The sequence below is a fragment of the Anaeromyxobacter soli genome, assembly GCF_022808855.1.
Taxonomy (GTDB): Bacteria; Myxococcota; Myxococcia; order Myxococcales; family Anaeromyxobacteraceae; genus Anaeromyxobacter; species Anaeromyxobacter soli.
This window is the reverse complement of sequence record NZ_JAKZLF010000029.1, coordinates 1-56,601: the sequence shown is the minus strand read 5'-3', so window position 1 is coordinate 56,601 and position 56,601 is coordinate 1. Positions and strand designations below refer to the sequence as shown.

General features: G+C 74.4%; 48 protein-coding genes (1 of these 48 only partly in view). 18 read left to right on the top strand and 30 right to left on the bottom strand.

Annotated elements, in window-relative coordinates:
- On the bottom strand, positions 1-1,158 hold the 5' portion of the coding sequence (metH, locus tag MLV88_RS18000; RefSeq protein WP_242355621.1) for a methionine synthase. 2,295 nt of this gene lie to the left of the window's left edge; only the first 1,158 of its 3,453 coding nucleotides appear in the window; its start codon is at positions 1,156-1,158; its stop codon lies beyond the left edge, outside the window.
- A 188-nt stretch (positions 1,159-1,346) separates the two neighbouring features.
- On the opposite strand from metH, the gene amrS reads away from it, so the two are divergent.
- Complete coding sequence (amrS, locus tag MLV88_RS17995; protein ID WP_242355619.1) at positions 1,347-2,420, top strand: AmmeMemoRadiSam system radical SAM enzyme; 1,074 nt, start codon at positions 1,347-1,349, stop codon at positions 2,418-2,420.
- A gap of 20 nt (positions 2,421-2,440) precedes the next feature.
- Here the strand turns inward: amrS and MLV88_RS17990 are convergent, their stop codons facing one another.
- Positions 2,441-2,740, bottom strand: a complete 300-nt coding sequence (locus MLV88_RS17990) for a hypothetical protein (protein ID WP_242355617.1) — start codon at positions 2,738-2,740, stop codon at positions 2,441-2,443.
- Between the two features lie 100 nt (positions 2,741-2,840).
- Here MLV88_RS17990 and MLV88_RS17985 point away from each other — a divergent pair, with 100 nt between their 5' ends.
- Complete coding sequence (locus MLV88_RS17985; RefSeq protein ID WP_243338256.1) at positions 2,841-3,464, top strand: LolA family protein; 624 nt, start codon at positions 2,841-2,843, stop codon at positions 3,462-3,464.
- Positions 3,465-3,473: 9 nt separating this feature from the next.
- Positions 3,474-4,952 carry a helicase HerA-like domain-containing protein gene (locus tag MLV88_RS17980; RefSeq protein WP_242338686.1) on the top strand — a complete coding sequence of 493 codons (1,479 nt, stop codon included), beginning with the start codon at positions 3,474-3,476 and terminating at the stop codon, positions 4,950-4,952.
- Positions 4,953-4,966: 14 nt separating this feature from the next.
- Here the strand turns inward: MLV88_RS17980 and MLV88_RS17975 are convergent, their stop codons facing one another.
- Complete coding sequence (locus MLV88_RS17975; RefSeq protein ID WP_242338684.1) at positions 4,967-5,719, bottom strand: glycosyltransferase; 753 nt, start codon at positions 5,717-5,719, stop codon at positions 4,967-4,969.
- Positions 5,704-6,456 (bottom strand): class I SAM-dependent methyltransferase, encoded by a 753-nt coding sequence (locus tag MLV88_RS17970; RefSeq protein ID WP_242338682.1) that lies wholly within the window; start codon positions 6,454-6,456, stop codon positions 5,704-5,706. The genes MLV88_RS17975 and MLV88_RS17970 overlap by 16 nt, the downstream gene beginning before the upstream one ends.
- Before the next feature lie 92 nt (positions 6,457-6,548).
- On the opposite strand from MLV88_RS17970, the gene MLV88_RS17965 reads away from it, so the two are divergent.
- Positions 6,549-8,354 (top strand): DUF6311 domain-containing protein, encoded by a 1,806-nt coding sequence (locus MLV88_RS17965; RefSeq protein ID WP_242338723.1) that lies wholly within the window; start codon positions 6,549-6,551, stop codon positions 8,352-8,354.
- Positions 8,355-8,358: 4 nt separating this feature from the next.
- Here the strand turns inward: MLV88_RS17965 and rimO are convergent, their stop codons facing one another.
- The 3 genes from rimO to MLV88_RS17950 form a co-directional block, all read right to left on the bottom strand.
- The gene (rimO, locus tag MLV88_RS17960) at positions 8,359-9,777 is read right to left on the bottom strand and encodes a 30S ribosomal protein S12 methylthiotransferase RimO (RefSeq protein WP_242338680.1); all 1,419 of its coding nucleotides are present in this window, start codon (positions 9,775-9,777) and stop codon (positions 8,359-8,361) included.
- 73 nt (positions 9,778-9,850) lie between these two features.
- The gene (locus MLV88_RS17955; RefSeq protein WP_242338678.1) at positions 9,851-10,339 is read right to left on the bottom strand and encodes a YajQ family cyclic di-GMP-binding protein; all 489 of its coding nucleotides are present in this window, start codon (positions 10,337-10,339) and stop codon (positions 9,851-9,853) included.
- A gap of 33 nt (positions 10,340-10,372) precedes the next feature.
- Complete coding sequence (locus MLV88_RS17950; protein ID WP_243338254.1) at positions 10,373-12,025, bottom strand: ribonuclease J; 1,653 nt, start codon at positions 12,023-12,025, stop codon at positions 10,373-10,375.
- 215 nt (positions 12,026-12,240) lie between these two features.
- Here MLV88_RS17950 and MLV88_RS17945 point away from each other — a divergent pair, with 215 nt between their 5' ends.
- The gene (locus tag MLV88_RS17945) at positions 12,241-13,329 is read left to right on the top strand and encodes a hypothetical protein (RefSeq protein ID WP_243338253.1); all 1,089 of its coding nucleotides are present in this window, start codon (positions 12,241-12,243) and stop codon (positions 13,327-13,329) included.
- 64 nt (positions 13,330-13,393) lie between these two features.
- A complete protein-coding gene (locus MLV88_RS17940; protein WP_243338250.1) occupies positions 13,394-15,739 on the top strand; it encodes an ATP-dependent helicase in 2,346 nt (781 codons plus the stop codon).
- A gap of 180 nt (positions 15,740-15,919) precedes the next feature.
- Here the strand turns inward: MLV88_RS17940 and MLV88_RS24285 are convergent, their stop codons facing one another.
- Positions 15,920-17,674: a CotH kinase family protein gene (locus MLV88_RS24285; RefSeq protein ID WP_277957292.1), complete on the bottom strand. Its 1,755-nt coding sequence runs from the start codon at positions 17,672-17,674 to the stop codon at positions 15,920-15,922.
- Positions 17,675-17,822: 148 nt separating this feature from the next.
- Here MLV88_RS24285 and add point away from each other — a divergent pair, with 148 nt between their 5' ends.
- From add to glgC, 3 genes are all read left to right on the top strand, one after another.
- Complete coding sequence (add, locus tag MLV88_RS17930) at positions 17,823-18,962, top strand: adenosine deaminase (RefSeq protein ID WP_242338670.1); 1,140 nt, start codon at positions 17,823-17,825, stop codon at positions 18,960-18,962.
- Between the two features lie 10 nt (positions 18,963-18,972).
- Complete coding sequence (locus tag MLV88_RS17925) at positions 18,973-19,458, top strand: methylated-DNA--[protein]-cysteine S-methyltransferase (protein WP_242338668.1); 486 nt, start codon at positions 18,973-18,975, stop codon at positions 19,456-19,458.
- Positions 19,459-19,688: 230 nt separating this feature from the next.
- The gene (gene glgC, locus MLV88_RS17920; protein ID WP_242338666.1) at positions 19,689-20,930 is read left to right on the top strand and encodes a glucose-1-phosphate adenylyltransferase; all 1,242 of its coding nucleotides are present in this window, start codon (positions 19,689-19,691) and stop codon (positions 20,928-20,930) included.
- A gap of 51 nt (positions 20,931-20,981) precedes the next feature.
- Here the strand turns inward: glgC and MLV88_RS17915 are convergent, their stop codons facing one another.
- Positions 20,982-21,371, bottom strand: coding sequence for a response regulator transcription factor (locus tag MLV88_RS17915; protein ID WP_242338664.1), 390 nt, complete (start codon positions 21,369-21,371; stop codon positions 20,982-20,984).
- Between the two features lie 79 nt (positions 21,372-21,450).
- Complete coding sequence (locus tag MLV88_RS17910; RefSeq protein ID WP_243338247.1) at positions 21,451-24,057, bottom strand: DUF5916 domain-containing protein; 2,607 nt, start codon at positions 24,055-24,057, stop codon at positions 21,451-21,453.
- A gap of 144 nt (positions 24,058-24,201) precedes the next feature.
- Here MLV88_RS17910 and MLV88_RS17905 point away from each other — a divergent pair, with 144 nt between their 5' ends.
- The 4 genes from MLV88_RS17905 (at position 24,202) to MLV88_RS17890 (ending at position 30,012) form a co-directional block, all read left to right on the top strand.
- Entirely contained in the window at positions 24,202-25,713 is a 1,512-nt protein-coding gene (locus tag MLV88_RS17905; protein ID WP_243338245.1) for a M16 family metallopeptidase, read from the top strand.
- Positions 25,710-27,221: a M16 family metallopeptidase gene (locus MLV88_RS17900; RefSeq protein WP_243338243.1), complete on the top strand. Its 1,512-nt coding sequence runs from the start codon at positions 25,710-25,712 to the stop codon at positions 27,219-27,221. The genes MLV88_RS17905 and MLV88_RS17900 overlap by 4 nt, the downstream gene beginning before the upstream one ends.
- A gap of 206 nt (positions 27,222-27,427) precedes the next feature.
- Positions 27,428-28,813: a sensor histidine kinase gene (locus MLV88_RS17895; RefSeq protein WP_242356608.1), complete on the top strand. Its 1,386-nt coding sequence runs from the start codon at positions 27,428-27,430 to the stop codon at positions 28,811-28,813.
- Positions 28,814-29,079: 266 nt separating this feature from the next.
- Positions 29,080-30,012: a PD-(D/E)XK nuclease family protein gene (locus MLV88_RS17890; protein WP_243338241.1), complete on the top strand. Its 933-nt coding sequence runs from the start codon at positions 29,080-29,082 to the stop codon at positions 30,010-30,012.
- Positions 30,013-30,151: 139 nt separating this feature from the next.
- Here MLV88_RS17890 and MLV88_RS17885 read toward each other — a convergent pair whose 3' ends face one another.
- From MLV88_RS17885 to MLV88_RS17835, 11 genes are all read right to left on the bottom strand, one after another.
- On the bottom strand, positions 30,152-30,460 hold the full coding sequence (locus MLV88_RS17885) for a Dabb family protein (protein ID WP_242340912.1): 309 nt from the start codon (positions 30,458-30,460) through the stop codon (positions 30,152-30,154).
- Between the two features lie 5 nt (positions 30,461-30,465).
- Positions 30,466-31,071 (bottom strand): GNAT family N-acetyltransferase, encoded by a 606-nt coding sequence (locus MLV88_RS17880; protein ID WP_242340911.1) that lies wholly within the window; start codon positions 31,069-31,071, stop codon positions 30,466-30,468.
- Positions 31,068-32,441, bottom strand: coding sequence for a sigma-54-dependent transcriptional regulator (locus tag MLV88_RS17875; RefSeq protein WP_243338240.1), 1,374 nt, complete (start codon positions 32,439-32,441; stop codon positions 31,068-31,070). The genes MLV88_RS17880 and MLV88_RS17875 overlap by 4 nt, the downstream gene beginning before the upstream one ends.
- Positions 32,438-33,943, bottom strand: coding sequence for an ATP-binding protein (locus MLV88_RS17870; protein WP_242356619.1), 1,506 nt, complete (start codon positions 33,941-33,943; stop codon positions 32,438-32,440). Before MLV88_RS17870 ends, MLV88_RS17875 begins: the two co-directional genes overlap by 4 nt.
- Complete coding sequence (locus MLV88_RS17865) at positions 33,940-34,848, bottom strand: hypothetical protein (protein WP_242360204.1); 909 nt, start codon at positions 34,846-34,848, stop codon at positions 33,940-33,942. The genes MLV88_RS17870 and MLV88_RS17865 overlap by 4 nt, the downstream gene beginning before the upstream one ends.
- A 121-nt stretch (positions 34,849-34,969) precedes the next feature.
- Complete coding sequence (locus MLV88_RS17860) at positions 34,970-36,682, bottom strand: cytochrome b/b6 domain-containing protein (RefSeq protein ID WP_242340906.1); 1,713 nt, start codon at positions 36,680-36,682, stop codon at positions 34,970-34,972.
- 235 nt (positions 36,683-36,917) lie between these two features.
- Positions 36,918-37,223 (bottom strand): hypothetical protein, encoded by a 306-nt coding sequence (locus MLV88_RS17855; RefSeq protein WP_242356623.1) that lies wholly within the window; start codon positions 37,221-37,223, stop codon positions 36,918-36,920.
- Between the two features lie 231 nt (positions 37,224-37,454).
- Complete coding sequence (locus tag MLV88_RS17850; protein WP_243338239.1) at positions 37,455-39,200, bottom strand: M14 family zinc carboxypeptidase; 1,746 nt, start codon at positions 39,198-39,200, stop codon at positions 37,455-37,457.
- Between the two features lie 9 nt (positions 39,201-39,209).
- Positions 39,210-39,992, bottom strand: a complete 783-nt coding sequence (locus MLV88_RS17845; protein ID WP_243338237.1) for a hypothetical protein — start codon at positions 39,990-39,992, stop codon at positions 39,210-39,212.
- Between the two features lie 220 nt (positions 39,993-40,212).
- Entirely contained in the window at positions 40,213-41,247 is a 1,035-nt protein-coding gene (locus MLV88_RS17840; RefSeq protein ID WP_011984441.1) for a rod shape-determining protein, read from the bottom strand.
- A 54-nt stretch (positions 41,248-41,301) separates the two neighbouring features.
- Positions 41,302-43,359 carry a S9 family peptidase gene (locus MLV88_RS17835; RefSeq protein WP_243338235.1) on the bottom strand — a complete coding sequence of 686 codons (2,058 nt, stop codon included), beginning with the start codon at positions 43,357-43,359 and terminating at the stop codon, positions 41,302-41,304.
- 92 nt (positions 43,360-43,451) lie between these two features.
- On the opposite strand from MLV88_RS17835, the gene MLV88_RS17830 reads away from it, so the two are divergent.
- The gene (locus MLV88_RS17830; protein ID WP_243338233.1) at positions 43,452-46,199 is read left to right on the top strand and encodes a serine/threonine-protein kinase; all 2,748 of its coding nucleotides are present in this window, start codon (positions 43,452-43,454) and stop codon (positions 46,197-46,199) included.
- A 102-nt stretch (positions 46,200-46,301) separates the two neighbouring features.
- Here the strand turns inward: MLV88_RS17830 and rplI are convergent, their stop codons facing one another.
- The 9 genes from rplI to MLV88_RS17785 form a co-directional block, all read right to left on the bottom strand.
- Positions 46,302-46,751, bottom strand: a complete 450-nt coding sequence (gene rplI / locus MLV88_RS17825) for a 50S ribosomal protein L9 (protein ID WP_242347052.1) — start codon at positions 46,749-46,751, stop codon at positions 46,302-46,304.
- Between the two features lie 13 nt (positions 46,752-46,764).
- A complete protein-coding gene (rpsR, locus tag MLV88_RS17820; protein WP_243338232.1) occupies positions 46,765-47,190 on the bottom strand; it encodes a 30S ribosomal protein S18 in 426 nt (141 codons plus the stop codon).
- A 3-nt stretch (positions 47,191-47,193) separates the two neighbouring features.
- On the bottom strand, positions 47,194-47,643 hold the full coding sequence (locus tag MLV88_RS17815; RefSeq protein ID WP_242341166.1) for a 30S ribosomal protein S6: 450 nt from the start codon (positions 47,641-47,643) through the stop codon (positions 47,194-47,196).
- 107 nt (positions 47,644-47,750) lie between these two features.
- Entirely contained in the window at positions 47,751-48,329 is a 579-nt protein-coding gene (pth, locus tag MLV88_RS17810) for an aminoacyl-tRNA hydrolase (protein WP_242341167.1), read from the bottom strand.
- 8 nt (positions 48,330-48,337) lie between these two features.
- Positions 48,338-49,045: a 50S ribosomal protein L25/general stress protein Ctc gene (locus tag MLV88_RS17805; protein ID WP_242341168.1), complete on the bottom strand. Its 708-nt coding sequence runs from the start codon at positions 49,043-49,045 to the stop codon at positions 48,338-48,340.
- 398 nt (positions 49,046-49,443) lie between these two features.
- Positions 49,444-50,409 carry a ribose-phosphate pyrophosphokinase gene (locus tag MLV88_RS17800; RefSeq protein WP_242341169.1) on the bottom strand — a complete coding sequence of 322 codons (966 nt, stop codon included), beginning with the start codon at positions 50,407-50,409 and terminating at the stop codon, positions 49,444-49,446.
- Positions 50,410-50,550: 141 nt separating this feature from the next.
- On the bottom strand, positions 50,551-50,850 hold the full coding sequence (spoVG, locus tag MLV88_RS17795; protein ID WP_242341170.1) for a septation regulator SpoVG: 300 nt from the start codon (positions 50,848-50,850) through the stop codon (positions 50,551-50,553).
- Positions 50,817-51,719 carry a 4-(cytidine 5'-diphospho)-2-C-methyl-D-erythritol kinase gene (gene ispE, locus MLV88_RS17790; RefSeq protein ID WP_243338230.1) on the bottom strand — a complete coding sequence of 301 codons (903 nt, stop codon included), beginning with the start codon at positions 51,717-51,719 and terminating at the stop codon, positions 50,817-50,819. The genes spoVG and ispE overlap by 34 nt, the downstream gene beginning before the upstream one ends.
- Positions 51,720-51,799: 80 nt before the next feature.
- Positions 51,800-53,359, bottom strand: a complete 1,560-nt coding sequence (locus MLV88_RS17785) for a carboxypeptidase M32 (RefSeq protein ID WP_243338228.1) — start codon at positions 53,357-53,359, stop codon at positions 51,800-51,802.
- A gap of 54 nt (positions 53,360-53,413) precedes the next feature.
- Between MLV88_RS17785 and MLV88_RS17780 the strand changes: the two genes are divergently transcribed.
- The 4 genes from MLV88_RS17780 to MLV88_RS17765 form a co-directional block, all read left to right on the top strand.
- A complete protein-coding gene (locus MLV88_RS17780) occupies positions 53,414-54,229 on the top strand; it encodes a uracil phosphoribosyltransferase (RefSeq protein ID WP_242360200.1) in 816 nt (271 codons plus the stop codon).
- Positions 54,222-54,749 carry a hypoxanthine phosphoribosyltransferase gene (gene hpt, locus MLV88_RS17775; protein WP_242341174.1) on the top strand — a complete coding sequence of 176 codons (528 nt, stop codon included), beginning with the start codon at positions 54,222-54,224 and terminating at the stop codon, positions 54,747-54,749. Before MLV88_RS17780 ends, hpt begins: the two co-directional genes overlap by 8 nt.
- Positions 54,750-54,880: 131 nt before the next feature.
- Entirely contained in the window at positions 54,881-55,663 is a 783-nt protein-coding gene (locus tag MLV88_RS17770) for a hypothetical protein (protein WP_243338227.1), read from the top strand.
- A gap of 144 nt (positions 55,664-55,807) precedes the next feature.
- The coding region (locus MLV88_RS17765; RefSeq protein ID WP_243338226.1) for a methyltransferase domain-containing protein at positions 55,808-56,601 on the top strand (794 nt) is incomplete at its 3' end.

Here is a 56,601-nt window from a genome sequence, read left to right as displayed (position 1 = left end):
CACGCACACGTCGAGCACGTGGGCGCCGGCGTCGACCTGGCCGCGCGCGATCTGCACGAGCCCGGCGTAGTCGTCGGCGAGGAGCAGCTCCTTCACCTTCTTCGAGCCCTGGCTGTTGAGCCGCTCGCCCACGATGAGCGGCCGGGGCTCCATGGCGAGCGGGACCGCCTTCATGGCGCTCGACAGCTCCGCGGCGGCCCGCGGCCGGGACCGGCGCGGCGCGCGCAGGCCGCGCACCCGCTCGACGACCTTGCGCATGTGCTCGGGCGTCGTCCCGCAGCAGCCGCCCACGATCTCGACCCCGTACTCGGCGATGAACCCGGCGAGCGCGTCGGCGAGCGCGTCCGGCGAGAGCTTGTAGACCGCGTGCCCGTCCTCGTTCTCGGGCATGCCGGCGTTCGGCAGGACCGAGACGTAGTGGGAGGACCGCTCCGCGAGGTAGCGCACCGAGGCCCGCATCTCGGCGGGGCCGGTCGAGCAGTTGAGCCCGACGGCGTCCACCGGCAGCCGCTCGAGCGTGGCGAGCGCGCTCGCGACGTCGGTGCCGAGCAGCATCCGCCCGTTCGCGTCGATGAGGGTGGGCTGGGCGATGATGAAGACGTCGCGCAGGCACTCCTTGCGGCAGGCGTCGGCGGCGAGCACTGCGGCGCGCAGCTCCAGCATGTCCTGCTGGGTCTCGATGATGATCGCGTCGACGCCTCCCTCCACGAGCCCCTTCGCCTGCTCGAAGAAGATCCGCTCCAGCGCGTCGGAGGTGATGTTCCCGAGCGCCGGGTCCGAGGAGGACGGCAGCATGCCCGTCGGCCCGATGGAGCCGGCCACGAAGCGCGGGTGCTCCGGGCCGTGGAAGCGCTCCGCGGCCCGGCGGGCGAGGATCGCCGCGCGGAAGTTCACCTCGTAGGTCCGGTGCCCGAGGCCGTACTCGTCGAGCTTGAGGCGCGAGGAGCCGAACGTGTTCGTCTCGACGACGTCGCAGCCGACCGCGAAGTAGCGCGCGTGGATGTCCTCCACGAGGTCCGGGCGGGTGAGGGTGAGGAGATCGTTCGCGCCCTCCTTGCCGCCGAACTCCGCGGCGGTGAGCTGGTGGCGCTGGATCTGGGTGCCCATCGCGCCGTCGAACACGAGGGGGCGGCGGTCGATGGCTTCGCGGAAGGTCACGGGGCGGTCCTCGAAAATGGCAGGCCCGCGCGAGCGGCGCGGGCCGTCCTCGACTGATAGCACCGCCATGCGCGTCGATCGAGCGCGCGGACGGCTGGCGCCGCGGGACGACGGGCCGGCGGACCCGCGGGCGAGGCCCCGCCGGCCCGCCCGCTGCCCCGTCCTGGGCGGGCGACTACGATCCGTCCATGCTCCACGAGGCGCGCCACTGGCAGCCCGCCGCCGACGGGCGGGTGCTCTGCTCGCTCTGCCCGCGCGCCTGTCGCATCGGGGAGGGGCAGGCCGGGTTCTGCTTCATCCGCCAGAATCACGGGGGCCGGCTCCTCACCGCCGGCTACGGCCGCTCCACCGGCTTCGCGGTCGATCCCATCGAGAAGAAGCCGCTCGCGCACTACCTGCCCGGCTCGAGCGTCCTCTCGTTCGGCACCGCGGGCTGCTGCCTCGGGTGCCGCTTCTGCCAGAACTGGGACATCTCCAAGGCCCGCCTCGACGCGAGCGCCGCCGAGGACGCGTGGACGCCGGAGCGGGTGGTGGACCTCGCCGTCGCGCGCGGCGCCCCGGGGATCGCCTTCACCTACAACGACCCCATCATCTGGGCGGAGTACGCCATCGACGTCGCCCGCGAGGCACACGCGCGCGGGCTCTTCACCGTGTTCGTGACGAGCGGCTACGTGGCCGGCGAGGCCCGGGCCGAGATCTTCCGCCACATGGACGCCACGAACGTGGACCTGAAGGCATTCACCGAGGACTTCTACGCGCGCATCACCCTCTCGCACCTCGCGCCGGTCCTCGACACGCTCGCCTGGCTCGCGCGGGAGACGGACGTCTGGGTGGAGGTGACGAACCTCCTCATCCCGGGCCTGAACGACGCGCCTGACGAGACGCGGCGGCTGGCCGACTGGGTGGCGGAGCACATGGGCCCGGACGTGCCTGTGCACTTCACGGCGTTCCACCCCGACTACAAGCTGCTCGACCGCCCCCGGACGCCGCCGGCGACGCTCACCCGCGCGCGCGCCATCGCCCGCGCCGCGGGGCTCCGCCACGTCTACACCGGCAACGTCCACGATCCCGAGGGCCAGACCACCTACTGCCCGCGCTGCGGCGCGCGCGTCATCGAGCGCGACTGGCACGCGGTGCGGGCGGTGCGGATGAAGGGCGGCGCCTGCGCCGGGTGCGGCGAGCGGATCGCCGGGCGCTTCGCGGAGGGGAAGGTCGCCCCGACCGCGGGAAGGCGCGTGATGCTGGGGCTGCCGGAGCGCTGAGCGCGCCTCCCGGACGTGGCCTACGGCGTGGTGGCAGGCTCGAGCGAGATCCCGCAGGCCGCCTTCGCGTCCGTGGTGTTGATCCACTCGCAGAACTTCGTGCCCTCCGGCGCGTGACAGGTGCCGAGCCAGGCGTCGCACTGCTTCTGCTTCGCGTCGCCCGCGCCGACCGAGGAGAGCCGGTCCTCCGCGCCCCGCTGGCAGGCGTCGCGCGCGCTGCCGCCGCCGGCGCACTCGCACAGGCGGTTCGCGAGCTCCTGGCAGGGCTCGGTGCAGGCGGAGAGCGCGACGAGGGCGAGGGCGGCGAGGAGGGCGCGCATCGAGCCGGGGAGGATCACCTGGGGCGCCCGCGCCGTCAAGGCGTGTGGGTGGCGGCCGTGAATGCCGCCCGCGCGCCGCCCGTCTGCTATCTAGCTCACCATGATCGCCGCCCTCGCCGCCCTGCTCCTCGCCGCCGCCCCGCCCCCCGCGGACGCGGGCGCGCTCGCCAAGAAGGTCCAGACCTTCTACGAGCGCACCCGCGATCTCGAGGCGCGCTTCCAGCAGACCTACACCTACTCCGGCTTCGGCCGGCGCCAGGTCTCCGCCGGAACGCTCCGGGTGAAGAAGCCCGGGATGATGCGCTGGGACTACGAGACGCCCTCCTCGAAGACCGTGGCGGTGAAGGGCTCGCGGCTCGTGCAGTACGAGCCGGAGGAGAACCAGGCCTACGTGGACGAGCACTTCGACGCGACCGCCATGAGCGCGGCGGTCACGTTCCTCCTCGGCAAGGGCGACCTCGCCCGCGAGTTCCACCTCTCGGTGGACGGCGCGGGGGCGCTCCTGCTCCGCCCCAAGGAGGAGGATCCGCGCGTCGAGTCGATCGCGCTCACGGTGGGCCCCGACGGCGAGGTGCGCGCCACGCGCGTCGTGGACGGGGCCGGCAACGTGAACGAGATCCGCTTCGAGAAGGTGAAGCGCAACGCCGGGCTCGCCGACTCCGCCTTCGAGCTCAAGCTGCCGAAGGACGTCCGGAGGATCGCGCCGCCGGGGGCGGAGCGGTAAAGAAGGGGGATGGCCCCTCCCGCTCCCATCCTCGTCGCGAAGAGCACCGAGGAGCTCCTGCTCCTCCCGGCGCTCGCGAACCGGCACGGCCTCGTCGCAGGGGCGACCGGCACCGGCAAGACCGTCACCCTGCGCGTCCTCGCCGAGGGCTTCAGCCGCCTCGGCGTGCCGGTGTTCCTCGCCGACGTTAAGGGCGACCTCTCCGGGCTCGCGCGCCCGGGCGGCGACTCGCCGAAGCTCGCCGAGCGCGCCCGCGAGCTGGGCCTCGCCCTCACTCCCGAGGCGAGCCCGGTCGTCTTCCTCGACGTTTACGGGGAGGCCGGCCACCCGCTGCGGACCACCATCTCCGAGATGGGCCCGCTGCTGCTCGCGCGCGTGCTCGGGCTCAACGAGACCCAGGCCGGCGTGCTGCAGATGGCGTTCCGGGTGGCGGACGAGGGGGGGCTCCTCCTCCTCGACGTGAAGGACCTGCGCGCGATGCTGGAGCACCTCACGGAGCGCGCCGCCGAGCTGCGCGCGCGCTACGGGAACGTCTCCTCGGCGAGCGTCGGCGCGATCCAGCGGGCGCTCCTCGCGCTCGAGTCGCAGGGCGCCGACCGGCTCTTCGGCGAGCCGGCCCTCGCGCTCGAGGACCTGCTCCGCACCGACCTCTCGGGCCGGGGGCAGGTGACGGTCCTCCACGCGGAGCGGCTCGTCCGCTCCCCGCAGCTCTACGCGACGCTCCTCCTCTGGCTCCTCTCCGAGCTGTTCGAGCAGCTCCCGGAGGTGGGCGACCCGGAGAAGCCGCGGCTCGTGTTCTTCTTCGACGAGGCGCACCTGCTCTTCGAGGACGCGCCGGACGAGCTGCGCGCCAAGATCGAGCAGGTGGTGCGGCTCGTCCGCTCGAAGGGGGTCGGGGTCTACTTCGTCACCCAGAGCCCGCTCGACGTGCCGGACGCAGTGCTGGGCCAGCTCGGCAACCGGGTGCAGCACGCGCTGCGCGCCTTCACGCCGCGCGATCAGAAGGCCGTGCGCGCCGCGGCGGAGACCTTCCGCGCGAACCCCGGCCTCGACGTCGAGGCCGCCATCACCCAGCTCGGCGTGGGCGAGGCGCTCGTGTCCTTCCTCGACGCGCGCGGCACGCCCGCGCCGGTGCAGCGCGCGCTCGTCGTGCCGCCCCGCTCGCGGCTCTCGCCGCTCACGCCCGAGGAGCGCGCCCAGGTGATGGCCGCCTCGCCGCTGCGCGGCCGCTACGACGCCCCCGTCGATCGCGAGTCCGCCTACGAGCGGCTGCAGCGGCGCGCGACGGAGCGGGAGGCAGAGGGGGAGCGTCCCGGGCCCGCGGGCGGTGCGCCGCGCGGACGGCAGGACGCGGGCGCGCTCGGCCAGGCCGGCGACATGCTCGGCAAGATGGCCACGAGCGCCATGCGCGCCGCGGGGACCCAGATCGGCCGCGAGATCATGCGCGGGATCCTGGGCTCCATGTTCGGCGGGGGCCGCCGGCGCTGAGCCGGAGCCGGCGGTCAGCGCCGCCCGAGCCGCAGCCGCGCGCCGAGCGCGACGAGCTGCAGGCCGGCGGCGAGCATCGCACCGGGGCGGAGCTTCGAGCCGCCCACGTCGCGCCAGGCGAGGAGCGGCACCTCCTCGAACGCGTCTTCCCCGAGGGGCGCGACGCCGGGGCCGCCGGCGCGGAGGCGCGCGAGGAGCTCCACGTCGAAGATCCAGCGCGTGCGGAACGGCGCCTCGAGCGCGGCGGCGAGCGCGGGCGTCGCGCGGAAGAGCTTCGCGCCGCACTGGGTGTCGTAGACCGCGAGGCCGAGGGCGAGCGAGGCGAGCGTCGCGAACACGCGGCCGAGGTAGTGGCGGAGCGGCTGACGCTCGATGCGCCTGCCGAGGAGCCGCACGCGCGAGCCGAGCACCGCCTCGCGGCGCGAGGCACGGGCCGTGTCCACGAGCCGGGCGAGCTCGTCGACCGGCGTCGAGAGATCGGCGTCGGCGTAGCCCACCACCGCGGCGCCGCCCGCCAGCGCCCGGCGGAGCCCCTCCCGCACCGCCTCGGCCTTGCCGCGGTTCCGGGGGAGGAGCACGACGGAGATCCGCGCGGGCTCCGCGCGGCGGAGCTCGTCGAGCACCGCCACGGTCCCGTCGGTGGAGCCGTCGTCCACGAGCACGAGCGAGAGGCCCTCGCGCGCGCGGGCGAGCCGGAGGAGCTCCTCGCGCTGGAGCCGCACCGCCTCATTGAAGCAGGGGATGACGAGCGCTACGGCTTCCGGCATAGGGCCCAGTAGCTCAGGCCGGGCAGGTCGAGCCCGAGCCGCGAGAGCAGGAGCGAGAGGGACGCGTCGAGCGCGAGCGCGCCGCGGACGGCGGCCGTCACGGACGCGGGCGCGTCCCACTCGCCGAGGTCCTTCGGCGGGGGCGCCGAACGGGAGAGGCGCTCGAGCGCGACCTGCGCCGCCCGCGGCGCGACGAGGGCGTGGAAGAGGCCGCCGCCGCGGACCACCTCGAGCCCGGCGCGCGCGAGGACCGCCCGCGCGGCCCGCGGCGCGTAGCGGCGGTGGTGCCGGAGCTTCACGTCGTGGCTCGAGAAGAGGGCGGGCCAGGCCGGCACCGACACGAGCGCGTGCCCGCCGGGCGCGAGCCGCGCCTCGACCACCTCGGCGAGGAACGCGGCGTCGTCCTCCACGTGCTCGAGCACGTCGAGGAGGAGGGCGAGCCCGAACGCGCCCTCCGGCGCGGCGCGGGTGAAGCGCAGGCCTGCCGACGGGGCGAAGGCCTCCGAGGCGAGGTGCGCGTCGGTGTAGTTCGTGTCCCAGCAGGTGACGGACGAGCCCTCGGCGAGCGCCTCGGTGAGCCGGCGGGAGAAGAAGCCGTCGCCCGCGCCCACGTCGAGCACCGCCACGCCCGGCCCGAGCAGGCCCGCGCCGCGCAGGACCCGCAGGAAGAAGGCGACCCGCGCCTCCTCCCAGGGGTGGCGCCGGACGGGGGCGCGCTCGAGCTCCAGGAGATCCATCGTCGGCGGAGACTTTCGCGCGTTCGGGGCCGCGAGGCCAGCCCGTTGACACTCCCATCGCGCGCGCGGATCCTCGCGCCCGCGTGCAACGGATGTCCCCCGGCGCCCCCGACGAGAAGGGATCCGCTCCCGGCGTCCCGGCGGGAAGGGCGGGCGGGCGACTCGCCCCCCTGCGCGCGCGCCTCGCGCCGCACGCCCCCGCGCTCGTGGCGGGGCTCGCGGGCGTCGGCTGGCTCGCCTGGAACGCCGGTGGCCTCGCCCTCGCCGCGCCGGGGAACGTCCGCTGGCTCCTGGGCAGCGACTTCGGGGCGAGCTACGTCGGGTGGCTCTTCTTCCGCTCGGCTCCGTTCACGCTGCCCCTCGGCGCGAACCCGCTCTATCCCTTCGGCATCGGCTCGACGCTCGGCTTCACCGATTCGCTCCCGCTCGTCGCGGTGGTCCTCCGCCCGCTCGCGGCGCTCCTCCCGCAGGACTTCCAGTACGTGGGGAGCTGGCTCGTCGTCTCCTTCGCGCTGCAGGGGTTCGTGGGCGCGAAGCTCGCGCGGCTCGCGACGCCGGACCGCGTCGCGCAGGCGCTCGGCGGGGCGCTGTTCGTGCTCGCGCCGCCGCTCCTCCACCGGCTCGTGGGCCCGAAGACCGGTCACGCGAGCCTCTGCGCGCAGTGGATCCTGCTCCTCGCCCTGTGGCTCGCGCTCGCGCCCGCGCGCGAGGACGCGCCCCGGCTCCGCGCGAGGCTCGCCGCGGCGCTCCTCCTCGTCCTCGCCGCGGCGGGGGTGCACCCGTACTTCGTGGTGATGGCGGCCGCCCTCGCCGCCGCCCTCCTCGCGCGGATCGTCCTCGTCGAGCGGCGCGGGGGCGCCTCGCTCCTCGCGGGCGGCCTCGCCGCGATCGCGCTCGCGGCGGGCGCGGGGCTCGCGCTCTTCGGCTTCCTCGTGAGCGGGGTGCGGGCGCGCGCGAACGGCTTCGGCTACTTCTCGGCCGACCTCGCGACCCTCGTGAACCCCATGGGCTGGTCGCGCGTCTGGGCGGGGCTCCCCGTCCACGCCGGCCAGTACGAGGGGTTCGGCTACCTCGGCGCGGGCGTCCTGTTCCTCCTCGTCCTCGGCGCCGTCCTCGCCGCCGCGCGGCGCCGTCCCCCCGCCGCCGTCGCGCTCGCCCGTGTGGCGCCGATCGTGGTGATCGCGCTCGTACTCGGCTTCTTCGCGCTCTCCGGCACCGTGCGGGCGGCGGGAGAGGTCGTCGGGCGGCTCCGCTTCTACGAGGCGGTGCCCGCGCTCTCCGGCACCTTCCGCTCCTCGGGCCGCTTCGTCTGGCCCCTCCACTACCTGCTCCTCCTCGGCGGGATCGGCCTCGCCGCGGCCGTGCTCGGCGAGAAGCCGCGCGCGCTGCGGGGCGTGCTCGCGCTGGCCGTGGTGGCGCAGGTGCTCGACGTGAGGCCGCCCGCGCCGCTCCGGCTCGCCCCTTCCTTCCCACCTCCCGCGCCGGAGTGGGCGCTCGCGGAGGGCGCGTACCGCCACGTCTCGATGTTCCCGCCCTACCTCCTCGCCGGCGGGGACCCCATCGCGCCCGAGCCGGAGCTCTGCGGTCCGCACCTGTATCCGCCGGACAGCTACCTGCCGCTCGCGGAGGCGGCGTATCGCCTGGGCGCCACCTTCGACGCCGCGTACGCCGCCCGCCTCGATCCCGGGCGAGCGATCGCGGCGTGCCGGGCGACCCGCCGCGCCGTCGAGGCGGGAACGCTGGATCCCGCGACGATCTACGTCGTGCACCCGAGCGCCATCGCGCGCCTCCTCGCGGCGGGCGCGGACTGCGGCGCCGTCGGCGACGATCGGGTGTGCGTCGCTCGGGGGCGGCGGGATCCCTTCGCCGAGGCGCTGCGGGCGCACCCAGTGCGCTGAGAGCTCAGCCGACGACGGGGAGGCCACCGCGGCGGCGCGGGCCTGCGTCGCGGGGTTCCGCCTGGGGAAGCGGGCGTCGCGCCCGCTCCGGATCGCGCGCCACCACGCGGCCGACGAGGTCGTACTCGGAGGCGTCGGTGATCTCGACGGTGGCGAGCTCGCCGGGGTAGGCGACCCCGTCGTTGATGTAGGTGATGCCGTCGATCTCCGGCGCCTGCTGCGCGTGGCGGCCGGCGAGCAGGTGCTCGGTCTCCTCCGAGCGCCCCTCCACGAGCACCTCGAGCTGCCGGCCGATCATCGCCTGCTGGTGGTCGCGGGAGATCTCCTGCTGGAGCGCCATGATGCGATCGCGGCGGGCGCGCTTCACCGCCTCCGGGAGCTGCCCGTCCATCTCCGCCGCGGGCGTGCCGTCCTCGGGCGAGAACTCGAACACCCCGAGCCGCTCGAAGCGCTGCTCCTCCACGAAGCGCACGAGATCCTCGAAGTCCTCCTCCGTCTCGCCGGGGAGCCCGACGATGAGCGAGGTCCGCAGCGCGATGCCGGGCACGCGCGCCCGAAGGCGAGCGAGGAGCTCGCGCAGGAACACCGAGTCGCGGCCGCGCTTCATCGAGCGGAGCAGCCGGTCGGAGGAGTGCTGCAGCGGCATGTCGAGGTACTTCACGATCTTCGGCTCGCGCGCGATCACGTCGACGAGCGCGTCCGGCACGTCGCGCGGGTACGCGTAGTGGAGCCGCAGCCAGCGGATGCCGTCCACCTTACACAGCTCCGGCAGGAGGTGGTGCAGGCGGACCTTGCCCGGCAGGTCGTAGCCGTAGGCGGTGAGGTCCTGCGCCACGAGCGAGAGCTCGACGGTGCCCTGCGCCGCGAGCGCGGCCGCCTCGGCCACGACGTCGTCCACCGGCCGCGAGCGCTGCGCGCCGCGGAGCTTCGGGATGATGCAGAACGCGCAGGCGTTGTCGCAGCCCTCGGAGATCTTGAGGTAGGCCGTGTGCGAGGGGAGCGAGTTCACCCGCGGCGTCGAGGCGGAGTGGACGAAGTCCGGGTCGGGCACGACGAGCCGCTTCGCCTGCGCGTCCGAGACGACGCGGGCGATGTCGGCGTAGGCGCCGGTGCCGAGGAAGTGGTCCACCTCCGGCAGCTCGGCCGACAGCTCCTCGGCGTGACGCTGCACGAGGCAGCCGGTCACGACGAGCTTCTTGCAGCGCCCCTCCTGCTTCATGCCCGCGAGCTCGACGATGGCGTCGACCGACTCCTCCTTGGCGCTCTCGATGAACCCGCAGGTGTTCACCACGATGACGTCCGCCTGGGCGGGGTCGCGCTCGAGGCGGTAGCCGGCGCCCGTCAGGGTGCCGAGCATGACCTCGCTGTCCACCCGGTTCTTCGGGCAGCCGAGCGTGTGGAGGTAGACGCGGGTGGTGGTCATCGGGGCGCCCGATCTAACAGACGGGGTGGGCGCGGACAATCCGCGGTGAGCGGGCGGGCGGGGGGTAGGTCTCTCACTCCCTGAAGTTCTGGAACTGCAGCGGGACGCCCAGCGCCGCGCCGCGGATGGCCTGCATCGCCGCCTGCAGGTCGTCCTTCTTCTTCCCGGTGATCCGCACCGCCTCCCCCTGGATCGCGGCCTGCACCTTGAGCCCGCTCTCCTTCACGAGCGCCACGATCTTCTTCGCGTCCTCCTGCTTGAGCCCGCGCTTCAGCTTCACGAGCTGTCGCACCGAGCCGCCGGAGGCGGGCTCGACCTTCTGCGGGTCGAGGCCCTCGAGCGGGACGCCTCGCTTCGCGAGCTTCTCCATGAGCACCTGCAGGGCCGCCTCGGCGCGCCCCTCGGAGGCGGCCTTCACGACGACGTGCAGGTCCTTGTCGCGCTCGAGGTCCGTGTTCGTGCCCTTGAAGTCGAAGCGCTGGAGGATCTCCTTCCGCGCCTGGTTGAAGGCGTTCTCCACCTCCATGAGGTTCAGCTCGGAGACCACGTCGAAGCTCGGCATAGACCGCTGTTCCTCCCCGCGCGTCGCCGCGCCTTAGAGCTCCAGCACCACCGGCAGCACCGTGGGCCGCTTCCCCGTGGCCCGCTTCAGCGAGCGGCGGACCGCGACCCGGAGCGTCTCCTGCACCTCCTCGACGGAGAGGCGGGCCTGCGGCGTGAGCTCGTCGAGCGCGCGCAGCGCCTCCGCCCGGAGCTCGTCCTCCGCCCCCTCGAACCCGGCGACGCCGCGGGCGAAGAGCTCGGGCCCGCGTATCACCGCGCCGGTCGCCTTGTCCACGACGAGCACCGCGATGCAGAGCCCCGCCTCCGCGAGCAGGCGCCTGTCCTTCACCACCATCGCGCCGATGTCCTGCCCGAGCAGCGCGTCGCGGTCGGTGTAGACGCGCCCCACCGGGACCGGCTCCGCGAGCACGCTCACCCCGCCGTCGCCGAGCTCGAGCACCTGCCCGTCGAGGAGCAGGTGGCGCCCGCGCACGCCCTCGGAGGCGGCGTGGGCGGCGTGGCGGGCGAGGTGGCGGTACTCACCGTGAATGGGCACGAAGTGCTCGGGGCGGGCGAGCGCGATGAGGCGCCGCTGCTCGGCCTCCTGCGCGTGCCCGGAGACGTGGAGCGGCCGCAGCCCCTCGTAGGCCACCTGGGCGCCGCGGCGGCAGAGCGCGTTCACGACCTCGCCCACCGCGACCTCGTTCCCGGGGATGAAGCGCGAGGAGAGGATGACGAGGTCGCCCGGCGCGAGGTCGAGGTCGGGGTGCTCGCCGCGCGCGAGCCGAGAGAGGGCGCTCCGCGGCTCACCCTGGGTGCCGGTGGTGAGGACGCACAGCTCCTTCGGCGGCAGCTCGCGCGCCTCGGGGAAGCCGACCGGCATCCAGGCGGGCAGGTCGAGGTACCCGAGCGACTGGGCGAGCCGGACGTTCGACTCCATCGAGCGGCCGAGGAGCGCCAGGCGGCGGCCGAAGGCGCGGGCGGCGTTCGCGACCTGCTGGATGCGGTGGATGTTGGAGGCGAAGCAGGCGACGAAGACGCGCCCGGGAGCGCGCTCGAAGGCCTCCTCGAGCGCGGCGCCGACCTCCGCCTCGGAGAGCGAGGAGCCGGGGCGCTCCGAGTTCGTCGAGTCGGAGAGGAGGAGCCGCACCCCGCGCGCGCCGAGCGCCTCGACGCGGGCGAGGTCGAAGCCGGGCCCGGCGATGGGCCGCGGGTCGATCTTGAAGTCGCCCGAGTGGACGATCGTCCCCTGCGGCGTGGAGAAGGCGAGGCCGCACGCGTCGGGGATGGAGTGGGTGACGGCGTAGAACTCGGCCGCGAGCGGCGACGCCTCCCCCGCCGGCCGCAGCTCGCCGGGCGCGACCTCGCGCAGGTCCGCCGCGACGCCCGCCTCGTCGAGCCGCGGGCGCAGGAGCGCGAGCGTGAAGCGCGTCCCGTACACCGGCGCCTTCACGTCCCGGAGCAGGAAGGGCAGCGCGCCGATGTGGTCCTCGTGCCCGTGCGTCAGGTAGATGGCGCCCACCTGCTCGCGCCGCTCGCGCAGCCAGCCGAGGTCGGGGGCGATGAGGTCGACGCCGATCGGCTCGTTCGGGAAGAGGATGCCGCAGTCGACCACGGCGATCCGGCCGTCGGCCTCGATCGCCATGCAGTTCATGCCGATCTCGCCGAGGCCGCCGAGCGGGACGATGCGGACGGGAGGCGCCACGCGGGGAATCTACTCCTCGCGCCGGGGTGGAGGGGCGGGAACCCGGCTCCCTGGCTCCGGGCTCCCCACCCGCTCCGCCCGGCGCGTTCGGCGCCGGGCGGGAAGCGCGAGGCCGCCGACCGGCTGCGGACCTGTCCGCGGCGCGCTCCCCGGGGGTGAGAGACCGCGAGCCCGCGGATCGTGACGCGACGGCCCCGTGGTAGCCTCGGCCGCCCATGCGAAGCCTCGCCCGCGCGGCCGCCGTGCTCGTGTTCTCCCTCGCTCTCACCCCCGGTGCGGCGCGTGCGAAGGACCGGCCCGCGCCCCGCAAGACGGGGGCCCCCGCGCGCGAGGCTCCCCGGGCGAGCGGGCAGTCCGCGCCCGAGCCTGCGCCCGCTCCCGGGGCGAGCGACTCCGACGTGGTCCGCCTGCGCTTCGCCTGGCCGGCCGCGGCCGAGGTGCAGGCGACGCAGCGGAGGACGCGGCACCGCTCCGGCCTGCCGCCGAGCACGACGACCACGCGCTTCACCCAGCGGCTCGATCACGCCGGCGGCGCGCTCCGCATCTCCACCCGAGGCACCTCGTGGGAGGGCGACGCCCCGTACCCGGGTCCGCCGGCGGCGGTGGACGGGATCCTGCGGGCGGCGGAGTCCGTGGTGCAGGTGGTGTCGCCGGAGGGCGAGTTCGTCGCCCTGGAGGGCGTGGAGGCGCTGCGGCCCGGGATGGCGCGCATGCTCGAGGGCTCGGTCCCCGACGATCAGCGGGAGCGCGCGCTCGCCTTCGCGGAGGCGGCCACGCAGGCGCAGGCGCGCGAGATGTGGAACCTCGCGGTCGGGTTCTGGATCGGCGCGGACCTCGAGCTCGGCGAGCGCTACGGCATGAGGACCGAGGCGGAGGTGCCGCTCCTCGGCACGAGGACGGACTTCGAGCAGGAGTTCTCCGTGCGACGCAGGGTGCCGTGCTCCGCGCGCGATCACGAGGAGCGCTGTGTCGAGATCACGCTGCGCGCGGCGCCGGATCCGGCCGCGCTCCCGGGCCTCGCGCGGGCGGTGGTCGCGAAGCTGGCCGGGCCGGAGGCGAGGCTCCCCGAGGACGCGCTCCGCGAGCTCGTCGTGGAGAACGAGCTCGTGCTCGTCACCGAGCCGGCGACGCTGCTCCCCCACCGCTTCGTGTGGACGCGCTCGGTGCGGGCGACGGTCGCGGAGGGCGACGGGGAGCCGCGGGTGCTCGAGCAGGTGGAGCGGAGCGAGACCGACTACCAGTACGGCGCGCCCGCGCGGAAGAAGCCCGTCCGCAAGGCGAAGCGCACCGCCGCCCGGGGCTGAGCTCTCGCCTCGGGGCCCTCGCCCCGCGCGGCCCGGGCCCGCTTCGATTATCCTTCCCGACCCCATGTCGACGTCCGACCCGCTCCTCGAGGGCCTGAACGACGCCCAGCGCGAGGCCGTGCTCCACGGCGAGGGCCCGCTCCTCGTCCTCGCCGGCGCCGGCAGCGGCAAGACGCGCGTCATCGTCCACCGCATCGCCCGGCTCGTGCGCGACGAGCGGGTGATGCCCTGGCACATCCTCGCCATGACCTTCACGAACAAGGCGGCGGGCGAGATGCGAGAGCGGCTCGAGCGGCTGCTCGGCGTCCAGGCGAACGAGCTCTGGGTGCAGACGTTCCACGCCTTCGGGGCACGCTTCCTCCGGCGCGAGGCGGCGCGCGCCGGCCTGCCGCCCTCCTTCGCCATCTACGACGACGACGACCAGATCCGGCTCGTGAAGCGCATCTTCCAGGAGCTGCGCGTCGAGGACGGCGAGCCGCTCACCGCGCGGCAGGCGCTCTCGCGCATCGACCGCTGGAAGAACGCGGCGCTGCGCCCGGACGAGGCCGTCATCGGCGAGTACGACGTGGAGGGGCAGCTCGCGCGGGAGGTCTACGGCCGCTTCGAGGCCGCCCTCGCGCGCGCCGGCGCGGTGGACTTCGGCGACCTCCTGCTGCGCCCGGTGCGGCTCCTCGAGGAGGACCCGGCCGTGCGCCGCACCTGGTCGGGCCGCTTCCGCCACCTGCTCGTGGACGAGTTCCAGGACACGAACGCCGCGCAGTACCGGCTCCTCAAGCTCCTCACGAACGAGAAGCGGAACGTCTGCGTGGTGGGGGACGACGACCAGGCCATCTACCGCTGGCGCGGCGCCGACGTGACGAACATCCTCGAGTTCGACCAGGGCTTCCCCGGCGCCCGCGTCGTGAAGCTCGAGCAGAACTACCGCTCCACGCGCACGGTCCTCGACGCGGCGCACGCCGTCATCTCGAAGGCGCGGCGCCGGCGCGAGAAGCGGCTCTGGACCGAGAGCGGCGCGGGCGAGCCGCTCGCCCTCGTCGTCGGCCTGGACGAGCACGACGAGGCGGAGCGCATCGCGCGCGCGGTGCAGACGGAGCGCGCGCGCGGCACCGCCGGCGACGAGATCGCCGTGCTCTACCGCACGAACGCGCAGTCGCGGCCGCTCGAGGCGGCGCTGCGCGCGGCGCGCGTGCCGTACGTGATCGTCCGCGGCACGAGCTTCTACGAGCGGGCCGAGGTGCGCGACGCGGCCGCCTACCTGCGCCTCTCCCTCTCGCCCCGGAGCGACCTCGACCTCGAGCGGGTGGTGAACCGGCCGCCGCGCGGCATCGGCGAGAAGACCGTCGAGCGGCTCCGCGCGCACGCCCAGGCGCGGGGGATCTCGCTCTTCGACGCCATCGCCGACCGCGACGCGGTCGAGGACCTGAAGCCCGCCGCGCGGCGCGCCCTCGCCGAGTTCCACGCGCTCGTGGCGGGCCTCGCCGCCGACGTCCCCGCCCTCGACGCGGGGATCGCCGTGCAGGAGGCGCTGAAGCGCTCGGGGCTCCTCGCGCGGCTCGAGGAGGAGCACACCGACGAGGCGGTCGAGCGCGCGGAGAACCTCGTCGAGCTCGTCGCCGCGGCGCGCGAGTTCGACGAGTCGCTCCTCGGCGAGCCGCCGCCGCGCGATCCGGACGACGTCCGGCCGCCGCCGCTCGCGCGCTTCCTCGAGCAGATCGCGCTCCTCGGCGAGGCCGACGCCGAGACGCCGGAGGGGCGCGTCTCGCTCATGACGCTGCACGCCGCGAAGGGCCTCGAGTTCGAGGCCGTGTTCCTCGCCGGCCTCGAGGACGGGACCTTGCCCTACGAGCGGCCCTGGTCCGACGCGGGCCCCGCCGAGCGCGAGGCCGCCGAGGACGAGGAGCGGCGGCTCTGCTACGTGGGCATGACGCGGGCGAAGAAGCGGCTCACCCTCTCGCTCGCGCGCCGCCGCATCGGCTACGGCGAGGGCGGCCCCTCGTACCGCTCGATGGAGCCCTCGCGCTTCCTCGCGGACCTGCCGCCGGAGCTGTTCGGGCTCGCCCACCGGATCGCGCCGTCCGCCGCGCCCGCCGCGCGCGGCCCCGTCATCCGCCGCCCGCCGGGCTCGCTCCCGGGCGAGCCGCACATCGAGCTCGAGGACGACGGCCCGCGCGAGACCCCGCCGCCGCGCCGGACGGCGCCCCAGCGCCAGGGGCCGGTGGTGGACTACTCCTTCGACCAGCGGGCGGAGACGAGCGGCACGCTCCCGCGCGGCACGCGCGTCCTCCACGCCTCGCTCGGCGAGGGGACCGTGCTCGCCTGCGAGGGCGCGGGCGCCGGCGCGAAGGTGACCGTCGTCTTCGACGAGGTCGGCGAGAAGCGCGTCCTCGCCCGCTTCCTGTCGGCCGTCTAACGGGGGCTGCCGCCCCCGCCCCGCCGAGCGAAGCTCCGCGCGCTCGTGCGCGCGTACCGATCGATGCCCCACCCCGACAGCCGGGTCCCGCGCGCCGCCGCGAGCGGCTTCGCCGCTTCCGCGGCAGCGCCCCGGCGGGCTCGCTTCGCTCGCCTGTTCGTGAATCATGATCGGCGCCGTTTAGTTCGCGGCCCCCGGAGTGCGCGCGACGTTCGCGAACGTCTCGGCGCCGTCGCTCGTCCGGCCGTAGGCGCTGCCGCTCGCGCGCGGGCCGAAGTAGACGAGGTCGTACGGAGCGTGGATGGTGCCCGCCGGGAACACGCCGAGCTCGCCGCCCGAGGTGGAGAGGACGAACGGCAGGTGCGGAGGCCCCGCGGTGGGATCCGGCGGCAGCGCCGGATCGGGAGGCGGCGGGGGCCAGGGCGTCCCGTCCGCGACGAGCACGAGGTGGCCGTGGCCGGGCAGGACCGTGCCCGCGGGCAGCGCGTACTTGGCGGGGACGCGCAGGTCGTCCGTCACCTGCGCGCCCGAGAGGTCGAGGTCTGCGTCGCCGCGGTTGTAGAGCTCGACGTAGCCCGGCCCGGTGGCACCCGGGAGCCCGAGCTCGTTCACGACGAGCGGCCCCGAGCCGTGCGCGCGGAGCGCGGGCAGGCGGGAGAGGAGCACGCTGCGGCGGTCGCGGACGAACGCCAGGAGGCGGGCCGGCTCCGTCGCGGCGCGCGCCGCGTCCACGAACGGATCGCCCAGGATCTCGGGGCCGACCGCCGCCCAGAGCGCGTCGAGGTAGGGGCCGACCCGCTCCGGCGTGAAGACGCCCTGGAGGGCGGACTCGAGCCTCGCGAGCAGGCGCGCGCGCAGGGCGGGGTGATCCCAGACGCGCGTCGCGAGCACGCTCCAGGTCGGCTTCTGGCCCGCGCGCTCGTTCACGCGCACGTCGTAGATCCGCTTCACGGCGTCGTCGTAGATCGAGAAGATCTGCGCCTCGCGCCAGACGCCGCCGAGCGGCGCGCCGGCGGAGAGGTCGCGCGACCAGTAGGGCTGCGCGTTGTTGAGGTCCCACGGCACGTAGGTCCAGACGTCGCGGTGCAGCTCGTGCACCCAGTACGCGCGGGCGTCCTCGAGGACGGTGTTCGCGATGAGCTCGTCCGCGGCGAGGTTCCCGAGGTAGGCGTCGAGGTCCATGACCTCGCCGAGCCGCCGCTCGAGGTCCGCGTCGTCGGTCCGGCTGACCACCTCGAGGAAGCGATCCAGGTCGTCCCACGGGAGCGCCTCGTTGCGGGTCTTCGTGAAGTCCTGCTGGTAGGAGGCCTCGAAGCGCGGCTGCTGCTTCAGCTCGCAGTTGCGCCCCCCGCAGCGGTAGATGGAGGCGTCCGGCTCCTGGCCGTGGTGGACGAGGTACTCGCCTCCCACGCGCTCCATGTCGAGGAACACCCCGCGGTACTCGCCGTTCACGGTGAGCTTCACGAAGCGCGCGTACGGGACGGGGAGGCCGAGGACCCGGTAGAGATCCACCGCGAACCGCTCGACGAGCTTCGCCGCGTCGTCGTACTCCGCGAGCAGCGCGAACCGGTCCCGCCCCTCGAGCGCGTAGCCGGGGTCGAGGTCGATGCGCCAGCTCTTCTGCGGCCGCGTGCGCGAGGAGGCGCCGCGGTAGCGCACGAGCCCCTTCGCCTCCCGGCCGTCGAGCTTCACCGTCGCCGGATACATGACGTCCCAGTACGGGTTCGCGTCGAGCGCGGCGAGGTCGCTCGCCGCGAGCGTGACGTCGAGGCGGCGGAGGCGGACCTCGGGGGAGGGGAGCTCGCCCGGCGCGGCCGCGGGCCAGGACGGACCGGGCGGGGGGAGCTGCTGGTAGGGAGGCGGCTCGACCTGGGGCGGCGTGGTGGCGGGCGGCTCGCCTGCGCCGGTGCAGGCGAGCGCGAGGAGGAACGCCATGGGCAGCGGGGCTCGCCTGTTCACCCGTGGAAGGTGCGATCCAGGTGCGCGGATCCACCAGACGCCGGGCGGGGAGCGCCGCACCTCGGGGAGCAGGCGACCGGGCAGGTCATCGCCGTCGAGCCCCCGCCGGGCTTAAGCTTCGGGCATGACCGCGAAGACTGGCGCCGCGCCGATTCCCGTGACCGACGAGCTGCTCCGGGCGCTGCCGAAGACCGACCTGCACTGCCACCTCGACGGCTCGATGCGCCTCGGCACCCTGCTCGAGCTCGGGGAGGCGCAGGGCGTGCACCTCCCGGCGGACACGCCCGAGGGGCTCGCCCGCGCGGTGCGGATGGGCGAGCAGTGCGAGTCGCTCGAGGACTACCTGACCGCCTTCGACGTGACGCTCTCGGTGCTCCAGACCGAGGACGCGCTGCGGCGGGTGGCCCACGAGCTCGCGCTCGACTGCGCGGCCGAGAACGTGCGCTACCTCGAGGTGCGCTACTCGCCGGTCCTCCACACGCGGCAGGGGCTCAAGCCCACCGCGATCGTGGACGCCGTGCTCGACGGCCTGCGCGCGGCGAACCGGGCGACCGGCATCCGCTCGAACGTGATCATCTGCGGGATCCGCCACATCGACCCGCAGACCTCGGTGCGGCTCGCCGAGCTCGCCGTGGCCTACAAGGGCAAGGGCGTGGTCGGGTTCGACCTCGCCGGCGCGGAGGAGGGGCACCCCGCCCGCCGCCACCGCGAGGCGGTGCAGCTCATCCTCGACAACAACGTGAACGTGACGATCCACGCCGGCGAGGCGTTCGGCCCCGAGTCGATCGCCCAGGCGGTCCACACCTGCGGCGCCCATCGCATCGGCCACGGCGTGCGGCTGCGCGAGAACGGCGACCTGCTCAACTACCTGAACGACCACCGCATCCCGCTCGAGATGTGCCCGTCCTCGAACGTGCAGACGCGCTCGGTCGCCGACTACGCGAGCCACCCGCTCAAGTTCTACTTCGACTTCGGGCTGCGGGTGACCCTCAACACGGACAACCGGCTCATCACGGACACGAGCCTCACGAAGGAGCTGCGCCTCGCCCACGAGAAGATGGGCTTCACGCTGGAGGACCTCTGCACGCTCCTCGTGCAGGGGTTCAAGAGCGCGTTCCTGCCGTTCCGGGAGAAGGCGGAGCTGCTCCGCGACGTGAACGCCGAGATCGCGGCGGTGCTGGCGCGCTTCGCTCCCCCGGCGGCGGGCGGCCGCGCGGCGGAGCAGGCGGGGGCGGCGGTGACCGCCGCGGCCGCGGTGCGGTAGAGTTCGAGGCGTGACCGCACGCCTCCGGTACCGCTCCCCCATCGGCATCCTGGGCGTCGAGGCGACCGACGCGGGGGTGGTGGGCGTGACCTTCGGCGACCGCGGCGGCTCGCGCCCCGGGCCCTCGGCGCAGGCCCGCGCCCACCTCGACGCGGCCGGCGCCGCGCTCGACGCGTACTTCGCCGGCCGGCCGCCCGTGCTGCCCGCCCTCGATCTCCGCGGGACGCCGTTCCAGCGCGCCGTGTGGGCCGCGCTCGTCGAGATCCCCTGGGGCGAGACCCGAGGCTACGGCGAGCTCGCCGCCCGCCTCGGCCGGCCCGGCGCCGCGCGCGCCGTGGGCGGCGCGAACCACGAGAACCCGGTGGCCGTGCTCGTCCCCTGCCACCGGGTGGTGCAGGCGGGCGGGCGGCTCGGGGGCTACGCCGGCGGCCTCGACGTGAAGCGCTGGCTCCTCGCGCACGAGGCCGCCCACGCGCCGCTCCTGCGGCTCGCCTGATCGCTGGCCCCGCCGCCGCCGTGGAGCGCGCCACGTCCTCGCGACACCGCCCGGCGCGGTCCAATATGGAATCCGCGGCCCTGACGGGGCGACCCGCGTCCGCGTTCTCGCTCGCGCGCCTTTCGTCGCGGTAGAGCGAGACGACGCCGCGCTGGTGCGGCCGCTTCCTTGCCCCGCCTCGCGCGGGTGCGTAGCCTCGATGATGTTCCAGCCTCACGCGGAGTGACCCGATGGCGAAGCTTCTCGCGATGATCCTCGCCGGCGGCGAGGGGCGCCGGCTCGACCCGCTCACGCGGGAGCGCGCCAAGCCCGCCGTCCCCTTCGGCGGCCGCTACCGGATCATCGACTTCGTGTTGTCGAACTTCGCGAACTCGGGCGTCCTCAAGATGAAGGTGCTCGTGCAGTACAAGTCCGAGTCCCTGAACGCCCACATCCAGCGCGGCTGGCGGCTCACGGCGCTGCTCGACCAGTACGTGGAGATCGTCCCCGCGCAGATGCGCGTCGGCCCGAAGTGGTTCGAGGGCTCCGCCGACGCGATCTACCAGAACCTCAACATCATCACCGACGAGGAGCCCGAGTACACCTTCATCTTCGGCGCCGACAACATCTACCGCATGGACGTCCGGCAGATGCTGGAGTTCCACGAGGAGAAGCGCGCGGACCTCACCGTCGCGGCCATCCCGGTGCCGGTCCACGAGGCGGGCGAGTTCGGGATCATCGAGGTGGACGCCGACGGCCGGATGATCGGCTTCGTCGAGAAGCCGAAGAGCGACGTGAAGACCATGCCCGGCGATCCCACCCGCGCGCTCGCCTCGATGGGGAACTACCTCTTCACGACCGACGCGCTCGTGCAGGAGATCGTCCGCGACGCCGGCGACACCAAGAGCGCGCACGACTTCGGCAAGTCGATCGTGGCCGGGATGTACGGGAGCAAGCGCGTCTACGTCTACGACTTCGCGAAGAACGTGGTCCCCGGTCAGGGCCAGAAGGAGGCGGGGTACTGGCGCGACGTCGGCAGCCTCGACGCCTACTACCAGGCCAACATGGACCTCGTGGACGTCGACCCGTCGTTCTCGCTCTACAACGACCGCTGGCCCATCTTCACGGCGCAGCACAACTTCCCGCCGGTGAAGTTCGTCTTCAACAACGAGGTGGAGCAGCGCGTCGGCCACGCCACCGACTCGCTCGTGTCGGAGGGCTGCATCATCTCCGGCGGCCACGCCCACCACTGCGTCCTCTCGCCCAAGGTGCGCATCAACAGCTACAGCCTGGTCGAGGACTCGATCCTCTTCGAGAACGTGAACATCGGCCGACACTGCCGGATCCGCCGCGCCATTGTGGACAAGCACGTGGAGATCCCGGCGAACACCACCATCGGCTACGACCTCGAGCAGGATCGCAAGCGCTTCCACGTCACCGAGAGCGGCATCGTGGTGATCCCGAAGGCGATGCGGATCGAGCCGGATCGGTGAGCGGCGCCCGCCCGGTCCCCAGGACCGGGCCGCGGCGTGAGCGCTCCCGCGCTAGCCGCGCACCATCCGCTCGGCCTTGTTGAACGCGATCTGGAGATCGACCGGCTTCTCCATCACGTCCGAGGCGCCGAGCTCCACGAGCAGATCGCGCATGTGCTGGTCGCCCCCCAGGGCGGAGACGACGAGCACGGGGATCGCCGCGGTGCGGGGGTCCGTCTTGAGCTGGCGGAGGACGTCGCGGCCGTCGAGCGCCGGCATGGCGACGTCGAGCAGGATCACGTCCGGGAGCTGCGCCAGCGCGGCGGCGAGGGTCTCGACCCCGTCGCGCGCGAACGTGACCGCGTGCCCCCGGTCGCTCGCGTAGGAGCCGTAGAGCTTCGCGAGCGCCGCGTCGTCCTCGGCGAGGAGGATCCGGAGCGGCGGCTGCGAGCGGGGCGCCATGTGGGAGGAAGCATACCGCCCCAGCAGGCGGGCGCAACCCGGGGGGCCCCACGGCCGCCCGCCCCCTCGCCAGCGGGCGTCAGCGGGTCCAGTAGTACGTCCACTTCACGAGGAAGGTGTCGGTCGCCGGCCCGGCGCCGAGCGCGTGCGGGCCGAGCGTGACCGGGAGCGCGCTCGCGCCGTCCCACTCGAGCTCGCGCTGGGCGCGCGTGTAGACGAGGTACAGGGTGGAGCCGAGCCGGTACTCCCAGCGCAGGACGGCGTTCAGGTTGAGCGCGCCCTCGCGGAAGTCGTTCTCGCTCGGCGGGGGCGCCTCGGCGGGCGAGAGCGAGGCGAGCGTCACCTTGCGGTCCCGCGCGGCGGCCTGGCGGAACCCGCGGAACTCGCCGTACGACGCGAAGAGCTGCGCGTAGCCCTGGAGGGTGAGCCGCGGCGTGACGACCAGCTGCTGGCGCACCGTCACGGAGAGCGAGGGCGCGCCGAGGTCGCCGAAGCGGTAGACGCCGGGGGTCGGCTCGTCGACGTACCGCGCCCGCCAGCGCGACGCCTCGTAGTGAACGTCGAGGCGGCTCTCGAGCCGCGCGTGCGGCCTCACGACGAGCATGCCCTTCGTTCCCCAGTAGCCGAGCGCACCGAGGGGTCCGACCGCGGCGGTGCGCCCGCTGCCGGCGGCGACCTCGAGGTACACGGGCCTCGAGGGGTCGAGCGCGGCGTAGCATTCGGCGTAGGTGAACGGCGCCTTCTCGAGCGCGACGCCGGTCTCGGAGATCTCGCGCACGTCCCAGGAGCGGTCCTCCGCCAGGGCGGTGCAGCCGACCCACTGGTAGGTGCGGAGCTGCGCCTCGCCGCCGATCCAGACCTGCTTCGTCCGCGCGAGGCCACGTCCGTCGGTGGTGCGGTGCCCCTCGACGCCGGTGACGAGCGCGTAGGAGTGGAACGGCCCGCCACCGGTCGGCCGGACGTAGCGCACGAGCGCGCGCCCGAGCTGCTCGTTCTGGGTGCGCTGGTAGCCGAGGGCGTTGAGCTCGAGCCGGGGTGACTCGTACTCCCAGTGGACCTCGAAGCGCCACGGCTCTCCCCCGACGCGGCCGACCGCGGCGTGAGCGCCGTAGCCGAGATCGCCCTCCTCGAGCACCGTCCCGTCCGCGAGCGTGCGCGAGCGGGGCGAGATGGGCGCGCCGGGGGCGGCCCGCGTCGGCGCGCCGCCGAGCGCCTGCGAGCCGGTGACCTGGCCGAGGAGGAACCACGCGCCGTCGCGCGAGCGCAGGTTCCAGTCGAGCGCGGCGGCGTTGCCGCCGAGCACGTCGCAGCGCGCAGGGCGGCGCAGGCGCGGGTCGTCGGCCTCGTCGTCCTTCTCGGCGTCCTCGATCGAGCAGGCCGGGCCGAGGGGCAGCGCCGAGGTGAAGGTCGCGCCGAAGCTGCGCGACGGCGCGGGCTGGTAACGCGCGACGCCGGCGAGGAAGTTGCGCGGCGCCGGGGCGAGCTCGGGGAGCGCGGCCCGCGGCCCGAAGTGGAGCGGCTGGGCCGCGTCGAAGCGGAAGGAGCGGTCGGGGGTCGCCTCCGGCAGCCCCGCGCCGGCGCCGGTGACGAGCGCGTCCGCGAACCCGACCTGGAGCGTGTCGGAGGGCTTGCCGGTGAGCTTCGCGGCCCCGAGGATGGGCGCGTCGAGGCCGATGCGGCGGGAGTAGAAGAGCTGCTGCGGCGAGCGGCGATTGGGGATCGCGACCGGCTGGAACAGGTCCATGCCCTGCGTGAAGAACGGCCGCTTCTCCGGGAAGAAGATCTCGAAGGTGGAGAGGTTCTGGATGATCTCGTCCGCCTCCACCTGCCCGAAGTCCGGGTTGAGCGTGCCCTGGAGCGAGACCGCGCGCCCGAGCGAGGCGCGCACGTCGAGCCCGACGTCGCCGACCGGATCGACGTCGCGCGGGCGCGGAACGTCCGAGACCCGCGGGCGGAAGGCGAGCCGGGCCGCGGTGTAGGGGGCGACCTCGAGCTCCTGCACCGGCCGGAGCCCCTCCAGCCCGACCAGGCTGCCGAGGCGCGCGATCTGCCCTCGCGTGCCGCGGGGGATGAGCACCGAGAGGACCTCCTCGTGCCGGCGCGCGATGACTCGCTTCACCCCGAACCCCCACGTCTGCACGGGCGCGTTCGAGAAGCGCAGCGCGGCGAGCGGGATGCGCAGCTCGGCGCCCCAGCCGTCGGGGAGGGCCGCCGTGGCGGCCTCCCACACGGCGTCCCAGTCTCCCGTCGACGAGTCGTCCTCGAAGAGCAGCGCGTCCGTCTGCACCCCGGCCGCGTTGAGCTCGAACACGTAGGCGGCGCGGTGATCACCCATCGAGTCGATGACCACCGTCACCGCGTCGGAGTACGGGGCCCGATCGCGCCGCCCGAGCGGACGGCGCACCTCGCCGGGGCTCCGGTCGTGGGCGACGATCCCCACGTACAGCGCCCGGTCGTCGAACAGGACGCGCACCTCGGTGCGCTCGGACGGCGGGGCCCCCTGCGCCGGGAAGACCTGGACGAAGCCGTCGAAGGCGGGGGTGAGATCCCAGGCCGGATCCTCCAGCCGACCGTCGAGGACGATGTCCCCCGTGCGGCGGGCGGCCGTGAGCGGCTCGCCCGGGGCGGCGGCGAGCGCCGGAAGGGAGAAGGCGGCGGAGAGGAGCGCGAGCGAGCGTCGGAGCATGAAGGCGGAGGGCGCCGGGCGGCTGAGGCGTTCGGGGCGTCTACGCCGCGGAGCAGGGAATATTTCGCACGGCGGGTCGGCGGTACGGAGGGGGCCCGCTACGGAACGTGACGCCGGAGGAGGCGGGGCTTATAACGCCGCGCCATGACGCCGAGAATCCTCGCGACCGCGCTCGCCGTCGCGCTCCTCCCCGCCCTGCCGCGCGCGCAAGCTCCCGCCGCCGCGGCCGACGCCGCGAGCGCGCCCGAGATCCCCTACACGCTCTTCCGGCTCGAGAACGGGCTCACCGTCATCCTCCACGAGGATCACACGACGCCCATCGTCGGCGTCCACGTCCAGTACGACGTCGGCTCGAAGAACGAGAAGGAGGGGCGGACCGGGTTCGCCCACCTCTTCGAGCACCTCATGTTCCAGGGGACCGAGCACCTGCCGAAGGGCGAGGCGGACCGGCTCCTCGACGCGGCGGGCGGGAGCGGCAACGGCTCCACCGCGCAGGACACCACGCAGTACTGGGAGCAGGTCCCGACGAGCGCCCTCGAGCAGATGCTGTTCGTCGAGGCCGACCGCATGGGCTACCTCCTGCCCACGCTCACGCAGGACAAGCTCGACAACCAGCGCGACGTCGTGCGCAACGAGCGGCGCGAGAACTACGAGATGCAGCCGTACGGGCTCGCCTACGAGCGGATCCTCTCGAACCTCTGGAGCCCGGAGTTCCCGTACCACTGGGTGCCCATCGGCTCGCACGAGGACCTCGAGGCCGCGACGCTCGGCGACGTGAAGGAGTTCTTCCAGCGCTGGTACGGGCCGGAGAACGCGGTGCTCGCCGTCGCCGGCGACATCGACCCGGCGAGGACGCGCGCGCTCGTCGAGAAGTGGTTCGGCGGGATCCCGGGCAAGCAGAAGCCGGCCGCGCCGAGCGTGCCGGCGCCCGCGCCCATCGCGGCCGAGAAGCGCGCGACGATGCAGGACCGCGTGCAGCTCCCCCGCCTGTACATCGCGTGGCAGACGCCGAAGCTCTTCGCCGACGGCGACGCCGCGCTGGGCGTCGCCGGCCAGGTGCTCTCCGAGGGCAAGAGCGCGCGCCTCGAGAAGCGGCTCGTGATGGACGAGCGGATCGCGCAGAGCGTCTCGGCGGGCCAGTCCGGGCAGGCGCTCGCGGGCATGTTCCTCGTCGTGGCCACCCCGAAGCCGGGGATCTCGCTCGAGCGGCTCGAGAAGGAGATCGACGAGGAGCTGGCGCGCCTCGCCGCGGAGCCTCCGAGCGCGGAGGAGCTGCAGCGCGCGAAGAACGTCATCGAGTCGAGCGCGATCTTCTCGCTCGAGCCGGTGGGCGGGTTCGGCGGCCGCGCCGCGACCCTCGCCGACTACTACCTGCGGGCGGGCGACCCGGGCTACCTCGCGAAGGACCTCGCCCGCTACCGCGCCCTCACCCCCGCCGACGTGTCCGCCGCCACCCGGCGCTTCCTCCGCAAGGACGCGCGCGTCGTCCTGACCGTGACGCCGTCCGCCGGCGGGCCGGAGGTCCCCGCGCCGCAGCGTCCGCCCGCGGGCGCTCCCCCCGGCCCGGGCGCCCCCGCGCCCGCGCCCAGCCCGGCGCCTCCGCCGCCCCCCGCCGCCAGCCAGCCGAACCCGCCCGCGAACGGAGCCGTCCGATGATCCGCCGCAACGCCCTCGTCCTCCTCGTCGCCGCGGCGCTCGCCTGCGCCGGGCCGCGCGCGAAGGCGCCCGCCGCCCCGCCGCCCGTCGCAGCCGCCGCGCCCGCGCCCGCAGGGCCGGACCGCTCGCAGGTCCCGCCGCTCGGGCGCGCGCCGGAGCTCGAGCTCCCCGCGCAGCGCCACTTCGCGCTCTCGAACGGCCTCAAGGTGCGCCTCGTCGAGTACCGCCGCCTCCCGGTGGTCGCGATGAACCTCCTCGTGGGCGCCGGCGCGGGGCGCGATCCGGCGCGCCTGCCCGGCCTCGCGAGCTTCACCGCCGCGATGCTCACCGAGGGGACGAAGACCCGCTCCGCGATCCAGCTCTCGGACGAGACGAACTTCCTCGGAGCGTCGATCCACGCCTCGGCCGGCCCCGACTCCGCCGCCGTGTCCGGCGCGGTGCTCGCGAAGCACCTCGCGAAGTACCTCACGCTCTTCGCCGACGTGACGATGAACCCGGCCTTCCCCCGGGGCGACTTCGACCGCGTGCAGGACCAGCGGCTCGTGGCGCTCCTCCAGCAGCGGGATCAGCCGCAGCCCATCGCCTCGAAGACGTTCATCCCGATCTTCTGGGGCCCGATGCCCTACGGCCACTATCTGCTCGGGAACGAGGCGTCGGTGAAGGCGACCCGCCCGCGCGACCTCGCCGAGTTCCACGCCCGGAACTACCGCCCCGAGAACGCCGAGCTCGTCGTGGTGGGCGACGTCGCGGAGGCGGAGCTCCGCCCCCTGCTCGAGGCGACGCTGGGCCGCTGGAAGCGCGGCGGCGCGCCGGGGCGGCTCGCGCCCACGCCGCCCGCCGCGCCGCACCGGACGATCCTCGTCGAGAAGCCCGACGCGCCGCAGACGTACCTCCTCGTCGGGATGCCCGGCGCCCTGCGCTCCTCGCCCGACTTCGTCGCGGCGTCGGTGGCCTTCCAGGTGCTCGGCGGCGGCTCCTCCTCGCGCCTGTTCCGCAACCTGCGCGAGGAGAAGGGTTACACCTACGGTGTCTACGCCATGGGTGACGCCCGCAAGCTCGCCGGCGTGAGCCTCGTCGCCGGCAGCGTCAAGGCCGACGTCACCGGCCCGGCCGTGAAGGAGCTCCTGCACGAGCTCGCCCGGATGCGCGAGGAGCCGGTCCCGGCGCAGGAGCTCTCCGACGCGAAGGACGCGCTGGTGCTCGGCCTGCCCGCGGACTTCGCCACCGCCGGCGGGATCGCCTCCCGCGTCGCGGAGCTCGCCCTGCACGGGCTGCCCGACGACTACTGGAACGGCTACGCCGACGCGGTGCGGAAGGTGGACGCCGAGGCGGTCAGGCGGATCGCGCAGCGCTACCTCGATCCGGCCCGCATGACGGTGGTCATGGTCGGGAACCCGTCCGTCGTACGGCCCCAGCTCGCGGGGCTCCCGCTCGGACCGGTCGACGAACGCCCCGCCCCCTCCCCGGCGCGTGGGACGCGTCCGGCCCGGGCGGCGGGCGCGCGCTGAGGACGCGGGCGCGCCCCGCGCCGCTCCCCGACACGGATCGCGCTGTCCCACAGCGGCCTCCGCGCGCCGCGTCGGAGCGCGCGGCGTCCCTCTTCGCCCTCTTCGCGAGGAGCGATATCCGCCCGCGCTCGCTCGGGTGCGACATCGGGACACGATGACCTCGGACGCGTACACGTGTTGGATGTTCTCCTCACGCGAGGTCGATGATGGCGGGGAAGACCGGCCGGTGGTTCGGGTTGCCGAAGCGCGTCGCGCTCGGCTTCGCCGTGGCGGTCGCCTCCCTCGTCGCCTCGGGCGTGCTCTCCGGCGTCACCCTCGGGAAGAGGACCGACGCGAGCGTCGCGGCGGAGATGGCCGCGGACACGCAGCTCGCGGTCGAGGAGCTCGAGTCCGCGATGCTCGTCTCCGACGCGGCCCTGGACGCGTACGTCGCGGGCGGCGACGCCCGGCACCGCGCCCGCTACGAGAACGCGCGGGGAAGGATCCCCGGCGCGGTGCAGCACCTCACCGACGCGGTCGGCGCCGAGCGCGTGGACGACGACGGAGTCTACCTCGGGAAGATCCGCCCGGCCGTGAAGCGCCTCGTCGACGGCCAGGGGCGCGCCCTCGCGCTCGCCGACGCCGGGCGCTTCGAGGAGGCGCGGATGCAGCGCGCCACCGAGGCGGTGCCGCCGCTCGAGCGGGCGCACGCCGCGCTCGAGGCGCTCGAGATGCGCGAGGAGGCGGAGGTCGCCCGCGCGATGGCCTCGGCCCGCCGCACCCGCACGACCTCCAACGCCGTGTTCGTCGGTCTCGACGGGCTCCTGCTCGTGTTCGTCCTCGGCGCGGCGCGGGTGGTGCGGCAGGAGATCCGCGCGCGCGAGGCGCACGAGGCTGAGCGGGCGCGCGTGCTCGAGGTGCAGCAGCGGATCGTCGCGGTGGTGAGCCACGACCTGCGCAACCCGCTCTCCGGGATCCTCACCGCGGCGTGGGCGCTCGCTCGCACCGACCTCCCCGAGGACGCCAAGCGCGCAGCCCGCCGGATCGCCGCCGCGGGCCGGCGGATGGAGCGGCTCATCCGCGACCTCCTCGACTGGAGTCGCGCCAAGGCGGGCGCCGAGATCCCGGTCCACCTGTGCGAGGCCGACCTGTACGACGTCTGCACCCGCGTCGCCGAGGACCTGGCCGACGCCCGCGGCCACCGGATCGAGCTGTTGCGCGCGGGCGACACGCGCGCCCGGTTCGACCCGGATCGCATGGAGCAGGTGGTCGCGAACCTGCTGTCGAACGCGCTCAAGTACGGCGATCCCGACCGGCCCGTGCGCGTCGGCGCGGTCGGCGAGGACGGCGCGGTCCGCCTCGAGGTGCGCGACGAGGGGCCCGGGCTCGATCCCGCGATCCGAGCCAGCATCTTCGAGCCGTTCCAGCGGGCGCCGCGCGGTCTCCCGGGCGCCCACTCCAGCGTCGGCCTGGGGCTCTTCGTGGTGCGGACCCTCACGGAGGCCCAGGGCGCGCAGGTGGACGTCGAGTCGGCGCCGGGACAGGGCACGACCTTCGTCGTGAGGGTGCCGCGCGCGGTCCGCCTCTCGCTCGCCGAGGCGCGGGTGGGGTGACGCGGGGGTCGGCGCCGAGGTTCACGCCGACCCCCGAGCCCAAAGCGATCTCCGCTGCCGTGACGACCGCGAGCTCGACGCCGGGCGAGAGCTAGCGTCGGTCGACGCGACGCGACGCGCGCGACCGCGACCGCGACCGCGATTTGGGCCGCGCTCGCGACCCGTTCGAAACCAACCGCTCGCTCCCTCGCCCGAGGAGTGCCCGCCTGTCGGGGTGCCGAAGTAGACTGCGCCGGCGGCGGGCTCCCTGCCCGCCGCACCCCGCCATGGCCGATCTCCAGAACGAGTTCTCCTGGTCGAAGTCGCGCCACGAGAAGTTCGTGGAGTGCCGGCGCGCCTATTACTACGCGTACTACGGGAGCTGGGGCGGCTGGGAGGCGGCGCCGGGCTCGACGGTGCGCGAGCTCTACGTCCTCAAGAAGCTCTCCTCCCGCTGGCAGTGGGCCGGCTCGGTCGTGCACGACGCGCTGAAGCAGATGCTCTCGCGGGCGCGCGCGACCGGCGACTTCCTCCCCCTGGACCGGATGCTGGAGCGGACGCGGGCCCGCGCGCGGGCGCAGTGGTCGACCTCGCGCGAGAAGAGCTACTGGCGAGAGGCGTCGCGCATCGTCGGTCTCGTCGAGCACGAGTACGGCGACGTGGTGCCCGGCGAGGACTGGAAGCGGCTCTACGAGGGCGTCGTGGACGGAGCGCTCCGGGCGTTCTACGCGAGCCCCACCTTCGAGGAGATCCGCCGCACGCCGCGCGAGCAGTGGCTCTCGGTGGACGAGCTCGACTCCTGGAGCTTCGAGGGGACCAAGATCTGGGTCGCGATCGACTTCGCCTACCGCGACGCCGACGGGCGGGTGCGGATCCTCGACTGGAAGACCGGCAAGGAGCGCGGCGTCGACCACACGCAGGTGGGGATCTACGCGCTCTACGCGCAGCGGAAGTGGAGCGCCCCGCCCGACCAGGTGCTGGGCGGGCTCGTCTACCTCGTCGCGAACGGCGCCGGCTCGGGCGGCGACACGGTGTCGGTCGCCGCCGACGCGGCCGCGCTGGAGCGGTGCCAGGCGGAGATGCGCCACTCCATCGGGGAGATGCGGGCCGTGCTCGCCGACCCCACCCGCAACCAGGCCCTCATCGACCAGTTCCCGCAGCACGCCGAGCGCGACGGCTGCCGCCGCTGCCCGTTCCGCCGTCCGTGCGGGCGGATGTAGCCGGGCAGGCGCGGCTCCCGCAGCGGAACGCGAGCGCCCCGTCCTCGGGCCGCTTCGTCTCCCACCGGAACGCGTCGTTGCGGGGGCCGTGGCCGACCGGCGCCTCGCCTGTCGGCGGTCGCCGGCTCATGTCGGCGCTCTAGCCGCGGGCCTCGTAGTCCACCACCGCCCGCTTCTCGCGCACGCGCGCGATGAGGTCGGCGACGGCGCGGTGCTCTGGGTGCGCCTGGTAGGCGTCGAGCGCGGCGCGATCCACGAACGTGGAGTAGAGCGCGACGTCGAAGGACGCCTCGCTGCGCGCGAAGTCGATGCCCACCTCGATCTCGAGGAGCCCGGGGATGCGGCCCGCGAGCCCCTCGAGCGCCGCCTTCACCCTGCGGGCGTTCTCCTCGCGGGAGCCGCCCTCGGCCCGCTCCTTGAGCGTCCAGAACACGATGTGCTTCACCATTCCGTTCACCTCCCGCGCGGGCGCACCCGCGTTCGATCCGAAGGACGTTTCCCTGGCTTCGGCTCGCGCTTCCCGGCGCGGCCGTCCGGACTGTCGAGCCGCTTCTCCATGCGGATCGCGGCGAGCGAGGCGCCGCCGGGGAGGGGGACGCGGAGGTCCCTGCGGCGCGCGAAGCCGAGGCGCTCGTAGAACGGGACGGCGCCGAGCGCGGCCAGGACGCGCAGCCGCGTCGCGCCCGCGCGGCGAGCGGCGCGCGCGGCGTGCCGGACGAGCGCGCTCCCCAGGCCGCGGCCGGCGGCGCGGGGCAGGACGAAGACGGCGGTGAGCTCCGTGCCGCGCCGCGCCGCGTACCCCACGACGAGGCCGTCCCGCTCCGCCACGACGTAGCGCTCGCCGCCGGCCGCCATGGCCCAGCGGTGGTACAGCGCCGGCAGCGACGCCCAGGCGCGGAGCTCGGCGTCGGAGTAGGCGGCGGCGCCGCGCCCGCGGACGGCCGAGCGCATGACCCGCGCGACGGCGGTCGCGTCGTCGAGCGACGCGGCCCGGAGCGTCGCGGCCCGTGGCGCGCGCGGACGCGACGAGCGGCCGGCGAGGCCGCGGCCCCGGCTCACGCCTTCGTGTCCTTCTCCACGAGCCCGTAGCGCTGGAGCTTCTCGTAGAGCGTGGAGCGGTGCAGGCCGGCCGACTCGGCCGCCTTCGCGACGTTGCCGCCCGCCTCGCGCAGGAGGTCCTCGAGGAACTTCCGCTCCCACGCGTCGCGCGCGCGCCGGTAGCGCCCCTCCGCCCCGCCCGCCGCCGCGTCGCCTGCGGGCGGGGTGAGCTCGGGCGGGAGGTCCGCGAGGGTGATCGCGTCTCCGCGCGCCAGCAGGAGCCCGCGCTCGATCGCGTGCTCGAGCTCGCGGATGTTGCCGGGCCAGGGGTGGTCGAGGAGCGCGCGCATCGCCTCGCCGTCCGGCGCGAGGGGCGGCCGGCCGAGGCGCAGGGCGTGCTTCTCGACGAAGTGCTCGACGAGGAGCGGGATGTCCTCGCGCCGCTCGCGCAGGGGCGGGAGCCGGAGCGGGACGACGCGCAGCCGGAACCAGAGGTCCTCGCGGAACTTCCCCTCCTTCACGGCCCGGGCGAGGTCCTCGTTCGTCGCCGCGATCACCCGCACGTTCGCCTTGCGCGGCTTGCGGCTGCCCACCGGGATGTACTCGCCGTCCTGGAGCACGCGCAGGAGCTTCGGCTGCAGCGCCGGCGGGAGGAGGCCGATCTCGTCGAGGAAGAGCGTGCCGCCCTCCGCCTCGGCGAAGAACCCGGCCCGCGCCTGCTCGGCGCCGGTGAAGGCGCCCTTCTCGTGCCCGAACAGCTCCGCCTCGGCGAGGTTCTCGGGGATGGCGCTCATGTTGAGCGCCACGTAGGGCCCGCTTGCGCGCCGGCTCATGGCGTGCGCCGCGCGGGCGAGGAGGTCCTTGCCGGTGCCGGACTCGCCCTCGACCAGGATCGGCACGTCGGAGGGGGCGATCCGCTCGAGCATCCCGACGAGCGCCTTCATCGGCTGCGACTTCCCGATGATCCCGTGCACGCCGAACTCGCCGGCGAGGGCGCTCCGGAGCCGCGCGTTCTCCCGCTTTATGCGGGCGTGCTCCACGGCGCGGGCGACGACGAGCTCGAGCTCCTCCGGCTCGAACGGCTTCTTGAGGTAGTCGAACGCGCCCGCCTTCATCGCCTCGACCGCGGTCTCCACCGTGGCGAACGCCGTGACGAGGATGACCGGGATCTCCGGCACCTTCGCCTTGAAGCGGCGCATCCCCTCGATGCCGTCGAGCCCCGGCATGCGCAGGTCCGTCACGATCGCGTCGAACTCGGCCCGCTCCACCGCGGGGAGCGCCTCGGCGACGGAGGGGAAGTCGTACACGGCGTAGGACCGCCCGAGCGTGCGCTTCATCATCTGGCGCGCCGAGTCGAGGTCGTCGATGACCATGAGGTTCGGTTTGCTCACGGCGCTCCTCTCACGGCGTCCCCTGCGAGAGCGACGGCCGCCTCGGACGGCGCGGCGGGGAGGCGGATGCGGAAGGTCGCCCCGCGCCCGGGCGCGCTCTCGACCTCGACGGTCCCGCCGTGCGCCTCCGCCGCCTGGCGCACGATGGCGAGGCCGAGGCCGGTCCCGTTCGCCTTGGTGGTGAAGAACGGGTCGAACACGTGCGCCGAGACGTCGCGCTCGAGGCCGGGGCCGCTGTCCGCCACCTCGACCACCACGGCCTCGCCCTCGCGGCGGGCGCGGGCCACGAGCGTGCCGCCCCCGCGCTCCTGCATCGCCTGCACGGCGTTCACGCAGAGGTTCAGGAACGCCTGGCGGAGCAGCTCCCCGTCGGCCACCACGTCCGGGAGGTCCGGCGCGATCTCGACCAGGCGCTCGACCCGCGCCTGCGCGGCCGCGGGGCCGACCACCTCCACCGCCTCGCGCAGGATCGGCTCGACCGGCTGGGCGATGGGGTGGACCGTGCGGGCGCGCGCGAACACGAGGAAGCGCTCGATGAGCACGGCCGCGCGCGTCACCTCGCGGCGGATCGCCTCCACGTCGCCCTTCACCTCCGCCTCCGGCGGGAGCTCGCGGGCCGCCACCGACGCGTAGCCGCGGATGACGTTCAGGGAGTTCCCGATCTCGTGGGCGAAGCCCGCGGCGATCCCGCCGAGCGTCGCGAGGCGGTCCGCGCGCAGCACCTCGCGGGTCTTCTGGGCGACGCGCTCCTCGAGCTCGGCGATGAGCCGCTGGTTCTCGGCGCGGCGGTCGTCGAGCCGCCGGGACATGTCGTTGAACGCGCGCACGAGATCGGCGAGCTCGCGCTCCTCAGGCTCCTCGAGGCGCACGCCGCGCTCCTCGACGAGCGACTCGGCCGCCTCGGACAGCCGCACGAGCGGCTGGGTCACGCGGCGGAGGAAGATCGCGGCGAGCAGCTGCCCGACGAAGATCCAGAAGGCGGCGACGATGCTCGCCCCCCACGCCAGGTTGCGGGCGTTGCCGATCACCTCCTCGTGGGTGAAGTCGACCCGCACCGCCCCCACCACCGCGCCGCCTCGCAGGATGGGCGCGGAGGCCACGATCCCCTCCGGTCGCAGGAGCCGCCCGAGCGCCTGCAGCGGCGCCTCCGCGACCTGGAACTCGCTGGGCGGAACGCCCTCGGGGCAGGGCTCCTCCGTGCGCGTGACGCAGGCGAGGACCTTGCCCCTGCGGTCGACGATCCAGGCGCGGTCGAGCGGTGCGCTCGCCACCACCCGCTCGAGCACCGCGGGGAGCGCGGCCTCGCCGCCCGGATCCACGCCATCGGCCCGCACCCAGTGGGCGCCCGCCGTGGCGGCCGTGGACGCGATGGCGACGCCCTCGCGCGCGAGGAGCTCCTGGCCGCGGACCACCTCGCGCCAGAGCGCGACCGCGGTGACGCCGCTCATCGCGAAGATGATGACCGCCGCGATGAGGACGAAGAGCTTGAGCCTGAGGGTCACGGCCCGCCCTCCTCCTGCGGGTGCAGGGGCCGCGGCGCGCCGGCGAAGGCGTGGCAGGCGGTGCAGGTCTTCCCGTTCGCGTGCGCGCTGGCGTGCGCGTGGCAGCGCTGGCAGCTCGCCGGCTCGGCGGACCAGGTGTGCGGCGGGTGGCAGTCCACGCAGCGGGCGTGGGCGGCGTTCGCGTGCAGCCCCGCGCGCCGCGTCGCGGCGAAGTCGTGGCAGTGCGTGCAGGAGACGAGCGTCTCGCCCGGCGGGGCGTGCGGCCGGTGGCAGCTCGAGCAGGCCATCGCCATCGGGCCGTGCTCCTTCACCGGCGCGTGGATGCCCTGGGCGGTGTGGCAGCGGAGGCAGTCGCGGCGCGTCGGCCGGAGCCCGGGAGCGTCGCCGAGGAACTCGTGGCACGCGAAGCAGTGCATCCCTTCCATGCCCTGCACGCGGACGGCGTGGCCGGGGTGGCACTCGGCGCACTTCGCGGCGATGGGCTCGAAGCCGTGCATGCTCGCGGCGTGGCAGCGCACGCAGGCGATGCGGTGCTGCTCGTAGTGGATCCGGTGGCCGCGCGAGCCCCCCACCTGCGGCCAGCGCGGGTCGTGCGAGAAGTGGCACTCGGCGCAGGAGCCGATCTCGACGCCGCCGTGCCCCGCCGGCGCCTTCCCGAGGAGGAACGCGCCCAGCATGGCGACGCCCTGCTCGGCCTTCGCGTGGTGGCAGCGCTGGCAGGCGACGCTCTTGTGCGTGCCGGCCATCCAGAGCGCGAACTCCGGGCTCGCCTGGTGGCAGGTCGCGCAGAGGCGCGGATCCTCGTCGACGTAGCGCTTGAAGCGCCACGCGCCCGCGGCGAGGGCGGCCACGGCGAGCGCGGCGAGGGTGAGGGCCAGCGTCTTCGCGGGGCGTGAGAGCCTCATGGGGGAGCGCGATTGTAGCGCGGCCCGTCCCGGGTCCGCGCGTCCGCGCCGCCCTGGAAAAAGAGGGGGGCCGCGCAGTCTCCCGCGCGGCCCCCCGACGCTCGCTCCCTGGGCGGGCGGCTTACTTCTGCTCGTCGCTCATCCGGTCGTACTCCAGCGGATGCTCGTGCTTCATCATCTCGACGCTGATCCGGCCGTTCAGCCAGGCCCAGTTCATCGGGAAGATCGAGGGCTTCAGGTGCACGTTGTAGAAGTGCACCACGAAGAGGAAGAGGATCGCGAGCGTCGCCTCCTCGCCGTGGATGATGAGGGCGGAGGAGATGAGCCAGCTCGGCGCCCACGCCGCGAAGAAGGCCGGGAACCAGAAGATGAACCCGGTGCCCACCATCATCACGATGCCCCAGAACACGGCCCAGTAGTCGAACTTCTCCAGGTACATGTACCGGTCGAACCTGGGCCGCTCCTTCTTCACGCCGAGCATGAAGAGGATGTTGTCCCGCATGTCGACGGCGTCCTTCGGCCCGGGCAGCATCGAGAGCGGGAGCCGCTTCTGGGCCGCGAGGAACGTCAGGTAGAAGAGGTGGTAGATCGACGAGGCGATGATGAGGACGGCGCCGACGCGGTGCCACATCGCCGCGCCCTCCGCGCCGCCGAAGATCTTCATGAACGCCTCGGAGTAGGGCGCCGCGTCCCTGCCCCCGATGATGGGCGCGTTGCCGAACGTCCCGGCGCCGCGGAGCGGCCAGCCGGTGATGCCGAGCAGGATGACGCCGGAGAGCATGAGCCAGTGCTGGATGCGCTGGTGGATGTCGAACCGGATGACGCTCCGCACCGCGTCGACGGAGGGGCCGTGGCCACCCTTCGCCCGCATGCGCTGGCGCAGCTCGTAGACGAAGTCGACGAGCACGTGGAACGCGAAGAACAGCAGCGTGAGCGTGGTGAGGTACGAGAACGCGATGTGGATGATGTGCGGGACGGGGTGCCCGGACGTCTCCTGCGGCGTCTTGTGGGCGATGAGCGACGCGAAGCTGTCCGTGGCGCCGGCGTGGCAGCGCGCGCAGGCGTCCTTGCGGTTCTTCACGTTCACGATCGAGTTCGGGTCCGTCTTCGCCACGATCGCGTGGGTGCCGCCCCGGTTCGCGGGCGCCGCGTGGCAGCTCACGCACACCGGCGCGAAGGTGTTGCCGACGCGGACGAGGCGGCCGTGGATGGAGTCGTGGTAGGTGACCGCCGCCTCGGGGTTGAGGCCGGCCTCCTTGGCGAACTCCTCGTTGCCGTGGCAGGCCTCGCAGCGCTTCGCCATCGCGCGGCGATCCTCGGGCACCGGCTGGCGGGCGCCGGACTTCGGCTCGTAGAACGCCAGCGCCTTCACGGAGTGGAGCGAGCCGTGGCAGGAGGCGCAGGTGGGACCCGCGACCTTCGCGTCCTCACGCTGCCACTTCGAGTGGACCGAGGCGGCGAACGCGTCGGTCTGCTCGGTGTGGCAGTTCTGGCAGGCGAGGTAGGCGCGCGGGGAGGTGACCTTCACCTTCTTCTCGCCGTCGGCCCAGGCGGCCTTCTCCAGCCGGGAGACGAACTTCTGCTCCGCGTCGGACAGGGGCGGGAGGGTGCCGCCCATCGCGTGCTCTTCCGTGTAGCCCGCGTGGCAGTCCGTGCAGCCGACGCCGTTCTGGGCGTGGACGGACTTGGCGAAGAGGTCCGGGTGGACGGTGGGGCCGTCGCCGCCGGGGGAGTGGCACTGGAGACAGGTGTCGCTGCCCTGGGGCAGCTTCGGCTCTTCCGCCCGAGCGGTCGAGGCGAGGAGGAGCGCGAAGGAGAGGAGAATGGCTCGCATAGGCGGTGGGTCGCGGGTGCAACGGACATGCCCCTGCACCCAAACAGATTCTGAGGTTATGTTCCGGAAATCACGAGGGTTTGCGCGACATCAATCGCCGGGAGGTCGCAAAGCTTGCGCGCAATCGGCCCGAACGGGAAAGGCTGCGCGTTCGCGCACACCGCCGCGAGAAAAGCCGCGAGCCCGGAGAGGTCCCCGGGCCCGCGACGGGTCGAGCGGCACATCGGCGGCGCAGCTACTCGGGCGACGCCTCCTGGGCGGCCGGCTTCCGGACGGCGAGGCCGGTCAGCGCGCCCACGCCGGCGCCCGCGGCGGCGCCCATCACCGCGAACAGCGCGCCCACGCCGGCCACGCCGAGCACGATCCCGAAGACGATGAGCGCGCGCACGAGGAACGTCGGCTCGAGCGGCGTGCCGAAGATGCCGCCGGCGAGGAGCACGCCCGCGTAGCCGCCGTACAGCATCGAGGGGAGGAGCGCGACGGCGAGGAAGAGGGCGAGGCCGAGTCCGGCGCCGATGAGGGAGGGGGTCTTGCTCTGCATGACGGTTCTCCTGGTTCGCTGCGGTCTGGAAGGTTCCGGCGAGCACCACCGCGTCGCGTCCGCCGTGCTCGCTCCCTACTGCACGACCGCTGCCAGGATCGCCGCGCCTCCTCTCGCGGGCTTGCGCGCTCCGGCGTCGGGTTCTCCCGACAGCCCGCCGGGGCGGGACGACATCGCGCTGCGCGCTCCACATCATGCGGTTCCGCGGCGCGCCGGAGCCGCCTCAGCTCCTCAAGGCCGCGCGTCCACCCGCACCACCGGATAGCGCCGGTACGTCTCGTCCCAGGCCGGGTGGCGGCGGAAGAAGAACTCGCTCCGCGCCCGCCGGTCCGCCGCGAACGTCGGATCCGCGAGCCGCTGCTCCCACTCCGCGCGGACCGCCGCGTCCTCCGCGAGCAGCTGGCGGGCGAACGGCTCGAGCACGTAGTCCTCGATGTACTCCTTGCGCTCGAAGGCGGCGTTGAAGGTCCCCCAGGCGAGGAGCGCGTCGGGCGCGGCCGGCTCGAGGAGGTGCGCCGCGACGAGCGCGCGCGGCTGGGCGACGGGCACGAACAGCGCGCCCGCCCCGATCGACCGCTGCTCGCGGGCCCACGCGCCCTTCACCGAGAGCTGCTGGCGCCCCTCGAACGGCTCGGCGCGGAACTTCGCCTCCGTGGCGCGGAAGACCTCCACCTCGCGCGGCGGGCGCGCGCCGCCGAGGCGCTCGAAGCGCACCCCGTGGACCGCGAGCTTCGCCGCGACCGGCTCAGCGAAGCCGGCCGGCACAACCCAGCCGCCCCTGGGGAGGACGGCGCTCGCGGCCGGACGGAGCGCAGCGAGGTATGGCAGGTTCCAGACCTCCGGGCGCGACTCGTCGTAGCGGGTCACGGGCGCGCCGGTGACGACGGAGGGCTCGCGGACGTAGGCGTAGCCCCGGAAGGCGAGGGGCGTCGGCTCGCCGGTGGGCTCGAAGGCGAGCGCGACCTCGCGCCCGGCGAGCGACGGCGCCTCGCGATCCGCGCGCTCGGCGGCGGCGCGCCAGCGGGCGCCGCGCTCGGCGGCGAGCTCGAGGAGCGCGCGGAGGAAGTCGACCGCCCCCTTCACGCGCTCGCCGTAGGGACGCCACGAGTGCGCCTCGAGGAGGATGCCGATGCGGTCCTGCGCCGCCCAGTAGCCGTGGCCGAAGTGCGGCGGCGGCACGCCCTGCGCGAACCCGCTCGCCGGATCGCCGTCCTCGCGGAAGGAGGGGTAGAAGTCCACCGGGAGGTGGCCGCCGGCGGTGAGCCGCGCGAGGAGCGCCTCGGAGAGCGCAGCGCCCTCGGGACGGAGCGCCGCGGCGTAGCCGAAGCGCGGCTCGACCATCACGGCGAGGTCGTGCTGGAACTGCGCGCCGTCGGTGACGTGCAGGTCCGCGTAGACGATGGGATCCCACTTGCGCAGGAGCGCGAGCATGGCGCGCGTCTCGGGCGCGTCCGCCTTCAGGTAGTCGCGGTTCAGGTTCAGGTTCGCCGCGGTCACGCGCCAGCCCGCCTCGAGCGGCCCGCGCTGGTTCGGCCGCTGCAGCGGCCCGAACCGCTCGTGCCCGTCGACGTTGAAGACCGGCACGAACACCGCGGTGACGCCCGCGAGCGGCCCGCCGCCCTTCCGGAGCAGCTCGCGGAGCAGGATGAAGCCCGCGTCCTTGCCGTCGAGCTCGCCCGCGTGGATGGCGCCCTGGAACAGGACCACCGGGCGCCGCCGGGCGCGAGCCGCGTAGGGGGTGAGGACGCCGTCGGCGCTCGCGACGAGCGCCACGAGCTCGCGCCGCTCCGGCGTCACGCCGAAGCCCACGCAGCGGGCGCGCCGCGGGAAGGCGCGCGCGTAGTCGCGGCACAGCCGGACCGCCTCGTCGTAGCGGCCGGTGCGCTCGAAGGCGGTGCGCTCGGCGGTGGTGACGAGGTCCTGGGCGGTTGCGGAGAGGAGCGCGGCCGCGAGGGCCGCCGCGGGGGCGATGGGCATGGCCGCGCATCATAATGAGCGCGGCGCGAGATAGCCTGTCAGTGCGAGCGCCACCGCCGAGAAAGCCTGCAGCACGCCCGCGAGCCCCGCCGGGATGGGTCCGACGAGGACGATCCAGAGCGACATCCCACACGCGACCACCGCGAGGCTCGCGTGCACACGCTGGCGCCGTGCCGCCGGCGACGGGTCCGCCGCGCCCGCCGCGACGGGCATCCCCACCACCGCCGCGAACGTCGCGACGAACAGGCCGAATCCGACCAGCGCGACCTCGCTCTCCGGCACGGCCGCCGACACGAGCACGCCGAACGCCGCCGCCGCGAGCGCCGGGAGCGAGGCGAGCGCGAGCCCGGCGATCGCGCCGGCGGCGAGCCGCGCGAACGCCGCGGGGCGCGGCCGGCGCCGCGCGACGACGATCGCGAGGGCGGCGACCGAGAGCACCGCCCCGGCGGCGGCGCGGCGGGCGCTGCCGTGGAGCGGACCCGCCACGCGCGCGTCCTCCGCCCCGGCGAGCACCTCCAGCGGCGCGCGGTCCGCCTCGGCGAGGAGCTCCTCGCACTCGGAGAGCGGCCGCCGCGCCGCGCACATCGTGAGCGCGACGTCGCGCCTCGGCGCGCACGCAGCGCGGGTGCGCCCCGAGGCGAGGCACTCCGCGTACGCGAGCCGTGCTCCCACGTCCCGCTCCGCCGGCGGCTCGGTGGAGGCGGCGACCCCGAACGCGAAGGCGATGGCGACGACGAGCCCGGCCGCCGCGTACGCGATCGGCGATCCCTCGAGCTCGAGCGCCAGGGCCATGCGCGGGACCTAACGCCCGCGAGGCCTCGGCGCGAGACCCCTCGCCGCGCTCGACGATCCGTCAACCGGGAGGCCGCCCCGGCCTCAGCGGAGACCGATCGAGACGTCACGCGGCCGCAGCGACCCTCAGGCGGAACGACCGCCGCGGCCCGAGGGCCGGCGGCGGTCGTGGAGAGAGCGCCTTCGCCAGGCGCGCTTCGTTCGGGGCGGGACGGACGAGCTACCCGTGCGCCGTGACCTGGCGCAGGATGTCCAGCTCCTCGAGCGCCTTCCCCGCGCCGATGACGACCGACGAGAGCGGGTCCTCGGCGAGGAACACCGGGAGCCCGGTCTCCTCGCGGAGCAGCACGTCGAGGTTCTTGAGCAGGGCGCCGCCGCCCGCGAGGACGATGCCGCGGTCGGCGATGTCGCCCGCGAGCTCGGGCGGGGTCCGCTCGAGCGTCACCTTCACCGCCTCGACGATCCCGTTGATGGGCTCGGAGAGCGCCTCGCGGATCTCGGAGGACGTGACGGTCAGGGTGCGCGGCACGCCGGCGACGAGGTCGCGCCCCTTGATGTCCATCGTGAGCTCCTCCTCGGTCGGATAGGCGGTGCCGATGCCCATCTTGATGAGCTCGGCGGTGCGCTCGCCGATGAGGAGGTTGTACTTGCGCTTGATGTGCTGGATGATCGCCTCGTCCATCTTGTCGCCGGCGATGCGCACCGAGCGGCTGTAGACGATCCCACCGAGCGAGATCACCGCGACGTCGGAGGTGCCGCCGCCGATGTCGACGATCATGTTGCCCGAAGGCTCGGTGATGGGCAGGCCCGCCCCGATCGCCGCCGCCATGGGCTGCTCGATGAGGTAGACCTCGCGCGCGCCCGCGCTCTCGGCCGCCTCGCGCACCGCGCGCTTCTCCACCTCGGTGATCCCCGAGGGGATGCCGATGATGATGCGCGGCTTCACGAAGCTCTTCCGGTTGTGCGCGCTCTGGATGAAGTACTTGAGCATCGCCGCCGTGACCTCGAAGTCGGCGATGACTCCGTCCTTCATCGGGCGGATGGCGACGATGTTCCCGGGCGTGCGCCCGAGCATCTCCTTCGCCTCCTTGCCCACGGCGAGGACCTTGCGGCCGCCGCGCGCGTCCTGCTGGACGGCGACGACGCTGGGCTCGTTCGAGACGATGCCCATGCCGCGGATGTAGATGAGGGTGTTCGCGGTCCCGAGATCGATCGCGAGATCGCGCGACAGCATGTTGTGAAGCCAGTTGAGCACGGCGGGGTCCGGATTATGGCAGGGCGGGTTCGAACGGCAAGCGGTTTCGGGAGGTTAGCGCGCCTTCGCGGACAGGTTCGCCGCGGGGCCGATGTGCTCGTCGAGCCACCCGAGCACAACATCGTAGAACACTCTCGCATTCTTCGGCTTGGAGACCCAATGCCCTTCGTCGGGGAATGCGAGGAGCTTCGAAGGGATCCCGCGCCGCTGCAGGGCCGTGAAGGCCGCGTAGCCCTGGTCGACGCCGGTGCGGTAGTCGAGCTCGCCCACCGAGACGAGGGTGGGCGTGTGCCAGCGCTGCACGAAGCGGGAGGGCGAGAACTTCTGGTAGTCGCCCGGCTGCTCGAACGGCGTCCCGCCGAACTCCCACTCCGGAAACCACAGCTCCTCGGTCCGGTAGAAGAACGCCTCCAGGTCGAAGATCCCGGCGTGCGAGACGAGGCAGCGGAAGCGGTCGGTCTGGCCGTTCAGCCAGTGAACCATGTAGCCGCCGTAGCTCGCGCCCGCGGCACACATGCGCTCACCGTCCACCGAGCCTAGGGCGATGGCGGCATCGACGAGGGCCATCAGGTCCTCGTACGGCTTGCCGCCCCAGTCGCGCGAGACGGCGTCCACGTAAGCCTGCCCGTAGCCGGTCGAGCCGCGCGGGTTCGGCAGCACCACCGCGTAGCCGCGCGCCGCGTACAGCATGGCGTTCCAGCGCGAGGTCCAGGCGTCGTTCCAGGCGCCCTGCGGTCCCCCGTGGACGAGCACCGCCGCGGGGTGGCGCTCGCCGTCGCGCTGGCCGGCGGGGAGGACGATCCAGCCGAACACCTTCGTGCCGTCCTTCGAGATCGCCTCGAGCGGCCGCAGCGTCGGGCGCGCGACGCCGGCGAGCGCGTCCGCGGCGAGCCGCGTGCGCTCCGCCCAGCGCGCCTTGCCCGGTGCTCCCTCCAGCACCGCGACCTCGGGCGGGGCGGAGATCCCGTCCACGAGCGCCGCGGCGCGCGTCCCGTCGGCCGAGTACGAGACCGACTGGACGTTCACGCGCGGCCTTCCGCCGAGCGCCGGCGTGCCGGCGAGCTTCGCGATCTTCCCGCTCCGGACGTCCACCTCGTAGAGCTCGTGGTAGCCGGAGGTGAGCGCCGCGAACCGCAGCGCCGCGCCGCCCCGCGCCCAGTGGAGGTCGCTCGCGGAGAGCTCCGTGCCGGCGGTGAGGTCGCGGGCGTCCTTGCCGTCCGTCCCGGCCACCATCACCCGGAAGCGGTCCGACTCGTAGCCGCCGCGCGCCTGCGAGAGCCAGGCGATCCGGCTGCCGTCGGGGGAGGGACGCGGGCTCGCGTCCCAGCCCGGTCCGCTCGTCACGCGCCGGGCCTCGCCGCCCGCGAGCGGCACCGCGAAGACGTCCGCGTTGGTGGAGGCCGCCTCGAGCGGGTCCGCGACGGAGGTGAAGTAGAGCGTCTTCCCGTCGGGCGAGACCGCGAGATCGTCCACGCCGCCGCGGACGGCGGGCGGCGCGTCGCGATCGCCCGGCGTGAGGTCCGCGGGCGCGCCGCCGTCGAGCGGCACCCGGAGGACGTGCGTGCGCAGCCGCTCGCGCCACTCGTTCCAGTGGCGGAACAGGAGGCGGGTCGCGAGGCGCGGCTTGCCCTTCGCCTCGGCCTCCGCCCTGGCTGCGCAGGCGGCGTCGGCGCCGCAGCGCGGGTCCACGTCCGCGGTGACGAGGAGCGAGGCGCCGTCCGGCGCCCAGAGCAGCTCGCTCACGCCGCCGGGCAGGTCGCTCACCGGGCGGATCTCGCCCGAGGCGAGGTCCACCACGTGCGCCTGAGGGGTCCCGCCGCGCGTCGAGACGAAGGCGAGCCGCTTGCCGTCCGGAGAGAAGCGCGGTGAGGAGATGCGCTCGTCACGATCGGTGAGCTGCCGCCGCACGCCGCCCGCCGCGGGGACGACGTAGAGGGCCGAGGCGATCTTGTCGCCCGCCCGGTCGAGTCGCCCCACCGTGAAGGCGACCCGGGCGCCGTCCGGCGAGAGCTCGGGCGCTCCGACGCGCGGGAGCGCCACGAGGTCGTCCACCGTGAACGGCCGGGGCGCGGCCGTGGCCACGACGAGCGCGGCGAGGGCGGAGGTCAGCATGGAGCGCCCTTCTACCACGTGCGCCCGCCACGTCCGAACGGCGCGGAGAGCTTTGCGGGGGCGGGCTCGCGCGCTACGCTCCGGCGCGAGCGATGGCGCGTCGCAAGCCCGCCCCGGAGCCCCCCGTTGCCTGCGCCCGCTGCGGGCACCTCGCCGATCCCTCGCGCGGGAGCGCGAACTTCTGCACGGCCTGCGGGGCGCCTCTCCGCGCGGGCGCGACCGGCGCGACCGGCGCGCGCGGCACCGGCCGCCGCCGCGGGAAGGATGGGGTCGTCGCCGACCGCTACCGGCTCGTCGAGCTCCTCGGCGAGGGCGGGATGGGCCGGGTCTACAAGGCCGAGCACATCCGCATGGGGAAGACGCTCGCGCTGAAGCTCCTGCGGGAGGACTTCGCCCGGGAGCCCACCGCGGCGGAGCGGTTCCTCGCGGAGGCGCGGGCGGTGTCGCGGCTGTCGCACCCGCACACCCTCGCGGTCTTCGACTTCGGCGAGGTCGGCCGGCAGGGCGGCCTGTACCTCGCCATGGAGTACGTGCCGGGCGAGGATCTCGCCGCGGCGCTCGCGCGGAGCGGACCGTTCCCCGAGGCGCGCGCCCGCGAGGTCGGCCAGCAGGTCCTCGGCTCGCTCGCCGAGGCGCACGACGCCGGCGTCGTCCACCGGGACGTGAAGCCCGCCAACGTGATGCTCATGCGCACGCGGGGGGGCGAGGACTTCGTGAAGGTCCTCGACTTCGGCATCGCCTCCCTCCGCGACGACTTCGCGGGCGGCGCCGACGCCGGCGCCGGCGCCATTTTGGGCACGCCCGCGTACCTCGCCCCCGAGCAGGCCCGCGGCGCCGCGCTCGATGGCCGCGCCGATCTGTACGCCCTGGGGTGCGTGCTCTACGAGCTCGTCGCGGGCCGGCCGCCGTTCGTGGCGCCGAGCCCGATGGCGGTCGTAAAGGCGCACCTGTCGCAGGAGCCGCCGCCGCTCGCCTCCCTGGCGCCGGGCGTGTCGCGCGCCTTCGCGGACGTCGTGCACCGCGCGCTCGCGAAGCGCCCTCAGGATCGTTTCCCCTCCGCCGACGCCATGCGCGCGGCGCTCCTCGCGCTCGCCGCGCCCGCCAGCCGCGCCCGCGCGACCGCGCGGGAGCTCGAGGGCGACCTCGACCTCGCGAGCCGCGAGGACTTCGACGCCCTCGGCAGGCAGGTGCGCGCGCTGCGCGCGGGGCGGCTGGCGCCGCTCGCGCTCGCAGGGAGCCTGGCGGTGCTCGCCGCGGGCGCCGCGCTCGCCTGGCGCTGGGATGGCGCGTACGCCCTGCTCGCCGCCCGCGCGCCGTCGCTCGCGGCGGCGCTGCCCGGCGCGCTCCGGCCCGACCTGCCCTTCGACGGGCGCGAGCACGAGCCGAACGACCGGCCCGAGCAGGCGAACCCGCTCCCGCTCCCCGCCGGCCCGGAGGGCGCGACGGAGCTCCTCGGCCGGGTGGGGGAGCGGCGCGGGCGCGAGCTGGGGGACGCGGACGTGTTCCGCGTGGAGGTGCCCGACGCGGGGCCGCGCACGGCGCTCGAGGCGGAGTGGACGGGCGCGGACGCCGGCGCGGGCCTCCCCGGCCTCGACGTGGCGCTCACGCTCCACCGCGCGCCCGACGAAGCCGCGGGAGGCGAGGCGCCGCTCGTGGCGCAGGTGGATCGCGGCGGGCCGGGCGGCGCGGAGCGGCTCGTCGCGGCGGTCTCGCGGGGCACCTATTACCTCGCGGTGCGCGAGCGGCACGCGCCCGGGGCGCCGCCCGTCGAGCGGCCGGAGCACGACTACCGGCTGAGGGTGCGGCTCGTCGAGGCGAGGCCGGGCGAGGAGCTCGAGCCCGACGAGCCGCCGGCGCCCGGCGCGGGAGCGGCGGAGTGGGCCGTCCTCGCGGCCCGCAACCCGCTCCGGCCGGGAGCGTCGCTCCGCGGGGAGACCTCGACCGACGATCCCGACGTGCTCGCCGCCGAGGTGGCGGGTTCACCGGCGCTCGTCGCGCTCGTCCCGGATCCCGGCGTCGCGCTCGAGGTGCGCGCCCCGGCCCACGGCCCCGCTGCCGCCGCCTCGGAGGCGCTGGCGGAGGGCCTCTCAGCGCCCGGCGGCTCGCCGCTCCTCGTTTCGCTCGCGCCCGTGTCCGTGCCGGCCGCGCCGGTGCTGCTCGAGGTCTCTGCCCTCGAGGGCGCGGGCGGGTACACGGCCCTCGCGCTCGGCGCGGACGCGGCCTCGGGCGAGGCGGCCCTCGCGCTCGTGCGCGCGCTCGCCGGCGCATCGCGCGCCGCGCCGGCGCTCGAGCTCGCCGCCGCCTACGCGGAGGAGCTGCCGGGAGCCGCCGCGCGCGACGCCGTGCTGCTCGAGGCGGGACGCATCGCCGAGGCCGCGGCCGCGAGCCTCGCGCCGGAGGGCGTCGCGGCGTACGACGCCGCCGCCCGGCGGCTCGGCGAGGCCCTCTTCGAGGCGGCGGACGGCAAGGTCCGCTACCTCGCCGCGTTCGAGCGGAGGATCGGCGGCGCGGGACCGCTCGCGGAAGAGGCGGCGCTCCGGGCCATCGCGCTCGCGCCGCCTTGCGGCGCGGAGGAGGTCTGGGCGAGGGCGGAGGCGTTCCTCGCGCGCGCGCCCGCGCCGGCTCCGGAGCGCGCCGCCACCGCCCGCGTGCTCGCCGCGCGCGCCGCGGAGGAGCTGCTCCGCGCGCCGCCGGCGGACCCGGCGCTCCGGGTACGCGCGGCGGACGCGTGGCGCGCCGTCGCCGCGGCGGGGGGGCCGGACGCCGCCCTCGCGAGCGCGCGCGCCGCCGCGATCGAGGCGGGCGAGCTGCCGCCGGACGCCGGGCCCCTCTGCCGCTGAGGGAGCCTGATCCATGGCGCGGGACGCGGCGCGTGGCCGAAAACGAGGAGAGGGCCGGCCCCTGAGGACCGGCCCTCTCGATGAGGCGGTGCGGGCGAGCGGTTACGCCGGCTCGGCCTCGACCTTCACCTTCGCCTTGCCGACCACCTCGCTGTGGAGCTTCACGGGGACCTCGAAGTCGCCCGTGGTCTTGATCGGCTCGGCGAGATCGATCGAGCGGCGGTCGATCTGCAGGCCGCGCGCGGCGAGGGCCTCGGCGACGTCCATCGCCGTGACCGAGCCGTAGAGCTTGTCCTGCTCGCCGACCTTGCGCACGAGGGTGATGGGCGTCTCGGCGAGCCGCTTCGCGACGGCCTGCGCGCTCGCCTTCATCTTGGCGGCCTTGGCCGTCGCGATGGCCTTCTGGTGCTCGAGCTCGCGGACGTTCTTCGGGTTCGCGAGGACCGCGAGGCCGCGGGGGAGCAGGAAGTTGCGCCCGTAGCCGGGCTTCACTTCCACGAGCTCGCCGCCCTTGCCCAGGTTCTCGACGTCTTCACGGAGGATGAGCTTCATCGCCGGCCTCCCTTTACATCCCGCCCACGGTGTAGGGCAGGATCGCGAGCATGCGGCCGCGCTTCACGGCGGTGGCCACCTCGCGCTGGTGCTTCGCGCAGTTCCCGCTGATGCGGCGGGGGATGATCTTGCCGCGCTCGGTCAGGAAGTACTTCATCTGCGACTGGTCCTTGTAGTCGACCTTCAGCGTCTTGTCGGCGCAGAACCGGCAGACCTTGCGCCGGCCGAAGCCGCGCCGCCCACCGCCCTCGTCGCCGCCGCGATCGTCGCGATCGCCCCGGTCGCCGCGATCCCCGCGGTCGCCGCCGCCGCCGCGCGAGCCGAAGCCCCCGCCGCCGCCGCCACCACCGCCGAACCCGCCGCCGCCGAAGCCGCCACCGCTCCGAGGACCGCCGAACCCACCGCTGCTCTTCGGACCACCCATGTCAGGACGTGCCATGGCCTATTCCTCCGCCTCGGGCGCCTCGGCCTCGAACGGCTCCTCGCCGGGCACGAACTCACCGCGCTCCTCGCGCGGCTTCTGCTCGTCCTCGACGGCCTGGATCTTCACGTCGGCCTCGACCTGGCGGGCGTCGAAGTCCACGCCGTCGGCGACCTTCACCGACTGGAACTTCTGCACCACGTCGATCATCTTCAGGTTGCGCTCGAGCTCCGCCACCAGGCCAGGCTGGCCGATGTACAGGACGTGCATGTAGAGCGCCTTCGGGTTCTTGCCGACCGGGAACGCGGTCTTCCGCTTGCCCTGGTTGGTGAACCGGATGACCTTGCCGCTCTCGCGCGTCACGACGCCGCGCAGGCGCTCCTTGATCTCCTCCACCTGATCGTCCGGCGTCTCCGCCTTGAGCAGGTAGATGGTCTCGTACTCGCGTACGAGCTTCCTCGTCTCCGCCATGTCGCTCCCCTCGGGTCTGAAAGCGGCGGTTCGCCCGCCGCGAGGAGTCGTCTCCGTCTCCGCCGCCCGGCCCCATGCCGGTCGGCGGGTGCTGCAGGAGAGTGCTGCTATCCCGCCGCGCTCGCGCGGCGGTTCACCTGGTTCATCGCCTTCGCCGCGCCCAGCTCGACGACGAGCCGGGTGGCGTCGGTGGCGCGCACGAGGCAGTCCTCGAGCTCCGCCTCGTCGCCCTTCGAGAACCGGCCGAGCACGTAGTCGGCCGGGTCCATCCGCGGCGGCGGCCGGCCCACGCCGACGCGCACGCGCGCGTAGTCGGGGCCGCCCACGTGGGCGTTCACGCTCTTCAGGCCGTTGTGCCCGCCGTGACCGCCCCCGACCTTGAGCTGGATCCGGAAGGGGTCGAGCTCGAGGTCGTCATGCACGACGACGAGGTCCTCGCGCCCGAGCTTCCAGAAGTGGAGCGCGGGCCCGACGGCCTCGCCGGAGTGGTTCATGTAGGTCTGGGGCTTCATGATCCAGACCCGCTCGCCGCCCGCCCGCCCCTCCGCCAGCTCGGAGGCGAACTTGCGGAGGGTGAACTCGGCCCCGAGGGCGAGCGCGAGCCGGTCGGCAACGAGGAAGCCGACGTTGTGGCGCGTGCGCGCGTAGTCGGGGCCGGGGTTCCCAAGGCCGACGACGAGCTTCAAGGGCGTGCCTACTTCTTCGCGCCCTTGGCCTCGGGCTTCTTGCCCTCGGCCGCAGGAGCGGCGGCGCCCGCAGCCGCGGGGGCCGCGCCCGCCGGGGCGGCAGCGCCCTCGGCCGGAGCCGCGCCCGGAACGGCGGCCGCCACCGGGGCGACGACCTCCTCCTTCTCCGGCACGGCGACGAACGCGATCACGTAGTCGGTCGTGAACTTGAACTTGCACCCCTCGGGCGGAGTCAGCTCCGAGACGTGGATCGAGGCGCCGATCTTGAGGTTCGTGACGTCGACCTCGATCCGCACCGGGATCTTCGCCGGGAGCGCCTCGAGCACGATCTCGTGCGTCGCGAGCGAGAGGATGCCGCCCTCCGCCTGGCCGGCCGCGCGGCCGGTCGTGACGACCGGCACGTCGACCTTCACCGGCTCCTCGAGGCTCACCTCGAGGAAGTCGGCGTGCTCGAGCTTCCGCGAGACGGGATCGACCGCCCAGTCCTTGAAGAGGACGTGCTTGTCGCTGCCGTCCAGCTTCAGGGTGAGGAGGGTGTTGAACTTGTGAGGGGTCTCGATCGCCTTGAGGAGCGCGCTGGGATCCACCGCGAGGTGGGTCGGCTCCTGCTTGCGGCCATAGACGACCGCGGGGATGAGGCCCTGCTGACGCAGCCTGCGGGCGGGACCCTTGCCCTTGCCCTCGCGGCGCTGCGCGTTGACGATGATGTCGGCCATTCTCGTCCTCCCAATGGACTCGGGCCGCTCCGATCGAGGAGCGGAGCGCGAGGGGCCGCCGGATGAGCGTGCCGGCCCTGGGTGGTGTGAGGGCCCCCGACCTTCCGGGAGCCACGGGAGCGCGGGTGATTACCGGAAACCCCGCGGCGAGTCAAGAGGTTCGGGGCGGTTTACCGTCGGGGGCCCCGCCGAGCGGTCACGACCGACCTCTCGCCGTGGGAGGGGCGAAGCCCCTCCGGCGGGGAACCAGCGCGCACCCGCCAAGCGGGCGCGCTCGGCGACCTTCTACGAGCGCAGGCGCAGCCGGAATGAGGCTGCGCCGGAGCGAGCCGGGGTCCGGGGGACGCGTCGTGGGTGTCCCCCGGCAAGAAGCCAGGGGGCGGGGGCGCAGCCCCCGCTTAGACAAACAAACTCGACAGCGAGTCGGCCGAGTGGATCCGGCGCATGGCCTCGGCGAGGAGCCCCGCGACCGAGAGCGCGCGGATCTTCCGGCACGCCTCGGCCTCCGGGCGGAGGGTGATCGTGTCGGTCACCACGACCTCCTCGATCGGGCTCTTCACGATCCGCTCGACGGCCGGGCCGGAGAGCACCGCGTGCGTCGCGTACGCGTAGACCTTGAGCGCGCCCTTGTCCATGAGCGCGTTCGCCGCCTGGGTGAGCGTGCCGGCGGTGTCGATCATGTCGTCGAGGAGCACGGCGATCTTCCCCTGCACCTCGCCGATGACGTTCATGATCTCGGCGACGTTCGGCTTCGTGCGCCGCTTGTCGATGATGCCGAGGGTGGACCCGAGCCGCTTCGCGTAGGCGCGGGCGCGCTCCACGCCGCCGGCGTCCGGCGAGACGACCACCACGTTCTGGGTGTCGCCGTCGAAGCGCTTGCGCATGTGCTCGACGAGCACGGGCGCGGCGTAGAGGTGGTCGAACGGCACGTTGAAGAAGCCCTGGATCTGGCCGGCGTGCATGTCCATCGAGACGACGCGCGTCGCGCCCGCCGCCACGAGGAGGTCCGCGACGAGCTTCGCGGTGATGGGCGAGCGCGAGGCGACCTTCCGGTCCTGCCGCGCGTAGCCGTAGTAGGGCATGACGGCGGTGATGGAGCCCGCGGACGCGCGCTTCAGCGCGTCCATCATGATGAGGAGCTCCATCGCGTTCGTGTTCGCGTCCGGGGAGGTGGACTGGACGACGAACGTGTCGAGCCCGCGGACGTTCTCGCCGATCTCGACCTGGATCTCGCCGTCGGAGAAGCGCCCGACCGTCGCGTGGCCGAGGGGCCGGCCGAGCTCCTTGCAGATCGCCTCGGCGAGCTTCCGGTTCGAGTTGCCCGAGAAGACCCGGTAGTCGGGCCGATTTCCAAGGAATTGCATCGCGCGCTCCGGCGTGATCCCGCGAAGAACAGACGACGGCCCCGGGGAGGGGAGGCCGTCGGCGGCGCCACATATACCGGAACCGTCGGACGGACCCAACGGGCAAGCGCGCCGGAGCGGAAAAGCGAGACCGGCGCCGCGTCAGGCGTCGTGCGGATCGGTGCCGGTCGGGCGGGGAGCCGCCCCCTTGTGCACCTCGCGCTCGTACTGGGCGAGGATCGTCCGCTCCATCCGCTCCCGCGTCTCGGTGTTGAGCGGGTGGGCAATGTCCTTGAACGTGCCGTCCTTGCGGCGCTTCGCCGGCATCGCGATGAAGAGGCCGGTGTTGCCGTTGATCACCTTGAGGTCGCGGATGACGAAGCAGTCGTCGAGGGTGATCGTGACGTACGCCTTCAGCTTCTCTTCGTTCACGGGGAAGACGCGGACCTCGGTGATCTCCATGGCGTAACCCCCGGATGCCGTCGCACCGTCCTCGCGGCGAGGACCCTCACGTCCCGCTCGACGATCTCCTCCGCGATCGTCCGCGCCGCTCGCGCCGCCGCGTTCTTGCTGGGAAAAAGCCCGAACACGGTGGGCCCGCTTCCGGACATTATAGCGGCCGTCGCGCCGCGACCCACAAGCAGCCCCAAGAGCGTCTTCAGGGGCGGCCGCTCCGCGAGACAGGGCGGCTCGAGATCGTTCCCCGCGCGGGACGGATCGAAGCGATCGAAGCGTGGCGCGAGCCGGGGGCTGCGGCCGTGCCGCGCTGCGTCGAGCCAGCGGTAGGCGTCGCCGGCGCGGATGGCGAGCTCGGGAGCGGTCGGGTAGACGAGCACGAGGTGCTGAGGCGCCACGTCGGCCGGCGTGAGCCGCTCGCCGCGGCCCTCGGCCCACGCCGGGCCGGGGCCGAGGAAGAACGGCACGTCGGAGCCGACCTCCGCCGCGATCGCCGCGAGCGCCCCGGCGTCGCGGATCCGGAACGCGCGCGCGAGGCAGCGGAGCACCGCGGCCGCGTCGGACGAGCCGCCGCCGAGGCCGGCGGTGACCGGGACTCGCTTCGCGATGCGGATGGCCACGGCGCGCTCGATCCCGAAGCGCGCGCGGAAGCGCTCCGCAGCGCGGGCGGCGAGGTTCGAGGCGCCGTCGAGCTCGGGGCGGCCCGGCACGCGGCAGGTGACCGGCCCCGCGCGTTCGCCCACCGTGACGTCCACGCGGTCGCCGAGGTCGAGCGGGACCATGAGCGAGCGGATGCCGTGGAAGCCGTCCTTCCGCGGCGGGCCGACGCGCAGGACGAGGTTCACCTTCGCAGGGGCGATCGTCTGGAGGCGCACGCGTCGCTCCTACCACAGGCGGCGCGCGCCCTGCGGCCCCGCCCGCGCGTCGCCCTGCGAAGGGCATGGCGCCACCCCGGTCAGAGCGTGAGGCCGTAGAGCGCGCCGTACTTCGTCTTCACGTAGCGCTCGAAGTCCGCGTCGGTGAGCCCCACCCCGGCCGCGTCGCGCACGATGTCCTCGGCGTCCTTGCGGCGGCCGACGCGGTAGACCTTCTCGGCGAGCCAGCGCCGCAGCGGGGCGAGGTCGCCCGCGGCGATGGCGTCGTCGAGCCCGGGGAGCGCGCGCCCGGCGGCGGCGAAGAGCGTCGCGGCGTAGAGGTTGCCGAGCGTGTAGGTCGGGAAGTAGCCGAGGTCTCCCCACGCCCAGTGAATGTCCTGCAGCACCCCCTCCGCGTCGTCGCGCGGCCGGACGCCGAGGAGCGCCTCGGAGCGCGCCGCCCACGCCTCGGGGAGGTCCGACACCGCGAGCGTGCCGCGCATCATCCCGAGCTCGAGCTCGAAGCGCAGCGCGACGTGGAGGTTGTAGGTGACCTCGTCCGCCTCGACGCGCACGAGCGAGCGCTCGACGCGGTTCACCGCCCGGTGGAAGTCGGCGGGCGCGACCCCGGCGAGCTGCGGGAAGCGCGCCGCGAGCCGCGGCAGGAACGCACGCCAGAACGGGAGCGAGCGGCCGACCAGGTTCTCCCACAGGCGCGACTGCGACTCGTGGATCCCCATCGACGGCGCGGCGCAGAGCAGGGAGCGGCGGTGCTCGCCGGGGAGGTGCTGCTCGTAGAGCCCGTGGCCGGCCTCGTGGAGCGTGGAGAAGATCGCGGAGAGCGGCTGCGCCTCGTAGACGCGCGTCGTGACGCGCACGTCGCCCGGGTCGAGGCCGAGGGTGAAGGGGTGGAGCGAGCGATCCTGCCGGCCGGCGGCGGGGTCGAAGCCGAGCGCCGCGAGGAGCTCGAGGGTGAAGCCCCACTGGGCCTCGCCGTCGAAGCGGCCGGAGAGGAACCCGTCCTCGGGCGCAGGGGCCGCGTCGATCGCCGCGACGAGCGGCGAGAGCCACCCGACGAGCCGGCGGAGGATGGGCTCGAGGCGGGTGACGCGCATGCCGGGCTCGTAGCCCTCGAGGAGCGCGTCGTAAGGTTCGATCTTGCCGGGGTCCGGCTGCGCCTCCGGCCTCCGCGCCAGCATGGGCATGAGCGCGTCGGCCTGCTCGCGCCGGAGCTCGACGAGCCGGGCGAGCTTCGGGGCGAAGAGGGCGAAGGCGCGCGCGTTGCGGGCCGCCTTCCAGGCGTCGACGCCTTCCGCCTGGGCCTGCGCGAGCGCGCGGACGAGGTCCTGCGGCACGCGCGCGGCGCGCTCGTGATCGAAGCGGAGCGCGCGGAGGGCGGCGGCGCGGTCGGGATCCCCGGAGGCCTCGCGCTCGGCGAGGTCGAGCGCCTCGGCGACGCGGGGCTGGGTGAGTCGCTCGTGGAGGGCGGCCTGGACCGCGGCGAGCTGGTCGCCGCGGGCGACCGCGCCCTTCGCCGGCATGAACGTCTCCTGGTCCCACTGAAGGAGGGAGACGGCGCCCCCGAGCGCCCGCACGTCGCACATGACGGCCGCGAGCGTCTCCCACGCGGCGCTCCTCGGGGCGGGGGCGGTCTCGGGCATGGCCGCTCATTTAGGCAGAGGAATCCGGGGGGACAAGCATTATGCTCCCCGCCCGTGCGAGACCGCAGCTACGACACCGTCCCGTTCCGGCTCTCCGAGATCGAGCACCGCTACGGCGAGAACGTGCACATCGTCGCGAACCCGTTCCTCCTCGGACACCTCGCGACGCTCTGCGCGAAGGAGACGCGCCAGCCCGACATCAGCCGGCTCGTGCGCATCCTCTACGAGGACCTCATCCGCACCGTCCTCAACGTCGAGTTCCCGCGCCGGCGCGTCTCGGTCCCGACGCGCATGATCGACACCTCCCCCCAGGGGATCTTCGAGGGCGAGGTCATCGACCGGGCGGTCCGCGCCGTGACGGTGAACATCGCCCGGGCGGGCGCGCTCCCGTCGCAGGTCGCCTACGACCTCCTGAACGAGACGCTGGAGCCCTCGCTCGTGCGGCAGGACCACATCATCATGAGCCGCATGCTCGGGGTGAACGAGGAGGTCGTCGGCGCCGGCATCGGGGGCATGAAGATCGGCGGGGACATCGACGAGGCGTTCCTGCTCTTCCCCGACCCGATGGGCGCGACGGGCAGCTCGCTCTCGACCGCCATCCAGACCTACAAGACGAAGGTCCCCGGCAGGCCCCGGCGGATCGTGAACATCCACCTCATCGTCACCCCGGAGTACCTCCGCACGATGACGCGGGCGCACCCCGACGTCGTCGTCTACGCGATCCGGGTGGACCGCGGCCTCTCCGCGCCGGACGTCCTCGCGACGATCCCGGGCACGCGCTGGGACGACGAGCGCGGCCTCGACGACCACCAGTACATCGTCCCCGGCGGCGGCGGCTTCGGGGAGATCCTGAACAACGCCTATGTCTAGCGGCGCGGGCAAGGTCGACGTCCTCATCTCGCAGGCGGACCTGCAGGCGCGGGTCGCGGCGCTCGGCGCCGAGATCACGCGCGATCACGCGGGACGCTCGCTCGTGGTGGTCGGGGTGCTGAAGGGGAGCTTCATCTTCCTCGCCGACCTGGTGCGGGCGATCGACCTGCCGATCTCCATCGACTTCATCGGCATCTCCTCGTACCAGGGCACCCGCTCGACCGGGGTCGTGCAGATCACGAGCGATCTCACCCGGCCGATCGAGGGCAAGGACGTGCTCCTCGTCGAGGACATCGTCGATACCGGGCTCTCGATGCGGTACCTCCTCGACAACCTCGCGACGCGCAAGCCCGCGAGCGTGCAGGTGTGCGCGCTCCTCGAGAAGCCGTCGCGCGCGGTCGTGAAGGTGCCCATCCAGTACCGCGGCTTCGAGATCGGCGACGAGTTCGTGGTGGGCTACGGGCTGGACTGGGACGGCAAGATGCGGAACCTGCCGTTCGTGGGCGTGCCGCGGGTGTGAAGGGGTAGTCGTCATTCGTGACCGGCCGCGGGCGAGAGGCCCGCCGGCACGAGGCTCTAGCGACGGCGCGGTTCGCGGCGCGGAAGGCGATCGCGAGCGCGCGAACCGTCGCGCAGCGCGGGAGGACACTCGTGGCGGACGACACGACGAGGACGCCGCGGCGCGGCGGCGGGGCGAGGGCGGCGGTCGCGTGGCTCGCGATCCTGGGGCTCCTCGCGCTCGTCCTGTGGCTCGTCTCGGAGCGGAACGCGCGCACCTGGTACCTCGTCCCGGACGACGGGCGCCTCGTGGTGATGCGCGGCATCCTCGCGCCCTTGGGCCGGCAGACCTTCAAGACCGCCGATCCCTCGCAGGCGCAGGCGTACGAGCCCATCGTGGCGCCCCCCGGCAAGCCGCTCCCGGCGGAGCGCGCGTTCGAGGAGCGGAGCCTGCTCGACCAGGGGATCTACGATCTCCTCTCCGGCTGGGCGCGCGAGGAGATCGCGAGCGGCGACGCGGCGCGGCTCGAGCGCGGCCTCGGCTACCTCTCCCGCGCCGAGCGGCTCGCGGGCCTCTCGCCCACGCAGCGCGACGACCTCTCCGCGCTCCGCGCCGAGTCCGGGTTCTACGAGGCGCAGCGGCTCCTCGATCGCGCCGTCGGCGAGCTGCGCGACGCGACGGAGAAGCTGCGGCACACGGGCGCCTCGCGCTCCGCCCGCGCGAACGACGCGCGCGCGCTCCTTCACGACGTCGAGCCCGCGCTCGACGCCGCCTCGATCGCGCTCCGGAATGCGGCCAGCGCGCAGCGGTCCCAGCAGAGCGGGCAGGGCGCGCAGCCGGCCGCGCAGCCCGGGGCGCCGGCCCAGGCGGCCCCGACCGCGCCCGAGCCGACCCCGGCACCGCCATCGGGGGAGCCGGGCGGCGAGAAGCGCTAGGTCCGCGCCGTGGCGGGGCCGCCGCCCCGAGGTGCGCACACCTCCGCTCCTCTCCGACCCCCGCGCTCCCCGCGGGCCGCCCGCCTAAGCGCCGCGGGCCCCGCCGCCGGACGCCCGGGGCCGGGGTGGTAACATCGCCGCGCCATGGCCCCCTTTCACGCGCGCAACGGCGCGGGCGATCTGCTCGCGCGCTACAGCTTCATCGAGCCGCTCCTCGCCGGCCGCCGCGTGCTGGAGATCGGCGCGGCGGCGGCCTCCGACGGCGCGACCGCGCTGTTCCTCGCCGAGCGCGGGGCGGCGGCGGTCCTCTCCATCGCGCCGAGCGAGCCGGAGCTCGCCGCCGCGCGCGAGGCCGGGCACCACCCGTTCGTGCAGTTTCGCGCCGCCGAGCCGGAGGCGCTGCGGGCCGGCACCTTCGACCTCCTGCTCGTCGCCGACGGGAGCGCGCTCGCGCGCGAGCCGGCCCGCGTCGCGACGCTCCGGCGCCTCCTCGCGCCCGGCGGCCGCCTCGTGACCGCGATCGCGGCCGGGGGCACCGCGCTCGCCGATCTCGGCGGCGAGCCGGCCGCGCCCGAGGCGCCGCCCTACGAGGCCTTCGTCGCGACGCTCGCGGACGAGTTCGCCCTCGTGGAGGTCGCCACGCAGTCGGCGACCGTCGGCTACGTGCTCGCGCTCGCGAGCGCCGGCGAGGACGAGCCGGACATCGCCATGGACGGCACGCTCGCCGGGACGCCCGAGACCGCCGCCTACGTCGCCATCTGCGGCGATGAGCCGTGCGGGCTCGGCGGCCTGTCGGTGGTGGCGCTCCCGGTGCGGCCGCTCGCGGACGGCGCGCGGGGCGCCGCCGGGAGCGCGCGGGCCGCCGCGGAGGCGCTCGCGACCGCCGAGGCGCAGCGCGCCCTCGCCGCGGGCGAGGCGGAGCAGGCGGCCGCCGCGCG

Excerpts from the sequence above, each read along its gene's own strand:
- amrS (WP_242355619.1), top strand. The coding sequence starts at position 1,347 with ATGCTCCACGAGGCGCGCCACTGGCAGCCCGCCGCCGACGGGCGGGTG.
- MLV88_RS17990 (WP_242355617.1), bottom strand. The coding sequence starts at position 2,740 with ATGCGCGCCCTCCTCGCCGCCCTCGCCCTCGTCGCGCTCTCCGCCTGC.
- MLV88_RS17985 (WP_243338256.1), top strand. The coding sequence starts at position 2,841 with ATGATCGCCGCCCTCGCCGCCCTGCTCCTCGCCGCCGCCCCGCCCCCC.
- MLV88_RS17980 (WP_242338686.1), top strand. The coding sequence starts at position 3,474 with ATGGCCCCTCCCGCTCCCATCCTCGTCGCGAAGAGCACCGAGGAGCTC.
- MLV88_RS17975 (WP_242338684.1), bottom strand. The coding sequence starts at position 5,719 with ATGCCGGAAGCCGTAGCGCTCGTCATCCCCTGCTTCAATGAGGCGGTG.
- MLV88_RS17970 (WP_242338682.1), bottom strand. The coding sequence starts at position 6,456 with ATGGATCTCCTGGAGCTCGAGCGCGCCCCCGTCCGGCGCCACCCCTGG.
- MLV88_RS17965 (WP_242338723.1), top strand. The coding sequence starts at position 6,549 with ATGTCCCCCGGCGCCCCCGACGAGAAGGGATCCGCTCCCGGCGTCCCG.
- rimO (WP_242338680.1), bottom strand. The coding sequence starts at position 9,777 with ATGACCACCACCCGCGTCTACCTCCACACGCTCGGCTGCCCGAAGAAC.
- MLV88_RS17955 (WP_242338678.1), bottom strand. The coding sequence starts at position 10,339 with ATGCCGAGCTTCGACGTGGTCTCCGAGCTGAACCTCATGGAGGTGGAG.
- MLV88_RS17945 (WP_243338253.1), top strand. The coding sequence starts at position 12,241 with ATGCGAAGCCTCGCCCGCGCGGCCGCCGTGCTCGTGTTCTCCCTCGCT.
- MLV88_RS17940 (WP_243338250.1), top strand. The coding sequence starts at position 13,394 with ATGTCGACGTCCGACCCGCTCCTCGAGGGCCTGAACGACGCCCAGCGC.
- MLV88_RS24285 (WP_277957292.1), bottom strand. The coding sequence starts at position 17,674 with ATGGCGTTCCTCCTCGCGCTCGCCTGCACCGGCGCAGGCGAGCCGCCC.
- add (WP_242338670.1), top strand. The coding sequence starts at position 17,823 with ATGACCGCGAAGACTGGCGCCGCGCCGATTCCCGTGACCGACGAGCTG.
- glgC (WP_242338666.1), top strand. The coding sequence starts at position 19,689 with ATGGCGAAGCTTCTCGCGATGATCCTCGCCGGCGGCGAGGGGCGCCGG.
- MLV88_RS17915 (WP_242338664.1), bottom strand. The coding sequence starts at position 21,371 with ATGGCGCCCCGCTCGCAGCCGCCGCTCCGGATCCTCCTCGCCGAGGAC.
- MLV88_RS17910 (WP_243338247.1), bottom strand. The coding sequence starts at position 24,057 with ATGCTCCGACGCTCGCTCGCGCTCCTCTCCGCCGCCTTCTCCCTTCCG.
- MLV88_RS17905 (WP_243338245.1), top strand. The coding sequence starts at position 24,202 with ATGACGCCGAGAATCCTCGCGACCGCGCTCGCCGTCGCGCTCCTCCCC.
- MLV88_RS17900 (WP_243338243.1), top strand. The coding sequence starts at position 25,710 with ATGATCCGCCGCAACGCCCTCGTCCTCCTCGTCGCCGCGGCGCTCGCC.
- MLV88_RS17895 (WP_242356608.1), top strand. The coding sequence starts at position 27,428 with ATGGCGGGGAAGACCGGCCGGTGGTTCGGGTTGCCGAAGCGCGTCGCG.
- MLV88_RS17890 (WP_243338241.1), top strand. The coding sequence starts at position 29,080 with ATGGCCGATCTCCAGAACGAGTTCTCCTGGTCGAAGTCGCGCCACGAG.
- MLV88_RS17885 (WP_242340912.1), bottom strand. The coding sequence starts at position 30,460 with ATGGTGAAGCACATCGTGTTCTGGACGCTCAAGGAGCGGGCCGAGGGC.
- MLV88_RS17865 (WP_242360204.1), bottom strand. The coding sequence starts at position 34,848 with ATGAGGCTCTCACGCCCCGCGAAGACGCTGGCCCTCACCCTCGCCGCG.
- MLV88_RS17860 (WP_242340906.1), bottom strand. The coding sequence starts at position 36,682 with ATGCGAGCCATTCTCCTCTCCTTCGCGCTCCTCCTCGCCTCGACCGCT.
- MLV88_RS17855 (WP_242356623.1), bottom strand. The coding sequence starts at position 37,223 with ATGCAGAGCAAGACCCCCTCCCTCATCGGCGCCGGACTCGGCCTCGCC.
- MLV88_RS17850 (WP_243338239.1), bottom strand. The coding sequence starts at position 39,200 with ATGCCCATCGCCCCCGCGGCGGCCCTCGCGGCCGCGCTCCTCTCCGCA.
- MLV88_RS17845 (WP_243338237.1), bottom strand. The coding sequence starts at position 39,992 with ATGGCCCTGGCGCTCGAGCTCGAGGGATCGCCGATCGCGTACGCGGCG.
- MLV88_RS17835 (WP_243338235.1), bottom strand. The coding sequence starts at position 43,359 with ATGCTGACCTCCGCCCTCGCCGCGCTCGTCGTGGCCACGGCCGCGCCC.
- MLV88_RS17830 (WP_243338233.1), top strand. The coding sequence starts at position 43,452 with ATGGCGCGTCGCAAGCCCGCCCCGGAGCCCCCCGTTGCCTGCGCCCGC.
- rplI (WP_242347052.1), bottom strand. The coding sequence starts at position 46,751 with ATGAAGCTCATCCTCCGTGAAGACGTCGAGAACCTGGGCAAGGGCGGC.
- rpsR (WP_243338232.1), bottom strand. The coding sequence starts at position 47,190 with ATGGCACGTCCTGACATGGGTGGTCCGAAGAGCAGCGGTGGGTTCGGC.
- MLV88_RS17815 (WP_242341166.1), bottom strand. The coding sequence starts at position 47,643 with ATGGCGGAGACGAGGAAGCTCGTACGCGAGTACGAGACCATCTACCTG.
- MLV88_RS17805 (WP_242341168.1), bottom strand. The coding sequence starts at position 49,045 with ATGGCCGACATCATCGTCAACGCGCAGCGCCGCGAGGGCAAGGGCAAG.
- MLV88_RS17800 (WP_242341169.1), bottom strand. The coding sequence starts at position 50,409 with ATGCAATTCCTTGGAAATCGGCCCGACTACCGGGTCTTCTCGGGCAAC.
- spoVG (WP_242341170.1), bottom strand. The coding sequence starts at position 50,850 with ATGGAGATCACCGAGGTCCGCGTCTTCCCCGTGAACGAAGAGAAGCTG.
- MLV88_RS17785 (WP_243338228.1), bottom strand. The coding sequence starts at position 53,359 with ATGCCCGAGACCGCCCCCGCCCCGAGGAGCGCCGCGTGGGAGACGCTC.
- hpt (WP_242341174.1), top strand. The coding sequence starts at position 54,222 with ATGTCTAGCGGCGCGGGCAAGGTCGACGTCCTCATCTCGCAGGCGGAC.